The sequence below is a fragment of the Sphingobacterium pedocola genome (genome assembly GCF_015209965.1).
GTDB lineage: Bacteria > Bacteroidota > Bacteroidia > Sphingobacteriales > Sphingobacteriaceae > Sphingobacterium > Sphingobacterium pedocola.
The window spans coordinates 115343-173013 of the sequence record NZ_MU158692.1 but is presented as its reverse complement, the minus strand read 5'-3'; the positions used below and the strand labels follow the sequence as shown (position 1 = coordinate 173013).

Sequence of the window (57671 nt, the reverse complement as noted above, 5' to 3'; positions counted from 1 at the left end):
TCTCACGAGGAGTGAAACTTACGCCCGCTAAATTGTAGCTCGATCGGATGGTTAAATTCTCTGCTGGAGCATCCATGAGCTGTATGGTGGCACGTACAGCATCTTCCATATACATCATCGGTAGTGCCGTGTCTTCTGACAAGAAGCATTCATATTTACCAGTTCGTATAGCTTCAAAAAACACATGAATCGCATAATCAGTCGTTCCGCCTCCAGGTTGTGTTTTCCAAGAAATAATACCGGGATATCGAATGCTGCGTATATCTAATCCATGTTTGTTGTGGTAATATTCGCTAAGTCGTTCACCGGCCAATTTGGAAATGCCATAAATACTATTGGGGTCCATTATACAATACTGGGGGGTATCTTTTTTAGGCGAATGTGGACCAAAAACGGCTATTGAGCTAGGCCAGAAAATTTTTTTTATACCTAATTCAACTGCAATATCTAATATATTCAATAATCCATTCATATTGAGATCCCAAGCTTTTTGAGGGTACTGTTCACCCGTAGCCGACAGAATTGCCGCTAATAAATAGATTTGAGTAGGCTTATGTCTCAGAAAAAGAGACCTAAGACCGTCTTTATCGAGAACGTCAGCAGGTTCGAAAATTTCATTTTCGCTTAAAATTTGTGGTTCACGTATATCTGAAGTAATGACTTGTAGACTTCCAAATTTTTTTCTTAAAGCTTGTGCTAATTCCGTCCCAATTTGGCCGTTGGCGCCAAGAATAATAATTGTTTCTTTCATCTAAATAAATTGCCGTTTAAAGGTGATGAAGCTTGCATGAGCTGTATTGTTTATTTATTTTTTGAGCGATAGCTCGTGCAGGTTTCATTGCTGCAAAGATATGTCTTTTATTGCGTTTCCGTCAATAACCAAGCGATTTCCGAGTGAGTGCAAAAGCTCCACTGTGCACGTCGTAGTTCCCTTTTTGATCGTATGTCTCCATTCTATAAATATAGAGTCCCGAGGGTGAAATTTGCCCGTTCTCGGATCTTCCATCCCACTGGATTTTTCCAAAGCCACCTGCACTTTGATTACGAATCAATCGGTTGATTTGTCTCCCTTGGTCATCAAATATTGTTACATTAAGCATAATGTTAGGAGGTGACAATTCATAGTTGATTTCCAAATAATCCTCAAAATTATCGTTATCAGGAGACATCGTTTTCGAGGTTAAATAAACCTTATTTTTTTGAAAAAAATTATCCACATTTGTGGAATTAAGATATCCAGGAGTCGCTCCGCCTACTATTGTCGATGCGGATGCAAAGTTTTGCGCACTATTTGTAGGTGCTTGAAAGGATTGCCTTTCCAGCGATATGCCTTTTACGTTCGTTAAGAAGGGTTGGTGCATATTGGAGGAGTAGTAGAGCGAATCCACTAAAATACGATCAGAAAAAAGTGTGACGTTTCCCTGCTCATTGGGATAAGGAGGAAGGCTTCTTATCTCAACAATATTTCCGGATAACGCGGATGGATAATTTTTCAGAATATTATTTTTATCCGTTGTAAAGACTAGATACTGTTGTGGGTACAACAACAGGCGATTTGCCGTAATGGTACGATTTCCAAGTTTCCAGTTTTGAAGATCAACAATATTATTGGATTGATTATATATCTCTACAAAATCTACTCCGTTATTTTTTGGATTGAAAAGGACTTCATTAATGATAATATCGTTAAAAGCAACATCCCCCGGTAAAAATAGATGTTGCTTTTTTTCAGAAGAATTATTTCCACACCAACTAAAAGGAAATAAGGTAAGTGTATAATCAAAAGACTCGGCAAACGCAGAATTGAAAATTAGTAATAAACTGTCTGTATTGCTTTTCCATTCCATTTTTGTGGGCGATCCGACGTTATTATCTATTACAAATAGATCCCTTTCTAAATTTTCAAGATAAGCTTTCGGAATGTTGAAGGTCAATGTGATCATACTGTCTTCTATTTTCGATGATGAAATCTCAATTTCGGGAATATAAGATCGGTCAGCTATCGAGTTCGGTTTACATGGGGTGCCACCCGACAGAGCTTCGGATGCGCGCCAACTCAATGCGAAATTACATGGAAAGTTGGCATTAATACGTTCAAGACTCCATCCACCATTTTTTTTGCTGGAATTTTTGTACCAACTGTCTGTGTAATTAACTTGATCTATGTTATTTTCTCCTGTTAAGATGATGCTGGTTCCGCTATTGGTGAGGGACGGCCATTTGTCTAAAGCCAAACTATTCCCAAACTTTTCATAAAATGGTTGAGCTGTCTGACTGCATAATAATACATATTGACTAGGGGGTAAAAGATATTCGGGTAATACTATGGTCGTATTTGATATAGATAGTGTGTAATCGGAAATGTTTATGGTTCTGTCGCCAATGTTGAGCAACTCAATATATTCGTGGTTTGGGAGCTCTCCAACCGACGGGTTGGCCATTATTTCATTTATGATTAATATATTGGATTGGGACTTTAAATCATCAGTCTTGGCAATCAGTGCAAACAGTATTAAAATCCATTTTAAACGGAGAAAAAATATGTTCTCTAAAAATATCATGTATAGTTCAATCTTATAATTGGTTAACAATAGAGATAGCGTAAATATACCTAATCGTTCTTGGTTCACCAAACGATGAATGAAACGTAATTGTCAGATTGGCAACCTAGTTATGTTTTTTTGTAAATTAAGCTATGTTTTTTTGTGATTCTTTAAAAAACATACGCATTTAATGTAAAAATTTTAAGGATTACACAAAATGCTCAGCATTATTTGCTATGTTTGACAACTAGAATTTAGAGGGCGGTTAATCAAAAACAATTTAAATATATTATACGTAAATTAAGTACTATGAAAGTAGCTGTAGTGGGCGCGACAGGCCTTGTCGGGTCGGAAATGTTAACAGTATTGGCGGAACGTAATTTCCCTGTAACCGAATTAATTCCGGTGGCGTCAGAGCGAAGTAAAGGAAAAGAAATTGAATTCAAGGGGAAGAAGTATAAGGTAGTGACACTGACAGAAGCTATTGCATTAAAGCCGGATGTGGCATTATTCTCTGCGGGCGGCGATACTTCTACAGAATATGCTCCATTATTTGCGGCAGCTGGAATTACGGTAGTCGATAATTCTTCTGCTTGGCGTATGGATCCTTCCAAAAAACTGATTGTTCCGGAGGTGAATGGAGATATCTTGACTGGTACAGATAAAATTATTGCCAATCCTAATTGTTCGACAATACAGATGGTGGTAGTGCTTAAGCCACTGCACGACAGATATAAAATTAAGCGCGTAGTAGTGTCTACTTACCAATCAGTAACAGGTACGGGTGTAAAAGCCGTACAGCAATTGAATGATGAACGTGCAGGAATAGAAGGAGAGAAGGCATACCCATACCATATTGATATGAACGTTATTCCTCATATCGATGTATTCCAAGAGAATGGATATACGAAAGAGGAAATGAAGATGATCAAAGAGACGAACAAGATCATGCAAGATGATTCGATTAAAGTCACAGCTACTACAGTTCGTATACCTGTTGTAGGTGGTCATTCGGAATCTGTAAATATCGAATTTGAGAATGAGTTTGATTTAGGTGAATTACGTAGGGTTATTGCAGCACAAGACGGTGTTCTTATTGTGGATAATCCGGCAAATTTAGAATATCCGATGCCAAGAGATGCACACGGTAAAGATGAAGTKTTTGTTGGACGTATCCGTCGCGATGAATCACAACCTAAAACGGTTAATCTTTGGATTGTAGCAGATAATCTTAGAAAAGGAGCTGCAACAAATGCGGTTCAAGTGGCGGAACTGTTAGCAAAGAAGAGTTTAATCGGGTAAGTGGCTAAGTCACCTCATAAAAAAAGCTAGTGCACAAATTGCACTAGCTTTTTTTATGAGGCATCATCTTATTGTTATCTTGCGGATGTAAATTCCCAAGTGTCATCAAATCTAGAACTATTGCTACTGCTGGTCCCGCCTGTAGTGATATAACCTTTACCGTTAAGGGAGAAACCAACTGCTGATTCTCTGGCGGACGCGCCGGCGGAGGTCAATGCTTGGTGCTTGTCGGTCCAAGAATCTGATGCAGGGTCGTATTTCCATACGTTGCCCAATACTGAACCTTTTTGACCGCCTACCACATAGCCGTAGTTTCCGAACGCAAATGTAGCCGCATTCTGACGTGTTAAGTCATACGTATACTGGCTATCATCTCTTCTTATTGGGTTAAGTGTAACCCAGTTCGTTCCGTCGAAAGAATGGAATTCTTCAGGATATTGATTGTTACTGATGCCACCACCAACATAGGCTTTATTTCCAATTACAAAGGCAAAAGCATGGGATTTCTTATAGGTAAAAGGAACGTTGGTTACCGATTCCCAAGAATCGCTACTCGGATCATATTTGTAAAAATCGCTAAATGTTTTATCTGTAGGAGTCATCCCTAAGCCTACATAAGCGTAGTTACCCAATGCAAAAGCAACGGCACCGAAACGGGCCTCTCCTGGAAAGTCAGCCACTTTTTCCCAAGATTGAGTCGTCGGGTCATATCGGTGGAAATCTTTTAGTGCCGTAGTACCATTATATCCTAATCCTACATAACCTTTACCATTTACTGCAAATCCTACTGCACTACGACGCGCATCTCCAGAGAACTCAGCAGCTATTTCTTCCCACGCGGCACCGTTAAATGCCCAAGTATCACCCAATACGGTATTTGTTCTTAAGAGACCGCCTACTACGAATGCTTGATTATCAATTGTAAATGTTGCGGCCTGATTTCTGGGATCGCCTCCAAAAACTGCGGATCTCGTCCATTCTGTAGGACCATCGTCCGTCGAGTCTTCATCGTCACTTTTCTTGCAAGAATTCAAAGATGTGAAAGCAATAGTACAGGCTAAAAATAAGAATAGCCAATTTTTCTTGTTCATAAATTATTTAAATTTAGTATATACAATGTTTAATTTAATTTTTGGTAAATTATTTTCTGTCGCTATCAATGCCATATTTGCTGTGCTAAATAGGTTTGGTGTAGACGAAGTCAAAAATAAAGAGGTGTTGTAACTCTCCACGTTATTAACTGTGTTGATGTATTCAATTAAATCAAATACATACCTTGCATTTCTGCCCATAGAATTTCCATTAATATAGGGAACCTGCTGAATGGTCGAGGAAAAAGGAGTAGGTACATAAGAGAACGGAATCCCGTTGTCATTTGCAATTAAAAGCATGACAGATGAAGGGTTGGGAAAGGGGTTAAAGAAAAACTCTCCTGTCGTTTCCACAATGAGCTGTGCTTTATTAATTGAGATATTAGGTTCGTTCATGAATTCTTTTAACGCAGGAATGTCCAATTTCGCTACAACTCCTGTGCCGGCTTGAAGAAATACCTGACCGTTCGTTTGGCTGCTTTTTATTTCTTTGTTGCTTGCGTTAAGAGCGGCAAAAGGTGTATTTGCGCGATCGTACTCAATATTATTGAATTGAAATGTTCTGTCTCCTGTAGTGATACTCTTTACGCCATGTTTATTAAATCCATCATTTCCGATATAGGAATAGTTGATATTAACGGCTACCGTGTCACTAAAACCTAAAATAACCGTATTTTGATCATCAGGCACAATTACCAATCCTTTAAGGTATTGCTGAAATGCTTCGTTTGAAGCTACATTCACATTATTGGATACGATCATATCGAAGATTTCATTCCCCAAGGTGTTGTCTAGTTTAATACTTAACGTATCTAAAGATCTTACAAACGGATTGAAAGTTAATGAACCAAGGGGCGAATTGTCATAATCGAATTTTTGATCCGAGAAGATTGTTGGTCCGGTTACAAAAATTGGAGTGATATTTCCATTAACAGTTGAACTGATGTTTTTTGTCTCTAGTTCTTGCGTAAGCCGATGTACTGTTATTTTTTGTGCAACAGTGGTATCCCCATAAAAGTACCTATTTGTTCTAGGTTTAATAACAAGGTTAATTGAATCAAAAACTGCGTCATTAGGAATATCGTTTGTGAAATTCGTGAAAGCCAATTTAAAATACGATGTTGATTTGACCGATCCGGTTTCTTCTTGTGAAGTTTTTCCCAGCAATATCGTGCCTGTTGTAGCTGAAGGCAGATTGCTCATCTGAAAAGTTGATGCATTTACGGTGATTGAATCTACAACTGTGATTCCGAAGTTTTCATTCGTATTACCTAGAGATACACTCATGTCTTTGTCACAACTCCCTAGTGTAATAATTATAAGTGACGAGAAAGTAAGAAAAGTATATTTAAAACGTAATAATTGCCTCATATTTATTTATTGACATGCAAATGTAAATATTACCAACTGTTAATATGTGTTATAATATGTTAAATGTGGTAATTGTCATGTGTGATGCAAATCTAACAATTTAAATTTGTTTTAGTAATGTTAAATAAGTATAAAATACTAATGCTGATGATAGTCCTCACATTAGTAGGAATTGTAATGGTATTGTCGATCTGGCTAATTGGTAGTTACCAAAGTCGGCAAGAACTTGTGGTGTCAGACATTGAGAGAAGTTTATTTAATGTTATTCAAAGTTACTACGATGATCACGAGGAGAGTTTTCGCGAAATGCGAATGCGCAATAATAAGCAGAATGGAGATCGCTTCATCAATCAAGTCATTAAATTGTATCCTGAATTGAATAAAGAAAAGCTATCCGCGATGCTGGATTCGTTAGGAAGGGAGAGGCGAAAAACGTTCGAACGCAAACGTATCCGTTCCACAGAGAAGGAAGAACCATCTCAGATCTTCCCTTCTTTTATGTTGCAAAATATCGAGTTTAATGATACCACGTTGCGACAAATGAATGTGCTGATGGACGAGCTCCTTAAAACGAAGAATATAGATGTTCCTGTGAACATCGAGCTGGAAAAATTGGATTCCTTGCCTCGGCATTCTGCATATATACACATCCGCACAGATGAATCTGGCAATCTAACGACTCGTCCTATCTTGATTAATTCTCATAATAACGAGTTCCTTGTTGCCAGAATTGACGACCCGAAAGCTTATATTCTCGTCAAGATGGGCTGGCAATTGGTACTTTCTCTGGTGTTAGTTTTGGCATTATTAGGTAGTTTTATTTATCTACTGTGGACGATTAATAGACAGAATAAGTTAGCACTTATGCATAAGACATTTGTAAATAATATGACACATGAGCTAAAGACGCCTGTGGCCACTGTGATGGCCGCGATAGAGGCGGTACAACGCTATGGTGCAAAAGAAGATAGTGTGCGAATGGAAAAATATCTCGATCTATCACGAAAAGAATTGGATCATCTTTCACAAATGATAGAGCGCGTACTGCATTTTGACATGAATGGTGCCAATGGTGTGAAATTGGAATTTACCAACTTTGATGTCGTTAAACTGATGAATACCTGTATAGAAACTGTTAAGATCAGTTTGCAGAAAGATGTACGATTTAAGGTGACGTCAACTTCTCCGTTGATATCCATCGAAGCGGATGAAGCCCACATTAAAAATGTAATCACGAATTTAATCGACAATGCGGTTAAATATTCGACTGAACATGTGGATATAGTTATTTCTATCGTTGATCACCCCAAGAATATTGAAATTAGCATCAAAGATAATGGATTGGGAATCGCGCCGGTGTACCACAAGGATATATTTGATCGGTTTTTTAGGATTCCTACCGGGAACCTGTATTCGGTTAAAGGATTTGGCTTAGGACTGGCTTATGTGAAACAGGTGATCGATCAACATCATGGTTTTATAGAAATAGAAAGTGCTTTAGAGAAAGGTACAACATTTATAATCACTTTGCCCAAATCAAGCGTATGATTGATATTTTGTATGTAGAAGACGAACAAAGTCTTGCTATGATTGTTACAGATAGTTTAGAAGATCAGGGATTCGCTGTACGGCACCGGGAGAATGGCCAAGAGGCGTTATCGGCTTTTAAAAAAGAAAAGCCGGATATTGTAATTTTGGATATCATGATGCCGCTAATGGATGGTTTTACGGTTGCCAAGGAGATCAGAAAGCTCGATCCTCAAATTCCTATCCTTTTTTTATCGGCAATGACCCAAACAGAGGATGTTGTACAGGGCTTTAAGCTTGGTGCAAACGATTATGTGCGAAAACCCTTTAAGATAGAAGAACTAATTGTACGCATAGAATCTTTGGTGAAAAGGCGGAAAATAGGTGTTCATCAAGTATATATCATTGGGGATTATCTGCTGGATACAACGAAGAATTTGTTATCCTACGGTGATGAAAAGGAAAAATTGTCTTTTCGGGAATGTGAATTGTTGAGACGACTTTTCGAACACAAAGACACCGTGGTGCCGCGCGACGAAATTATTAAAGCGTACTGGAATGATGATACATACTTTACGGGCAGAAGTTTGGACGTTTTTATCAGCCGCATACGAAAATATTTGTCCAAAGATGAACGAATTAAAATAACAAATGTAAGAGGAATAGGATATATGTTAAATATTGGTTAGTTTGTAAAAAAGAAACATAAATTAAAGCGTAACAGATGAAATCACTTATTATCGTAGATGTACAGAATGATTTTTTGCCAGGAGGCGCTTTAGAAGTCAGCAAAGGCGATGAGGTCATTTCGGCAATTAATCAGTTGCAACGGGAATATGATTTGGTGGTGGCCACACAAGATTGGCATCCGAATGATCATCTAAGCTTTGGTTCCCAGCATCCAGAGCATAATCTGTTTGATGTGATTGATCTGAATGGTTTCGCACAGAAGCTTTGGCCAAACCATTGTATGCAGGGCACACTGGGGGCTGCCCTTGCTGATACACTCGATCAACATCGGATTGAGGCAGTATTTCGTAAAGGACTGGAAAAGGAGATCGACAGTTACAGCGGTTTTTTTGATAACGGGAAACGAAAAGTGACTGGTCTACATGGCTATTTACAGTCCCGCGGTGTTACAGAAGTACATGTATGTGGACTGGCAGCAGATTTCTGTGTCTTTTTTACGGCAATGGATGCGTTGGAACTGAGGTACAGGACGGCCATTATTTCACGAGCGACTAAGGCAATTGATAGGGGCGAGTTTATGAATAAGAAAGAACAATTTGTCCAAAAAGGGGGGATGCTCCTTTAGCTATTCTATTAAAAATTTCTGTTTCCCCCATCATTTCGCTCACCACCTCTTCCGCCTCCAAAATTTCTCAGGTTATATGTAAATGACAATAAGAAATACCTATTTAGGGTATTCGACCTAACGTCTGAGATGGAGGTTATATCTGCAGTCCGGCTTATGTTTTGAGCGTTATTCAGTAAATCAAAGCCTTTGATTGCCAATTCGCCATTCTGTTTTTTAAATAATTTGTAACCCAAAGATGCATTCCAAATATTAATAGCTATTCCCTCGGAACCTGAAATACCACTGTTATATAGGTACATTAGGTTTGATGCGACGACCCACTTTTTAAATAATTCAACTGTCCCGCTTCCATTTACTCGATGTATGTATGTATCAGTTGATAATTGAGTGGTTAATGGGTTGTCGTTATATGTTGCACTGATCGCGTAACCTAAGCGGAAGATATACAGTTTACTGAAGTTTGTGTTAGCTCCCACTTCTTGTCTAAAGCCATATTGCGTACTGTTCAGAAGGTCGTTATTAAGGATTTCGAAATTGTTTTCGTAGAATAGGCGCGTGTTAAGGTTGAGATTAAGCTTCAGTTTCTTGAGGGGCAGTCCATAGCTATTGTTTAACCGTACCGTGTACGCACCATCTACATTTTCCGGTACAGTATATTGGCCGCCGGCTCCTAATATAATGTCTTCACCCTCCCACTCAAAAAGAAGGATAGTGCTATCAGTTATAAATTTAGATGTGATAATTTTATTGTTGGTGTAATTCAATTCAACATTAGTTGTCAGACTCCGTCCCGATTCTCTATTTACATCCCTGTACCGCAACCGTAATCTATGGTCGTATTCCTGTTCTAAATTTGGATTACCATTCGTGATCCGTAGCTCGTTTTGATTATTTACAAAATCCTGCAGCTGGTTGATCGACGGTGTATTGGTAGCCGTATTGTAGTTGAATTCTAGACTTTTTGCCTTGGTGAAATTGTAAACCGCTGTGAATTCCGGAAGAAAACTTCCGAAATTTGCCTCCGTCTGTAAATTAATGGGGACGGTTCGTTCATTTATTCGTATGCCGTGCTGATAATTAAGACCCGCCTGAATACGTAGGGAGTCCTTTTTATTGTAAGAGTAGGATAATCCAGCACTGTGATATTGGAAGTCGTTTCTAAATTCGTTCGACAGTCTATCGCGTAATTCACCTAATTGTCCTGTTTCCGCCAAGAATTCGAATGTTTCCCTATCCGAGTAATTCGACGTATTTCTGAAATTGTAGTTCACTTGAAGGCGGCTCCTCATGGAAATGTTTTCGGTGTAGGATATTCTGTTGTTAAATCCGGAACCATATCCATTGGTGACACTTTTATTGTTATTGGTATCGATGCGACTCAATAGCGTGTCCTTGTAATATTCGGTGGTTGCCAGATTTAGCCCCGCTGCATCATTTGTGTTAGCATTCCCATTTAGATTCAACGAGATCGATCTTCCATTTTTTTTGAACCGGTGCATAAAGGTAAGACTAGCGCCAATAGAAAAATTGCTGTTTTCATTGTCACCAAATCGGTCAGACTGATTGATCAAATCTTCTTTATTCCGTGTCGTGCGACTATAGGAATCATTGATACGATTTGTTTTCGTAAAGGAGAGGTTAGGTGCAAAATCAATGCGGTTTGCGGAATCGATCTCCAAGCGAATTCTGGAATTCGCTTTATGTTCTGTATTTCTTTGATCGGAATATTGATTTTGCTCCCTGAATTGATTGGCCCGCGAGTCAGATAGATATTCGATGTTTGAAAATGTATTGGTTTCTGTTGTTACGGATTCAACTTTATAATCAGCACTTATGTCCAATTTCTTGTCGAAATATACATTGTTAAAGTTAATTGCCCCTGCGTAGGTATCTGATAGTCCCCTTTCGGTGTTGTTATTTCCCCTACGTCCGCCTCCACGACCTTGTTCGGAAAAGTTGGTCTCATTGATGTTGTTGGCCATCATATTTATGGCGATTTTTTTATCGCCGTTGAAACTATTCAGGTTCGTTGAAAAACCAAATTTGTCTCCATCCCCTTTTCCTCCGTTTGCTTTTCCAAAATATCCGTGACGTCGATCGGGTTTCGTGACAATGTTGATGACTTTATTTCTGCTGCCGTCATCAAAACCTGAAAATCGCGCCTGTTCTGATTTTTCATCTATTATCTGAATTTTGGCAATGATTTCCGCTGGGAGGGTCTTTAACGCTATCCGGGGATCTGTAGAAAAGAATTCTTTTCCATCTACTATTATTTTGGTCACTTGTTCGCCATGTGCGGTGACATTACCATCTTCATCCATCTGCACACCTGGGATTTGAGCTACCAGCTCATCTGCATCTGCGAATTCGCGAGTGGCGTAGTTTCTAGCATCGAATTCCATCGTGTCTCCTTTAAGTACTACTGCTTGTGGAACGGTTATTTCTACTTCTTCTATTTCAATCTCCGCCGGCTCTAATCGGAACAAAAAATGTTGAGGTTTGGTGTCGACCGTTGCGGCTTTCTTTTCGGCTTTAAAACCGATAAAATTCGTTTCTACAAAATAATTGCCTTTTTTTACGTTTGTAATGGTAAAAACACCGCTTTTATTTGTGGTAGCAGAAATTGTAGACGAGTCCTGTGTATTTAAAACACGTATCGTTACGCCTTCAAGCGGTAAAGATGTTGTTTTGTCGATAATATTGCCAGAAATATTTTGCTGTGCCAAAGCAGGTACAGCGCAAAATAAAAACAGCACAAAAATCAACCTTTTTACGTTTAATTTAGCAGCATTCACAAGTTAGTAATTTGTGAATGTAATTATAGCTAAATCTTCGTTAGTTAACTTCATTATCATGAAAATGATACAATCCTTCGCTTTGATACCCATCAATAGTATCGCATCTTTGGATTGGCTCGATAGTTTTTGTTGTGAAAAAACGGTAAGTTATCTAAGTTTGTAAGAATAAGTGTATTTTGTAAAATGAAGGAATCGATGTTGAGTCGTAAAGAAAGGATTATGGTGAAGGCGTTGGGTCTATTTGCGGAGAAGGGCTATGCAGATACATCGACAAAAGAGATTTCTGCGGCCGCCGGTGTTTCTGAAGCGCTGATTTTTAAGCATTTTGGCAATAAGGACGCATTATTGGCTAATTTGATTAAATCAGGATATCGACGCGTATTGCAATACCATAAAGGTATGATGACGTATAAAAGTGCGAAAGATTTTCTGAGAAACATGATCTTTTTGCCTAGCAAATTGGTTGCTGAAGAGCCAATGTTTTGGAAACTTCAAGAACGATTATCGCATATTCCGTTTTCTAAGCAACAGCACGATCAGTTTATGAAACCTGTTCAACCAATTATTCAACGAGCGTTTGTAGAATTGGGATATGACAATCCAGAGTTGGAAACACAATATTTATTATTGATTATTGATATGCTTTGGAAAAAAGAAGCTTGCGGCGAAATCGATAATTCTTTGGCTATTGCTAAGTTATTGGAAAAAAAATACAATCTCCTATAATAATTTTGCGTTTTTATGCTTTTTGAAAAAAAATAACGCACAAAACTTTATAAGTAGAATTATAATACGTTTCTTCGTATCATAAACTATTGCTATATGTTTAAAATAATTTTAACACACGTATTCGCGTTGCTTTTTATAGTAAACGTAAATGCACAGAAGAAGCCTGATTTTGTTCCATTTATTAATAAGCAGCACCAATGGGTCGATTCTGTTTTCAGTTCATTATCTCCTAAAGAACGGATTGCACAGTTGTTTTTAGTAAGGGCCCATACCAATCTAGGACAGAAATATATTGATTCTGTAGCACAGGTAATCCAAAAAGAGCAATTGGGTGGGTTAGTTGTGTTCCAGGGTGGGCCTGTCCGTCACGCTAATATGTATAATGCGTATCAAAAACTTACGAAAGTTCCTTTGTTGATTACATTTGATGGTGAATGGGGGATAGGTATGCGTTTGCCAGATTCTACACTTTCGTTTCCGTATCAGATGACATTAGGCGCTATGCAGAATGACAATCTTTTATATGAAATGGGGCGTGAAGTAGCCAAAGATTTTTTACGAATAGGAATGCATTTCAATTTTGCGCCTGTGGTGGATATCAATAATAATGCAAATAATCCGGTTATAGGCTTTCGTTCTTTTGGGGACAACAAGCAAAATGTAACACGTAAGGCAAAAGCATATATGGACGGGATGGTTGATGGAGGTATTATAGCGTCGATTAAGCACTTTCCCGGACATGGCGACACCGATGTCGATTCGCACTATGACCTTCCCCAATTAAATTTTTCCAAAACCCGTTTGGATACCTTAGAAATATTCCCCTTCCGTGAATTAATACGGAGCGGAGCTCCAGCCGTTATGGTTGCGCACATGCATATTCCTGCCATGGATGCGACGCCTAATATTCCCTCCTCCATTTCGAAAAAGGTAGTTACTGGTGTTCTTCGTAATGAGTTGGGTTTTAAAGGTCTTACGGTTACCGATGCGATGGATATGAAAGGGGTCAAGAAATTCTTTCCGAACGGTGAAGCGGATGTAATGGCTATAGAGGCCGGACATGATCTATTGGAAATATCTGAAAATAGTGCACGCGCTATCGACCTGGTAGAAAAAGCAATCAAAAGCGGACGTATTAAACAGGCTGATATTGATGCGAGAGTCAAAAAAGTTCTTGCTTCAAAATACTGGTTAGGATTGAACAACTACCGACCAATAAATACAAATGGTTTGGTAAGTGACTTGAATAGAGCTTCTACCAAATCGCTTATTCAACGTATGGCTGATGCTTCCGTTACACTATTGAAGTCAAATAAGCGCATTCAGTCTTTTGATACTAAAAAGACTACTGCCGTAGTAAGCTTGGGAATTAAGTCTGCGCAAGAATTCGAGAAAGGTCTAGCTCTCCAACTTGCTGATGCGACAAATTACTATATTACAGGTGAGGAATCCGAAGAGGAACTGAAACAATTGATTAAAGACATACGAGGTCACAAACAAATTGTGGTGGCGATTCATGATGACCGTATGCGACCAAGAAATGAACTGCTTATCAAAGAACCGGTAAAAGAATTTGTTGATAAAATAGCAGGTAGACGTACGATTACGGTTATGTTTACGAATCCTTATGCATTAAATTCGGTAAAGATAGATAGAAGTAGTTCGATTTTGCTGGCCTACCAAAATGAAGGATTTATGCAGCGGGCCGCATTGAAAGCCCTGCTTAAGCAATTAAAGCCTACAGGAAAGTTGCCAGTTACGGTTAATAAAGAGTTTTCGTACGGAAAAGGGGTATAAGATAGCCATGAGTAATGGATAGGGTCAGCTCAAGTAGCTGACCTTTTTATATATAGTTTGCATCAATGGTCATTGAGAAATTCCATATAAACCTTATGCTTCTAATGTTACCGCTAATTATAAAGGTTTTTTCAAGAACAATTAGTTGTTTGGTTTATTCTCTTTAAGTTTGTGAAACTTAAATACGAGAATGGCTAAAGAACAAATTTCCATATTTGATATGTTCAAAATCGGTATCGGACCTTCCAGTTCACATACATTGGGACCTTGGCGGGCGGCCGAGCGATTTATAAAGGTTTTGAAAGAGAAAGACATATTAAAGGATGTGGAACAAGTGAATGTTTTACTTTACGGATCCTTAGCGAAGACAGGTGTGGGCCACGGTACAGACGTTGCTGTGCTACTCGGTCTTAGTGGAGATGATCCAGTTACTTTTGATGTGTCTCAGGTGACGCCTAAAATCGAACAAATCAGATCGAACAAGAAGCTGCTTTTGGCTGGCGAACATCAAATTGACTTCTTCTATGCCGATCACCTCTTGTTTTTATATCAGGAAAGTCTTCCGTTCCACCCCAATGCGCTGACCTTCCAGGGGTTTTTGAAGGGGGGGAAAGCGATATCCGAAACCTATTATTCTATTGGAGGGGGCTTTGTCATCCAAGAAAATGATGCTCAAGGCTTTTTATCGGAGATAGATTTACCTTTTCCGGTCGATACTGCACAAGAGTTGATGGTGTGGTGCATGAAGACGGGATTGAAAATATCGGAGCTTGTTCTCGAAAATGAACTGGCATGGAGATCCGAGGCCGATACAAGAGCAGGTGTCTTGCAGATTTTTAACGCAATAAAAGAATGTATCTATAAAGGATGTCATAGCTCGGGGACCTTGCCAGGCGGCTTGAACGTCGAGCGTCGAGCAGCTAAATTGAGCAGGCGTATTACGAAAGACCGAGCTTACGACAGTTACGATACTTGGATTAAAGCTATTCGCGAAGGAGGTAAGGATTTTGGTTATATATTAGATTGCGTCAGTTGTTTCGCGCTTGCTGTGAACGAAGAGAATGCGTCTTTTGGAAGAGTCGTTACGGCACCGACTAATGGCGCTGCCGGTGTAATCCCTGCAGTCTTACAATATTACATTACATTTTATGACGCGTACAACGAGAGTAAAATTTTGCAATTCATTGCGACAGCTTCGGAAATAGGCTCTATTTTCAAGAAAGGTGCTACGATTTCCGCAGCAATGGGAGGTTGTCAAGCGGAGATCGGTGTTTCTTCGGCCATGGCAGCAGGTGCCCTGACGGAATGTCTGGGTGGTTCGCAACGGCAAGTGCTGATGGCAGCAGAGATTGCTATGGAACATCATCTTGGTTTAACCTGTGATCCCATCGGTGGTTTGGTACAGATTCCATGCATTGAGCGTAATACAATGGGAGCCATAAAAGCGATTACAGCAGCTCAGTTGGCTTTGCAATCCAATCCTGATAAAGCAAAGGTAAGCTTGGATGCAGTCGTCAGCACGATGTGGGATACTGCGCAAGATATGAATGTAAAGTACAAAGAAACGGCCGATGGTGGATTGGCGATTAAGGTTCCGTTGAGTTTGCCGGAATGTTAGTAGTAGGAACAAAATAAATACACATATGAAATATTGTGCAATCGCTTCTGGAAGTAATGGAAATTGTTATTATATAGCAAAAGGAGAAGATGCAGTATTAATTGATGTAGGCATTAATACCAAACATATTGAGTTGCGAATGGGTAATTTGGGGATAGATCCATCACGTATTAAAGCTATTTTTATTACACACGAACATTCCGATCATATTCGAGGCTTATCCGTTTTTTGCAAGCGCTATCAGATTCCGGTATATTGGACGGCGGGTACTTGTCAGGGGTCCCGGCTTCATCTGCCGTCGCATTTGGTGCACATTATTTCTGCGAATGCGCGAATTAATATCGGTGAAATCTCGGTGTTGGGAATCCCAAAGTTTCACGATGCAAAAGAACCCTGCAGTTTCGTTGTAACGGACGGGTCGACTAATGTGAGTATTATGACAGATCTGGGGCGAGGTTGTGATAATGTAAAACACGTCATTCAACATTCCGACGTGTTATTATTAGAAAGTAACTACGATGAAGATATGCTAGAGAAAGGGCGTTATTCTTATTATCTTAAAAATCGCATCCGTAGCGGATGGGGACATATTTCAAATAAAACTTCATTAGAACTATTTTTAGATTATCGATCTTCTCGACTTAAGCACCTTATTTTAGGGCACCTTTCCGAACAAAATAATACCGTGGAACTTGTTGAGCAAACCTTTCTGTCACACTGTGATAGTATTAAGCTCTCCATTGCAACTCGGTATCAGGAAACGGATATGTTTGATTTGGAAGACATACTGCAACTGCGGCAGATTGGCGCATAATTTAATTAATGAAAAGCACAAAATTAACTGTTCGACTACAGACCTAAGCCAATTCCATCTTGAACAGCGAGACTATATGGTTTTTTAATGTTTCTTTTACCTTCTCCATATCGAGTTTATGCCCTAGTTCTCTTTCCATAGATGTTACATCCTTGTCGTCTATTCCACAGGGCACAATATTCCCAAAATAATCGAGATTAGTGTTTACGTTAAACGCAAAACCATGCATGGTGACCCATCTGGATGCACGCACACCCATTGCACAAATTTTGCGGGCTTTATCATTGTCCGGATCAAGCCATACACCTGTATATCCAGGATTACGACCCGCTGCGATGCCGTAATCTCCCAAAGTTAAAATAACGGCCTCTTCTAGCGTACGCAGATATAAATGTATGTCCGTGAAAAAATTATCCAAATCCAATATAGGATATCCTACAATTTGTCCGGGGCCATGGTAGGTGATGTCGCCACCGCGATTTATTTTATAATATGTAGCCTGCTTTGCTTCCAAGCCTGCCTCATCCAGTAGTAAATTTTCCGGCTTTCCTGATTTGCCTAGCGTGTATACATGAGGATGTTCTGTAAAAATCAAATAATTAGGAGTAGGATCCTGTGTATCGTTTATTCTATTATCATGTTTTATAGCAAGAGACTTTGCAAATATATCCTCTTGCATAGTCCATCCTTCTTGGTAATCTACCAATCCCCAATCAATAAACTGTACTTTTTTGTTCATTTTAAAGCTGTAGGTCTTTTAATGTGAGCAACTGTGTCTTAATACGATCTCCTTCACTTCTTGATTTGATACGTTTCTATCTGTCGATGATGTGAAGATATATTAATACAATAAATTGTTATAGGGATAACGTTCGTTATGCATTTTCACAATGATATCGTATAGTTTTGTTTTAAACTCTTCCATATTTGTCTTGTCAGTAGCCGAAATAAATATTGCAGGTTCCGAATTCTTGGCCATCCATGAATTTTTAAATTCCTCCAACGTCACTTTAATTTCTTCGCCATCTTCATCTATTTCTACAGGAGGTTTATAGGCGTCAATTTTATTAAAGACAGTAATCACCGGTTTGTCTAATGCATCTAGATCTTTCAGGGTTTCATTTACTGCATGGATGTGATCTTCAAAATTAGGGTGAGAAATATCGGCTACGTGAATTAGGATATCCGCTTCACGCACCTCGTCCAACGTAGATTTGAAGCACTCGACAAGGTGATGAGGCAACTTGCGTATGAAACCGACGGTATCAGATAGTAAAAAAGGCAAATTATCAATCACAACTTTACGTACAGTCGTATCAAGAGTTGCAAACAATTTGTTTTCAATTAGGACATCCGATTTTGAGACCATGTTCATAATGGTCGATTTACCCACATTTGTATATCCTACTAATGCTACGCGGATCATTTCCCCACGATTTTTACGTTGGGTTTCGTTTTGTTTGTCGATTTGTTTGAGTCGTTCCTTAAACAAGGAAATCTTATTTAAGATCATCCGTCTATCACTTTCAATCTGACTTTCACCAGGACCACGCATACCGATACCGCCTCGTTGGCGTTCGAGGTGGGTCCAAAGCCTCGTCAAGCGAGGCAATAAGTACTGTAATTGCGCCAACTCTACCTGCGTTTTCGCTTGGGCCGTCTGGGCATGTTTTGCAAAGATGTCCAGAATCAAGTTTGAACGATCGAGCACTTTGATGTTGAAAGATTTTTCAATATTTCGTAATTGTGAAGGGGACAGTTCGTCATCAAATACAACGATATCTATTTCTTCAGCATCTATGAAATTTTTAATTTCCTCTAACTTTCCGCTGCCGACAAAGGTCGCACGATCCGGATAAGCGAGTTTCTGGGTGAAAATACCTTTCGTTTCACCTCCGGCTGTCTGCACTAAAAAATCCAGTTCCTGTAAATAGTCTTTTGCGGTATCGTCAGATACATGAGGAGTTATTACAGAAACTAAAACTGCCGTTTCAGGTTTTATTGCGGTGTCGTATATTTTTGTTTTTGCCATTTAATACTATTGAAGTTGGAGCGTTGAGAAAGTTCAAGCTCTCTATATTGGACTAAAGAAATAATAAATTTAAATTCTCTCTCTAATTAACAATACTGCAAAGATAATTGTTTTTTAAGAAATTTTATCCCAATTGAAAAGCGGGGAGCGTTGGTTGAGGTAATTAGCTAGCAATCTGTTTTTTTCGGAAGAAAGCGACGGATCTTCTTTGAATATCTCTATTACCGTCGCACGGGCTTCTGCCAGGATAGCTTGATCACTGGCTAGGTTTGCGATTTTCATGTCCAGTACACCAGACTGTTGTGTCCCCGAAATATCTCCGGGTCCACGCAATTGAAGATCAACTTCCGCGATTTCAAAGCCATCATTCGTGCGTACCATTGTTTCTAAGCGTTGACGCCCATCTTTGCTTAATTTGTTTCCTGACATGAGGATGCAATACGATTGCTCTGCACCACGGCCTACGCGACCCCGTAACTGATGTAATTGCGAAAGACCAAACCGCTCGGAATTCTCAATCACCATAACGGAGGCATTCGGAACATTGACGCCCACCTCTATCACCGTAGTAGCCACCATAATTTGGGTTTCGCCTTTGACAAATCGTTGCATTTCGAAGTCTTTGTCTTTTACGGGCATTTTGCCGTGTACGATGCTGATTTTATATTGAGGCAAAGGGAACTCACGTTGTAGATTTTCTAATCCGGCTTCCAGATATAACAGATCCAGTTTTTCGCTCTCTTTGATTAATGGAAATACGACATACGCTTGCCTCCCCTTTGCGATTTCATCGCGCATAAAGCCAAACATACGCAAACGTGAACTTTCAAAAAAAAGAACCGTTTTTATGGGCTTTCTTCCTGCTGGTAGTTCATCGATAACCGAAATATCTAGATCGCCGTATAACGTCATTGCCAAGGTGCGCGGAATCGGTGTTGCGGTCATTACAAGCATATGTGGAGGAATGGTGTTTTTACGCCAGAGTTTGGCGCGCTGCTCTACTCCAAATCGATGTTGCTCATCGATTACTACGAAGCCAATGTTTTTGAATTTTACTTTATCCTCTATCAGCGCATGCGTCCCAATTAAAATGTCCAAAGTACCCTCCTCCAGTTCTTGGTGTAGTACGCGGCGTTCTTTGGTCGAGGTTGATCCTGTCAGTAGTTTGATTGTGCAGATGCCTTCGCCGAGTAGTTCTTTCAGTCCTGTATAATGTTGGGTCGCCAATATTTCGGTAGGCGCCATCATACAGGCTTGATAACCATTGTCTACGGCCAGCAACATCGACATCAGAGCGACAACCGTTTTGCCGGAACCGACGTCCCCTTGCACCAATCGATTCATTTGTGCTCCTGTATTGGTATCCAGTCGGATCTCTTTCACAACGCGCTTTTGCGCATTCGTGAGTGGAAACGGTAATCTCTCGTTGAAAAAAGTGTTAAATTTGCCTCCTACCTGATCAAATTGATGGCCCTTATATTTCTGTGTATTGAGTTGTTTGTTGCGTAATAAACGCAGCTGAATGAAAAATAGTTCTTCAAACTTAAGTCTTTGGATCGCTGCATTCAATTCATTCACATGCTGTGGAAAATGGATAGCCACCAATGCCTGTGGATAAGTAAGAAGCTGATGACGTTCCAATATATAACTTGGTAGACTTTCCTGAAGTGTACGGAAAACGGTTTCCAAAGCTGTTTGTTGCAAGCGCTGAAGTCCTTTCGTATCAAGATTGAATTTTTTAAGCTTTTCAGTAGAAGAATACACGGGTTGCATGCTCATATTACCTACTTTCTTCTCCTGGGAATTATAAAGATCCATTTCTGGATGTGTAATGGAGATCTGTCCATTGAATTCTGTTGGCTTGCCATAGATAATATACGCAGCACCAATTTTTAGATTTTTCTTTAGCCAAGTAATACTTTGAAACCAAACAAGTTCTATCATACCGGTATCATCCCTAAGCTGGCCTACTAATCTACGGGATCGTTTTTCGCCCACTTCCTGAAGATTCATCAATCTTCCCAATACTTGTGCTCCTACTAAATCAGGATGAAGCTGTTGTATTTTATAAAATTTTGTCCTGTCAATATAGCGAAAGGGATATTTTTGTAATAAATCGCCAATAGTGAATACCTGCAGCTCTTTTTTGAGTACATCCGCCTTTTGGGGTCCTAAGCCTTTAAGATATTCTATAGGGGTAATTAAACTTAAATCAGCCATTCTATTGAATGGCTAATTTAAGGATTTTGTATGGGAGATCCGATATCAAATTAACGGATTTACAATTGTTCGCTCATTTCTATAGCGCTAATCTATATCTCGCTCCGAGTGCAAACCATCTTTTCGGCATAGGCACGGCAGCTGTTTCGATGTACGATTGATTGAAAAGGTTGGTAATATCGGTATAAAAGGAGAGTTTAGACAAATCATATCCAATCCGCAGGTCTGATATCAAATAAGTAGCCTTGTGTTCTCTTTTCAACAGCCTGTTATTGAAACTTACACTCAGTTGATTTTGTATATACGTGGTTCTGAGTACTAATTGATGCTTCAGGCTTTCGAGACTGTATTTTGAATCCATCCCCTCAGATCTCACCGTACTTACCGGAGTCAAATAATTATAGCTTAAGGTGTATTGGAATCGCGATCTGGCATGAATCGGTACCGCCTGACTGGCCCTAAAATTAAATCCCTGCATTTTATTGTTCCCGAAGTTGAACGGTTGGTAAGGCTCGTCTGTAGATTCTCTTATTCGATCTATAAATCCAGAAATATCTCTGTAAAAATATCCCGTTTGCAATTCAAGATTAGATTTTTTGTAATGTAGCGCAAATTCATATTGCCAGGCATTTTCAGATTCCAGATCAGGATTTCCGATATTGCCAGGCCGTTGATTAAGATATAGATCGGTAAAGGATGGGATGCGTTGACTTGATCCGATATTGAACGCTAATTTCCATCCGGGATGGAATAGATAACCTACGTCTACACCTGGAAAGACCTGCCATCCGTATTGGGTATTGTAATTCAGGTAACTTCCGACATTCCAGATCATGTTTTTGATGCGTTCGGTCTTAAATTCTGCATACACGCCATGGTTATACCGGTGATGATCTCCGATGTTTGTACTGTTAATCTCTTCTGAACGGCTTTCCAAACCAAATCCAACATCACCAATGGACGTATTCCAGATCGAATTTACCTCTGCTGATAGCACATCCGTATGATGTTGGGACCGTGCTGTATTTAAATCGTGTCGAAAATAGCGGTAATCATCCGCATTGTAGCGATAGCTCAAGCGGGGGCGCAGACTAAACCTATCACTGATTTGATGACTTGATGAGACACCAACTAATTTTGTTTCTACAATTTCATAAGATTCTCTGTCGCCCGGAGCTGCATAAAAGCCGTTGGCACCAAACTCATTGTAAAGGTATCCCGCGGTTAGGTCTAACGCGTTTCGCTCGTCAATCTGTAACCTGCCCTGATAGAATATCTTGGTGTTTTCTGTACTGCTGTTATAGCGTTGTCCGTTATATTTATCCTTGCTTATGGAGACCACATGCTGATGGGTATTGAAAGTAAGGTTCCCGCCTACCTGTAAGCCACCTCCCCAATATAATCCTTCGCCATCATTTTCTTCTTTCCCCTCAAAAGATGAACCCGCATAGGCATGGGCTGAAATAACGGACTGTTCGGGCTTTGTCGTCACTATATTTACAGCCCCTGTAAGTGCATTGATACCGTATATCCTTGCTGCAGGTCCTTTTAGGATTTCAATGCGTTCAACGTTTTCTAAGGATACAGGGATATTCATTGAATGGTGCGCTGTTTGTGGATCAGAAACCTTTATGCCATTGAGAAGGATTAAAGTCTGTTCAAATGAGCCACCGTCTATACTGATATCGGCCTGCGCCCCAAAAGTGCCACGTTGCCTGACGTCCACACCGCCGATAAAGCTGAGTACTTCATTAATGGATTTTACAGGAAGCTGTTCAATCTCTTGCTTGGTAATGATTTGTATGTTTCGAACGTTTTTGTTAAATGGAGTTTGTAATCTGTTCTCAGATATGATGACTTCATGTAAAATTGTGGAATCACCTATAGTTTCCTGTCCCATAGAGATCAAAGGACAAATAAGGGAACAAAATAGTATTGACTTTGTTAGCATTGTAATGATTGTGTTTTAAGTTGTTTCTGTTGAACTTTTTCGTGTTCTTATTTTGTTTTTGACAAAAGTCGTATCTTTCCGGCTAATTCAAGTGTACCAGTTTTTATAATATGAGTAGTCCGGTTGATTTACCTTTTTTGAGTTTTATTCAGTTAGATAGGAATGTGTCGAGTCCTGTTTATATACAGGCTGCCCAACAGATCATTAATGCCATTCAGCGCGGTCATTTGCTGATCGGCTCTAAGCTTCCCGGTACACGGAGCTTGAGCGATATATTGCAAGTTCATCGCAAAACGGTTACTGCAATATATGCAGAATTGGAGGCGCAGGGTTGGGTCGAAGTCCGTCCCAACAAAGGTACTTTTGTGCTTAATCCAGGAGACGGTGGATTAGCCGCCAAAACCTCAGATATGCCCATATCGTTGGCAAAATATCCAGAAAAAACGGGATATTTTTTCAACAAATCAAATATATTGGACAGTCCGTTTGAATATTCACACTGTACCTACGGATTCAATGATGGTGTTCCGGATATCCGGCTGATGCAGATGCATAATCTTTCTCGGATTTATAGTGCAACGATGAAACGTAAAAGTAATCGTAAAAAGTTAGGAATGTATAATCAAGAAGGAAGTGAGTATTTCAAAGCACAATTGAGCACGTATTTGAATCTTTCAAGGGGCTTGCACATTACGCAAGAAAATGTGTTAATTACCCGAAGTACAGAAATGAGTTTATATATTATTTCTCAATTGCTGATTACTACCGGTGATCTGGTGCTCGTAGGCGAGCTGAGTTTCTTTTCTGCCAATATGGTATTTCAGAAGTCTGGCGCCCGTATACGGACCATACCGATCGACGATCAAGGGATTCAGGTAGATTATATCAGGGATAATTTTGGACCAGGCTCCATTAGATTGATTTATATTACACCACATTATCATTATCCTACTACGGTAACATTAAGCGCACAGCGTAGAATAGCCCTGTTACAATTGGCTGGTGAATATGGGTTTGTAATTATCGAAGACGATTACGATTATGATTTTCAGTATGAACAATCAGCCGTAATGCCTCTTGCGAGTGCAGATACACAGGGAATGGTTATCTATATCGGCGCTTTCGGGAAATCGTTGGCTCCCGGTTTTAGAACGGGGTTTGTGGTGGCTCCATATAACTTGATGTGTGAGATGAGGAAATACCTGGGGATTATTGACCGGCAAGGAGATATTATTATGGAGCAGGCTTTAGGAGAAATGATTGAAGAGGGGGATATCAATCGTCATTTGAAAAAGTCACTTAAGGTCTACCGTGAAAGGCGCGATCTATTTTGCGAATTATTAGTTGATTTTCTCCCGGAGGTTGTGTCTTTCAAGAAACCCTCAGGAGGCTTGGCTCTGTGGACAGAATGGAATGCACCATTTTCGTTGTTGAAATTTGCAAACAGTTGTATCCAAGATAATCTTTTTATCCCCAAAACGTTATTGTATCAAAACGCTAAGGTGACAGCTATGCGTTTGGGATTTGGCCATTTAAATGAATCAGAAATGGAACAATCAATTGCTATTCTCAAATCAAGGCATGACAAAATGAGACACTAACCCTTTGCAAACCCGGAAAAGTTACGCTATTTTTTAGATAGCCGCTTTATGGTTTGCCAATTGAAAAGTATGATGGCAAGGACGATAATGGCGTATGCAATATATTTATGCGGGTCGACGGTTTCTTTAAAGTAAAAAACGGCTAACGTAAATGCAATCAGCGGATTAATATAGAGGAGAACGCCCGTGGTAGTCGAAGAGATCTTTGTCAACGCATACATGCTCAGGTAAAGTGGAATGATCGTAAATAGTACGGCGATGATCAGGATTGTTATCCAAAAAGTAGGCGAATCTGGTATGCTGTTGTGATTGAAGATCAATTTTGGAATAACGAATAAAGCGCAAATAAATAGCTGAACGGCGAGTACATTGAGTTTATCAAACCCTTGTGCTACGCGCTGAATGATCAAATAAAGGGCATACAGCAAGCCTATTGAAATCGACCATATTACTTCGAGTATTGAGCCCGAGGCGAGCATTCCCACACTGATCATAGCAAATAATAAGGCTACTTTTTTAATGGTTGACAATTGCTCTTTTAGAATAATATAAGCTGAAATGGCTGTTAGTAACGGACATATCAAATAGGCAAATGCCGCAGATTGTATACTGATGTGATTAACGGCATAGATATATGTAAACCAGTTTCCGAGTATTAGGACAGAGGCGAGCAGGGTCAGCCATATAACTTTTCTCTTTTCCGTAGGCTGTAACGATTGATAGTGTAATATGTCCGTTTGTAATACAGACCTACGGAAAATTAAGATAAAGCTCCATAAGATAATTAACGCCGTGAGAATCCGATAATAAAGTATGTCTTCTGCAGGATAATCTCTTACCCACCGAATGGCAATAGACATAAAGCCCCAAATTAGGGGTGCTAAAAAAGCCGCTAAGAAGTACTTTCCGCGGCTTTCCGATTGTTGTATTTCTTTTTTCACTACGCTTTCCAAGCAATGACCGATATTTCTACGTTTACGTTTTTGGGAAGTGTTTTCACCGCTACACATTCACGTGCCGGCTGCGCAGCGTTAAAGTACTGGGCATACACCTCGTTTACCGTTGTGAAATCGCCCATGTCGCTCAAAAAGATCGTCGCTTTCACAACATCTTCAAATCCATATCCTGCATTTTTCAGGATGGCTTCTACATTCTTCAATACCTGATGTGTTTCGTTTGCTACGCCAGATGTTACCAATTCCATAGTTTCCGGAATCAACGGAATCTGACCGGATACATATAATGTTTTATCGGCTTTGATTGCCTGATTGTAAGGGCCGATAGCAGCGGGGGCTTTTTCGGTATTTAAAATCTCTTTTTGTGACATGATCTATTTATTTTGAAAGGAATATTTTATAAACAATAGCCAAGATGAATACCGAAATGGCGATAATATTTATTATTCGCATAGTACGAATGTTAAATTTCGACGATTTTGATACTTCTGTCTTTTGATCTTGGTTCATAGAGCTAAGTTACGACGGTAGCGTGTAAAGCCCAAATAATTACTGCACATTTTATTATATTGCAGGATGAATTGTAGAATAGCTTTGATTAACGGGATCATTTATAATCAGTACGACATTATTAAACAGAAGAGCTTATTATTAGATGGCGAACATATAGCTGGTATTGTTCCTATAGACCAGATTCCTGAAGATTACGAACATTTCGATGTTGCCGGAGCATATATTTGTCCCGGACTAATCGATTTGCAGATTTATGGAACTGGAGACCAACTGTTTTCTGCAGAATTGACTCAGGAATCATTGTATGCTATTGAGAATCAGCTTTTATTGCAGGGATGTACCTCTTTTTATTTGACATTGGCGACCAATACGTTGGATGTATTTAAGAAAGCTATAGCTGTTTTTAAACAGTCAGATCCTAAGGTTGCCTTAGGTTTACATTTGGAGGGACCCTTTTTGAATCCATCAAAGCGGGGAGCTCACCCCGAAGATCTAGTTATCCCCGCTTCTCCAACGCTGATAAACGACTTGTTTTTAGATGCGTGTGATGTCGTCAAGATGATCACTATAGCTCCAGAGCTGATCGATGATGTGTGTTTGAATTTATTAAAACAGTATAAGGTGCTGATGAGTGCGGGGCATAGCGCGGCGAACTTTGAAGAAGCGTCTGCTTCTTTTGATAATGGGATAGACGCGGTTACCCATCTTTGGAATGCGATGTCGGTCTTACATCATCGCAACACGGGACTTCCTGGAGCCGCCTTCAATCACCACAGGGTGAGCGCTTCAATTATCGTAGATGGCATTCATGTTGATTATGAAGCGGTCAAATTAAGCAAAAAGCTTTTGGGAGATCGTCTCTTTCTCATTACGGATGCGGTAGCTTCCTGTCGTAAAGGGATTTATCAGCATATGCTGGAAAAAGACCATTATGTACTGCCCGATGGAACACTTTCCGGCTCTGCTTTGACGTTATTAAAAGCCGTCGAAAACTGCGTGAATCATGCCGGTATTTCGTTGGATGAAGCGTTGAGGATGGCAACGCTATACCCCTCGCGCTTGATCAAAAATCCATTAATAGGCAATCTGAATAGCGGATCTCTAGCTAATTTATTGGTATTTAATACGGATTTTGAAATAAAACATGTCTTTTTGAAAGGCAAAGCGATAAATGGGATCTCCGAGTGATAGGAGCGAATATTGAAAATTAGCGGATTAAATAGTGTAAAAAAATCATGGTAATAACATTATTTTAATTATGAAGCAAATCTTATTGTGTTTTTAACGTAGCTTTGCAGACTATGAAGATTCAAATTGTCAAGTTTTTGACCCTATTGGGGATCGTTGCATGTTTATTTTATTCATGCTCATCTAAGCGTAATAAGATTTCGACAAGTAATCCTGTCGAAAGTACGACCACATCTGTAAAGCTCGATACGGTAAAGAAAGAGCAAGCTCCTCGGAAAATCAAAGATACGCTACGAGCGCCAAGTTACACGCCGGCGACGACTCTTAAAGAGGAAGATATTTCTATCAAAGTAACGTTGCCTCGAGTTCAACGCGAATTTCGCGCGGCTTGGGTAGCTACGGTTGCAAATATCAATTGGCCGTCTAAGAATAACCTCTCTACAGATCAACAGAAAGCCGAAGCAGTCCATCTGTTAGATTTGTTAAAAGACAATAACTTCAACGCTGTTATTTTTCAAGTGAGACCATCTGCTGATGCATTGTATCAAAGTCAATATGAGCCTTGGTCATATTTTTTAACGGGTGAGACCGGTAAAAAACCTTTTCCCTTTTATGATCCGTTAGAATTTTGGGTGGAAGAGGCACATAAAAGAGGTTTAGAGTTACATGTTTGGCTTAATCCCTATCGTGCTCACCATACCAATGGCGGATCCGTAACCGGGCAATCCATGGTCAACCGTGCATCCGACCATGTCGTAAGGTTAAAAAATGGAATGTATTGGTTTGATCCTGCCGATCAGCGTACGCAAGATCATGCGGCTGCGGTTGTAAAGGACATTGTAAAACGCTATGATATTGATGGCGTCCATTTCGATGACTATTTCTACCCTTACGCTTCTTACAATGGAGGAGCAGACTTTCCAGATAACAAGACCTGGAATGCGTATCGCAGTGCCGGTGGGAACTTGTCACGCGCAGATTGGCGTAGATACAATGTAAATAAATTTATTGAACGTGTATATACAGATATTAAGGCCGAAAAGAATTATGTCAAATTTGGGCTAAGTCCTTTCGGGATCTGGAAACCCGGTTATCCTGCTGGAGTTACCGGCTCTTCGCAATACGATGAATTGTATGCAGATGCCAAGTTGTGGTTGAATAAAGGTTGGATTGATTATTTTACGCCGCAGTTATACTGGCCAATCAATCCGTCGAAACAAAGTTTTACCGCGCTTTTGAAATGGTGGCAATCTGAAAATACGCATAATCGGCATTTATGGCCTGGGCTGAATACAGTAGGTGTGAGTGTGTCTGACAAGCCTACAGAAATTGTAAACCAAATCGAGGCTACACGAGAAATCATACCCAATAGCGTAGGCGCGGTCCATTGGAGTATCGCGGGGCTTACAAAAAGTCCTACAATGTTAAATAAGATTAGTAGCGGGCCATATAAGCAAAAATCGCTTGTCCCTAAAAGTCCTTGGTTAGCTGCTAATCCTCTTTTACAGCCTACTTTATTGTTGACGACGGAAAAAGGAAGTGTTTTTGCGAAATGGTTACATAAGCAGCCGGATCAAGTTTTTCATTGGGTACTTTATAGTCGCTACGGTGATACATGGGAGACCGCGATCTTAGACGCGAATATCACAACGATGGAATTGGGAAAGTCTAAAAATGGCCAGAATTTGAATAGTGTTGCCATTCAAGCAATAGATCGATTAGGTAACGAGAGCGAATATATAGCGAAAAGTGTTAAATAAACATGCAACATACCTGATATTGATCTGTGTTTTTGGTTTTTTTATTCCGAATGCACAGGAAAAGCCCCTTATTTATAAACGTCCTATTACCTGGAATTCGGAGAGAGAACGTCTCTCTTTGGAATATCTACTGAAACGTCACGGTGTGCATTCTGACACAGCATTGATCGTCCCGCGGATGGTCGTAGTACATTGGACGGGAAATATGAGTGTAAACGCGACGGTTAAAACGTTTAATCCGGTGCATCTTCCTGGACGGAAAGACTTGCAGAAGGCAAGTACACTCAATGTTTCTACTCAATTTGTAATTGGACGAAACGGGACTATATATCAACTTTTACCGGAGAATTTCTTTGCACGGCATACTATTGGCTTAAATTATTGTGCTATTGGTATTGAAAATATAGGGTCTGCACAATATCCGCTTACTGAGGCGCAGTTAAATTCCAATACGAAATTAATAAAATATTTGCGTTCTAAGTATTCCATTGATTATGTGATAGGTCACCACGAGTACCAAGCATTTAGTGGTACGATATGGTGGAAAGAAATGAACCCAACTTACATTACCGCTAAAACGGATCCTGGAGATAAATTTATGCATTCCCTTCGTGCGCGATTAGGTTTAGACAAGCAATTGAAGGTGCCGCATTTGTTATAGATCACCGGGATCATCTTGCTTGTGAATGCAAAGCATTTTATCTAAGTTTATTGGAGAATTTTAGACGAACATGTTAAAAAAGTATCTGCCGAAAATAACAACCAATCAAAAAAAATGGATTGGGATAAGTGTAGTTGCCCTACTGGTGGTGGTAGGTGTGGTGGTAGCGATAGGTCTGTCCAAAAGAGACGTTTATCTCCGGGAAGCAGTTAGTAAAGTACAATATAAGCTTAAGAACGTGTATAAAGTGGACCTTCAAATCCAGAAATATCAGTTTGACGGACTTAATACTGTAGTACTGGAAAATGTTGTTGTCGTTCCCGAAGATCGGGATACCTTGTCGACAATCCAAAAATTAAGTGTTTCTATCCGACTTTTTCCGTTACTGTTTAGTAATGTTAAAATAGGAGATTTCCATTTGTACGATGGAAAGGTTGCCTTTGTGAAGAAAGATTCGGTGAGCAACTATGATTTTCTGTTCCGAAAAAAAGAAAGGGATACGACTGTGATTGAAGAACCGACGGAACGTAATTTTGCAGAATTTGTCGAAAAAATCGCGAAGCAAGTATTTTCGAAAGTACCAAATGATATGCAAATAGTGAATTTTGAGGTTTCCTATCAGGACGAGAACACATTGCAAAAGATTCGGATTCCAGAAGCGGCAATTGATGGCGGTGATTTTGAGACTAGTATGTTCTTAAACGAACATGATGCCGAATGGATCCTGAAAGGACATGTGGATGGTGATGCACAGCAACTTAAAGTGGCGATTTCTGCAAAAGACAAAAACACCGAAGTTCCTTTTTTGAAGAGTAAATATGGATTAAAAGTCAGTTTCGATAAACTGGTTTTCGATCTTAATCGAATTAAGAAAGAAAGTAAAAATCTGTTGCTTATTGAAGGCGGATGGGAGTACGAAAATCTTGTGGTCAATCATCATCGACTTTCCGATCAAGACATTGTTCTTCCTCACGGTATAGCCGAAGGGGGGATTCAGGTTGCAAATGATTATATCGCCTTGAGTGAGCATACGCATTTGACCGTGGAGAATTTTACCGCAAGTCCGGTACTGAAATATACATTAAAGCCTAAGCGGAAACTCGAGTTGGCGATACATACAGACCGGTTCAAAGTCCAGAATTTTTTTGACGCCCTTCCACAAGGGTTATTTGAAAGCCTGGAAGGGATAGAAATAGAGGGCAATGTGAAGTATGATTTGGATTTTTCTGTCTTATTAGATGATCCAGAAAATCTAATATTTAAGTCGAGTATTGATGATAAGGATTTAAAAGTTTTGAAATGGGGGAAGGCCGATGTCAATAGCTTGAATTCCAGCTTTGTCTACGAGGCATACGACGACACCACAATGTTGCGAACCTTTGTTGTCGGCGCAGAAAATCCTAAATTCGTTTCTTTAAATAACATATCCAATATCCTGAAAACGACGGTCAGGAATACAGAAGATCCATTCTTTTATAAGCACAATGGATTTGAAGAAGAGGCGTTTAAACTATCCATAGCGACAAATATTAAAGAGAAGAAATTTAAAAGGGGGGCTAGTACGATCTCTATGCAACTGGTAAAGAATGTATTTCTGAACAGGAAGAAAACGATGAACAGGAAACTGGAAGAAATCCTGTTAGTTTGGCTAATGGAGTCCTCCGGGCAGGTGAGCAAAGATCGGTTATTTGAGGTTTATTTGAATGTCATCGAATGGGGAAAGAATGTATATGGGATATCAGAAGCTGCTAATTATTATTTTTTAAAGCAGCCTTCCGATTTGAATATCGGCGAAAGTCTCTTTCTGTCCAGTATCATTCCGCGTCCAAAAACGGGGTTGAACTCATTCGATTATACCGGTCATCTCAAGCCGTGGGTACAACGACACTTTAATACCTATGGTTATATCATGAATAAAATGGGTGAATTGAAGAATATTTCGGTTCCCGATAATTATGGGTTCTATGATGTGGTTTTACAGCCCCAATTAAGACGGGCGGCACCTGCGATAAGGGATACGGCGACTTTTGATTTTGATGTAATCGACGAACATGAACAAATCATGCGTGACATGGAGATGGAAGAAAAAGCGAAAAAATCTATTTTGGATAAACTATTTCCGCTATAAATAGATGCAACACATTTTATCTAAGTTTGATAAAGAAAGGAATTAAGCATGAAGTCTATAGAAATCGATGATCTTTACTTTGAGCCGTTTATAGAATACGATCAGATCAAGAAACGTATCCGTTTAATAGGTATTGATCTTAACGTAAAATATGAAGGGAAACATCCTGTATTTGTAGGAGTGCTTAACGGTTGTTTTATGTTTATGGCCGACTTAATGAAACAGGTACACGTGCCCTGTGAGATGTCCTTTGTTAAACTTGCTTCCTACAATGGAACTGATCAAGGCGGGATAAGCGAGTTGATTGGAGTAGGTATGGATTTACGCGGAAGAGATGTAATTATAGTTGAGGATATCGTGGATACGGGAAACTCACTCAAACATACGATGGAAGCCCTGGAAGCCATGGGCGTTAATAGTATATCAGTTTGTACATTGTTATTAAAGCCGACTTGTCTAAACCATCAATTTGATAATATCATGTATGTTGGCTTCGAGATTGAGAAAGAATTTGTCGTTGGTTATGGTCTCGATTACAATGGGCAATGCCGAAATCTTCCCGATATTTATCGCCAGGTAATTAAATAGTACAGGTGATAAGAATGAAAAAAAATAGATGTTCGAGTGGGCTCTACCGGTATTCTTTATATGATTATTATGCCTTTCTTTAATATGATTATTCATTTGAGGCCGCTTTATTACGGTATTTACGAAAATGCTGCGCTAAGTTCGTGAGATCGCTATGCTAAGTTTGTAAATGCAAAGCATTTTTTCTAAGTTTGAGTGCAATGAATAGGCTTGAAAAGAAAAGGCAACATATAAAAAAATGGCACTATCTGTTGACTGTATTTTTAGGGCTTATCGGTTCATCCTTTGGTTATTCTCAATATCAAGATACCCTGTTCCAAGGTAGCAGTCCAGTTGTTAGCTTGGATAATGGATTCAATAAGAGGCTAGATTCCTCATATTTAGCCCTGCTTTTTGTCAACCCAGATAGATCACATTACTTCTTGGAGAAACACCGAGATGATCTCATTGTGAAAGGGAATGATTTTATGAAATGGATTGCTTTTTCGAACCAATTGATCAAGGAAAGGCAGATTGATATTGTCCCTTCATTCCACAAAACCCAACGACCCGATTGGATAATCGGCGTGTTGATATTGTTGTTTCTTAGTATTGGCTTGATTCGGTTTTTCTTCCCTGTAGATTTTCAGCGTATTATTGAGTCTTACTACAACGAACGGGAGCTTCAACAGATTAGTAAAGAAGATAATATGATGACCTCTTGGCCGTATATTTTTTTGTATCTGATTTTTAGCTTGTCTTTGGGATTGTTTTTGTCGATTTATCAATCACGATTTGACGACATAAATGCCCTTAATCCAATAAATTTTCTTAAAATTTCGGGAATAGTTGCCTTACTTTTTGGACTTAAAATATTAATCATTCGTATCATTGCTTTCATCTTTGAAATTGAACGAATGGTGCGTGAATACATAACAATACTTTATCTGGTGTATTTTAATAGCATGCTTTTTCTGATGCCGGTGCTGCTGTTTGTTACGTTTTTACCTAAGACCTACTTTAATTTTTTGTTAATTTTGTTTTCGATAATTGTATCTATTCTGTTTCTATATAGGTTTTTACGAACAGCTTGGGGATTATTAGGTCATCATAAGTTTTCAATCTTTTATTTAATTCTTTATCTTTGCAGTCTCGAAATCACGCCGATTTTAATATTAGTGAAAGCACTAAGTAATTAAAGAAAAGAATTTTATGCAGATTGATGTAGCAAGAGCCAAAAAAGTAAAGAGCATTTTAGTGACTTTGCCCAAACCTGAAAATGACAAGTCTCCATACTTTATTTTAGCAGAAAAGTATAATTTGAAATTAGATTTCCGTGGATTTATACATGTTGAAGGTGTGCCTGCAAAGGATGTCCGAAAAGATCGGATCAACTTTGCAGACTATACTGCTGTAATATTTACGAGTAAAAATGCAGTTGATCATTTCTTTCGGGTATGTGAAGAGATGCGTTTTGAAGTTTCCGCGGAAATGAAATATTTTTGTATATCCGAAGCTATCGCGCTATACTTGCAAAAGTATATCCAATACAGGAAACGTAAGATCTTTTTTGGCAAGCAGACAGCGCAGGATTTAGAAGAAGTATTAAAGAAACATAGCAAAGAAAAGTTTTTATTCCCGTGTTCCGACGTTGCGAATGAGGAGACACAGAAATGGCTACAAGAAAATGGGTACGATTTTACGCCAGCAGTATTATTCCGCACTGTGATAACGGATATTACAGATCTTAAAGATGTTTTTTATGATGTAATCGTGTTTTTTAGTCCCTCAAGTGTACAGTCTTTGTATGAGAACTTTCCGGAGTTTGTTCAGAATTCTACACGCATAGCTGCTTTTGGAGCGAGTACGCAACAGGCTCTTTTGGATCATAGTTTGATCCTTGATATCCCGGCGCCAACTCCGACTGCACCGAGTATGACCATGGCAGTTGAACAATATATCAAGCAGGTAAATAAATAAGCCCTTCATGACTAACGGCGGTAACAACATCGAAGAAGAGGGGTGTGCAACGGTTCTTAATGAGCCGTAAAATAGATACTTTCAGAAAAAAAGTAGTGAAGTCACTACTTTTTTTTATATTCAAAAGTTTTTACGTTAAAAGATGTTAAATGTAGTGTTATAATCCCATTTTTTTGTTTTTTTTTGTGAATGCTTTGTTGTAAACAATTAACCTGTAGTTTTACATGCTTTTTGAGAACGAATTACAGTACATTAAGCTTAGAATTGAATTTTTATGAATTACAAACAGTATAAAATTGTATTTGGTCTTTTAATCGTATTTGCCTCGGTGGTAAATACCAGCTGTAAAGGACCGAGTAATTCTGGCGAATTGGTAGGTGTTAAACTTGAAAAGTTAAAGGCTAATAAGAACCCGTATGGGATGGTATTAGTGCCAGGGGGTACATTTATCATGGGGCAATCTGATGAAGATATCACATTCTCCCAAACGGCTCAAAATCGTCAAGTTACGATTGCACCGTTTTATATGGACGATACAGAAATTTCCAATAGCGAGTACCGTCAGTTTGTGTATTGGGTTCGCGATTCGATTCTTATTCACAATTTTTTGGGAGATGATACGTATTTTATACAGGGTACCAATGGCGAACGGTATATTGATTGGGATAATGTGTATAAAAAATCACCTTGGAGAACAGATGATCAAAATCAGAAGGAAAGATTGTCGAGTATGTATTACCAAGGAGAAGACCGCATATTTGGTAAGAATGAATTGGATGTACGCCTATTAAAATATCATTATGAATGGTATGATTTACGTGCCGCGGTAGACGGTAAAAGGGATCCGAATAAAACGCGGTCAGATTTTATCATGCGCGATACCATGTTAGTCTATCCGGATACTACTGTTTGGCTGGCGGATTTTAGTTACGCGGCTAACGAGCCGATGGTAAATGGTTATTTTTCCCATCCTTCGTTTGACGACTATCCGGTTGTAGGTGTCACTTGGAGGCAGGCACAAGCCTTTAATTCATGGAGAACCCAGCTGTTTAATAATGCAGCATCAAGAAATAAGGAAAATCCGAGGTTTGATTACCAGCTTCCATCGGAGGCTGAATGGGAATATGCAGCTAGAGGTGGCAAGATTGGGATGCAATATCCTTGGGGCGGACCCTCAGCGCGGAATGCAAGAGGCTGTTTGATGGCCAATTTCAAACCCGGAAGGGGGAATTATATTGATGACGGAGTGGCTTATACAGCTCCAGTTTATGCCTATTTTCCAAATGATTTTGGATTATATAATATGGCTGGTAATGTTGCCGAATGGACACAGTCAAGTTATAACGAGTCGGCATACTCGTTTGTGCACGATATGAACCCAACCTACACCTATCACGCGAAACCGACAGATCATGAGACAATGAAGCGTAAAGTAGTACGGGGAGGATCTTGGAAAGATGTGGGGTACTTTTTACAAAATTCTGCGAGACAATACGAGTATCAAGATACAGCAAAGTCATACATTGGTTTTAGATCTGTGACGAAATATGCAGGAGTAGCTTACTAACTATTGGAAATATAAATTTTATAAACGGAAACATGGCAACGAAAAAGAAATACGGTTTTAGTATTAATACATTGATCAATTGGGGAGCAACAGTAGTAATTATCGGTTTAATGTTTAAAATATTAAATTTTAAAGGCGGTGAATGGATGATTGGTGTTGGTCTGGCGGTAGAAGCGTTGTTATTCTTTATCATGGGTTTTATGTCTGCCGAAAAAGATGTAGATTGGACGCGCGTCTATCCAGAACTGGACGAGGACTTCAGAGGTGAACTACCGACTAGAAGTACGTCTATACCTTCAAATATAGCGCAACCTATTGTCGGGAATACTGCTGCATTGGATAGGTTATTACAGGATGCGAAGATCGACGAAAATCTGATCGGTAATCTGGGTGACGGCTTACGTACATTTGGAGATAAAGTAGCTTCCATTTCCAAAGTAGCTGATACAGCTTTGGCGACGAATCAATTTGCTGATAAATTAAATTCGGCTTCCATAGGAGCTTCACAATTGAGTCACGCTTTTGAGCGTGCTGCGGCAGATTTGCAGACCTTTAATGAATCTTCTGCTGACATGTTACAGTTCAAAGAACAAGTAAATACTTTTAATAAAAATTTAGCCTCATTGAATGCCATATATGGTAATATGTTGTCTGCGATGAACGCTAACCGTTCATAAATAGTAGTTGATCTAAAAGGCGAATAAGGGAAATTACAATTATGGCAGGACAAAAAGAGACACCAAGACAGCGGATGATCAGTATCCTATATTTAGTGTTGCTAGGCTTAGTAGCATTAAATGTAAGCGATTCGATATTGGACGCATTTAAGAACCTTGGTAACAGCTTAAACACCTCTACTCAAAATACACAATCAGGTATTGATAATATGTTTCTCGCTTTTCGGGAAACCAAAATGAAAGAGAATCCTGAACGGGCACAACCGCTTTTGACGAAAGCTGAACAAGCACGGGTTTTGGTTGGTAAGTTGACTACCAAACTTAAGGAGTATAATCAACTATTGACCGCGGAAGGGGGAGATATAAATGAGGAAACAGGCGATGTGAAATTCAGAAGTAGTACATCTATTTCTGCAAGATTGATGATTAATCAGGGACGAGGTAAAGAGCTTCGAGACATTATTAATGCTACTTCTGCAGAATTAAAAAAACTGACTAATGATGAGGTTAGCTTTGCCTTATCGGCAGAAGATCCCGGACCCCGTGGCGGTGTTAAAAAATCTTGGGAACAAGTTAATTTTGGAGATGGTATTCCATTGACAGCAGCTATCACGGCCTTGGAAAAAATAAATGCGGACGCAAAGAATGCGGAATCCGCTGTGGTAAAGCATATATTTGGTAAGATGGATCAGGCAGTCGTGAATTTGGATAAATTTGCCGCAGTTGCTGTGGCGCCTACCTCATATTTGATACAAGGTCAACCTTATACTGCAAAAGTCTTTTTGACAGCTTACGACTCTAAGTCCTCCCCTCAGATTTCTGTGGGAGGGAGTACGTTGCCCGTTACAGAAGGACAGGGGACATATAGCGTAAATACTTCTAGTGAAGGGGTGTTTAATTGGACGGGTACTATTCGTGTTCAACAAACAGATGGGACAGTAAAAACGTACGAAACAGAACCGATGACTTATCAGGTCGCCCGTCCGTCTGCGGTAGTTTCTCCTGATGCGATGAACGTATTGTATATTGGTGTAAATAATCCAATTTCGGTGTCGGCGCCAGGTATTCCAAAGGAAAATTTGCTCGTTTCAGGTTCTAACGTTTCTATTTCTGGATCCGGCGGTAAGTATACGGCACGTGTATCTTCTACGGGCGATGCTTCTATTAATGTTTCTGCTAAAATAGGGGATAAGACGCAACAGTTGGGTAGTACAAAGTTTCGTGTGAAACGTATTCCCAAGCCTACTGCCCGTATAGCTGGGAAAACAGGTGGGCGTATATCCGCGGCGCAATTGAGGGGACAAAATGTTGTTTCTGCTTCGTTAGATAATTTTGAATTTGACGCTAAATTTAGTATCACGAAGTTTAATATGTATATTGCTAAACCTCGGGTCGATCCTATAGGGCCTTATCAGTCCTCTGGAGCCTCGTTTTCCGGAGCAATGAAAACTGCGTTAGGTGGGGTTACATCCGGTTCTGTCGTCATGATCTACGATATTGTAGGAGTTGGACCAGATGGGGTAGCACAAAACTTGGATGCTATAACATTTCAGGTAACGAATTAACACGAACAAAATAGCTATTATGAAGAAGATATTATTATCAGTAGCTGTCTTAGGATTTTCGTTGAGTACATATGCTCAACAGGAAAACTTGTCGAATAGCACGAAGCCGGTTCAAGTATCAGATGATCCGCCTGTGGATGGATACGTCGCGAAAACCGATATCGAAAATCGCAAGGTTGTTCCGTATGCTACAGTCAGACAGACGGATGTAGCGTTTAGTAAGCGGGTGTGGAGAGAAATCGACCTTAGAGAGAAATTGAATCAGGCTTTCGCTTCTCCCAAATCTAGACTTATGGATGTAATAGTGAAGGCTATACAAGCTGGCGAGTTAACGGCCTATGATCCGACTCCTACGGAGAATGATCCAAATGGAGATAGTTTTAAGAACGTTTTGCCACCAGATCAAGTGATGGCAAGGCTAGGAGGAGATAGTGTACTGGTTGAAGAGTATAATGAAAATAATGAGGTGATCAATTCACATTATGAAAGCAGGGCTTTTAGTGGCGAGAATGTTGTGAAGTTTCGTATTAAAGAGGATTGGATTTTTGACAAACAACGATCTGTTTTTGAACCTAGGATTGTTGGTATTGCTCCTTTGATCACACCGAATATCCCGGGTATGGACTCGAATTTAGGTTTGCCTGTAAATAGTGACGGAGGAGGAGAGGGAGCCATTGGGACCGACCCGTTCGATCCATTTGCCGTTCCTGCACAAAACGAAAATGTCGAGACACAAGATACACCTAGCGATATTCCATTGCCGGTAGATGACGGTGCGCTAACCATCGCCGTTGATCCAACACCTGCATTTTGGATCTATTTTCCAGAAGCACGGCATGTATTCGTGAATAAGGAAGTGATGAACAGGCATAATGATGCAACGGGATTAAGCTACGATGACGTGTTTATTAAAAGATTATTTTCTAGTTATATCGTGAAGCAATCGAATACAGATGACCTGCGTATCAAAGATTATATTCGCGATGATCTTGATAGATTATTTGAATCAGAGCGTATTAAAAAGACGCTGATGGACTACGAACAGGATTTATGGTCTTATTAACTTAACGTTTTAAAATATTTCTACCTGTTGTCTGCCGATAGTGATGCGGTGAATCTTGAAGAGAATTCTTTAAAGACAATAGAATGCAGAGATATTTTTTTATGTTTGTATAAGTATAAAAGGGAATATTTTGAAATTAAAACCAGTTAATAGTATCTCAGGAGTGACTTCAAAGGACTTTGTGAGGGATTATCTTAATAAAGGCCAACCGGTTGTCATCAAGGATTTCATAAGCAAAGATAGTCCTTGTTGGACGAAGTGGAGTTACAGCTATTTCAAGGAAATAGCGGGTAATGAAAAAATTGATATCTACGGAAGAGAGGAAGAGTCTCAGAATCATGCTGCAAGTCCGCCAATAGGCCAAATGAGTTTAGGAGAGTATCTAGATACGATAAGTAGAGAACCCACGGAATTACGTCTTTTTCTGTTCAATCTATTGAAGATTAGACCTGAACTAAAAAAAGATATCATATATAATGATGTAACGGGTGGTAAAGTGATCCAATGGCTTCCCTATATGTTTTTTGGAGGAGAAGGTTCTGCGACGCGTAACCATTTTGATATTGATATGTCGCACGTATTTATTTCTCAATTTCAGGGCGCAAAGCGGATCTGGTTATTTCCAAACGACCAATCAGATCTGATGTATAAATTGCCATACAATTTCCATAGCATTGCTAACCCAAAGAAGAGCAGTGAGCAGGATTATCCAGGACTGCAGTATTTGGACGGCTACGAAGCTGTCATTTATCCAGGAGATACACTGTATATGCCAGCTGGGTGGTGGCATTATATTCAGTACGAAACGGAGGGTTATTCTATCTCTGTTAGGGCATTGGCAAATTCTGTCAGCGAAAAATTGAAAGGTGCCCGTAACTTGTTTATCACACGCCATTTTGATGATACTATGCGTAAAATATTTAAAAATAAATGGCTTGATTATAAAATTGAGATGGCAAAAAAGAGAGCCAGTCGTGCTATTTCTAAGCGCATAAAAGGATAATAGGGTAAACCTATTTAAATTGAGGGAAGAAAAGGGTAGCGGCAGCTACCCTTTTTCATTATCTTCTGTTTGCTCTGTAGCAGCATTACGGTAAAATAGCGTATAAGGATCGCTGTCGTAAATGTGTGCATGGGGATTATGCCGAAAAGGAACTTCGGTATTAAAGATCTCTTCTAGGGTTGCTTTTAGAAAATCCACAAAGTTTCTCTTTTGTTCTATTAAATACTCACCTTCCATTACTCCGAATTTCCCACTAAATAGTGTTCCTTCTTCTCGCATTCTCCGCGCAACGTACAGATGTGGCTCTAAATTCTTTCGGCCGGTTACTTGTTCGAATACATAGGAATAAAACAGCGTCTGTACGAGGGCCTTATTTTCAGTATTAGCGGCGAATACACGGTCTATTTCTTTGAAAATGATACTATCTCCCCCCGTTTTATAGTCAACAATTCGGGTTTTAATTTGATTGTCGAGTGTTATTACCTCATCCACACGGTCGATAATACCATAAAGATTTATCATTTCAGTTTGTCCGTTTATGTTTATCGAGAAATCTATCGTATAATCTTCGTCATTTTCTAATTCTATAATTCTAAAAGCTTTATAATTTTCAATATCATATTGCAGGTACATTTTAATATATTCGCTCGCTATTTTGTGCATAATCCGTTGCAAGCTATTCAAATCATCCAAATTTTTAAATTCAGACAAATATTGATTTCCTATTTCGCGTATGATCAGAACGTCTACATCTGCGAGATTTTCTTTCAATGTCTGGGTAGGGGTAAACTCGCTTATGCCTTTAAAGGGTAAGAGTATCTTTTCCATTACCTCGTGAATAACTGTTCCAAGTTTATTCATTTCAAATTCTTGGGTAATGGAGGGAGGTTCTTTAATTTCGGCGACATGCTTTAAGAAAAACTGTAGCGGAGACTGCAGATACGTTGTCAATGCTGTTGCGGATATTCTCCGACCTCTTTGAACGAAAGTATCATACATTTTAGCCCATACCTTCCCCGTTTTTTTTATTATTACCTCTGTCGAAGGCGGTGGAAAGAAGATAGATTGCTGTTGCGTTTTCTTGATAAAATTAAATTTACTTTCAAACTCCAATTGTTTAATAAACCGGCTTTCTTCTCCTGTACTGTTCTCGTCAACTATACTATTATAAAAGACATGTATGTTATCACTATACTGAAAATGGCGGTAAAACAAGTAGGCTGATAACGCATCCTGGTTTTCTAAAATAGGCAAACTATAAGCTCTTCTTAAAGCATTGGGAAGAAAAGTAGGCGAATTAGAAGTTTTGGGTAATATTCCTTCATTTGCTCCAAGAATATAAACATTGTCAAAATTCAAACAGCGGCTTTCCAATAACCCCATAATCTGTAATCCTTGAAGCGGATTTCCCTCTATTGCCGAGTTGACCGGAGCTATTGCTTTCTTAATTAATCCAATTTGGAAGGAAATGCTGAGTGGTTCAATTTTATCAAATCCCAATTTGAGTTGATATAAGGTTTTTTTAGTCTCCACCAAAAGGTTGCTTTCAATTTGACGGATGCGATCCTGCTCTGCGATCGAGCTAAGCAGACGGTCTACCAAATCGATTAAGGTGGGTATTACCTCATCATTTTTTGAAATCGGCCTAAAGAAATTTGGAAGTACGGATGACTTGATGATTAAATCATCTATAGCAACCTCATAAAGTTGTCTATCAGCAATGTACTGCTGCAATTGTAGTTTTTCGTTTTTGGATACTTTGGTAAGCGGATGATTGATAAATGTTTCGACTGCCTGAAAGGAAATTTTGTCCTTTTTGAGGTACGAAATGTCTTTGTGGACATTCATCCAAAGATCCAATATACCAAATAGGGGAGATTGGATTAATGGGTAACCCGTTGTTATATTGGGTGTTGCATCAGGTAAGCTCTGCAATAGCGGAACCAGTAGACTTTCGTCGGCCAGTAATATAGCCGAGGTTTTATCGGCACTTTCCGTGCGCTCCAAGATCTCATGTAAGAGTTTGGTTTGGCTTATTTTTCCTGTGGAAGCATATAAATGTACGTCTGCAGTTCTATTGCCAAGAATATTAAGATTCTCCCCCAATGCGTTAATCAGACCCGTTTGATAGATATTTCTGCGGATGAATAGTCCCGCTTCCTGCTGTTTGTCTTCCAGATAATAAGCATCTGCGTCGAAGTAAAATAAAGCTTTGCCAACTTCCTGCCACTGCTTGAACAAAAGGGCTTCCGCATTATTTAACGCATTGAATCCCACAAATAAAACTTGTTTAAAACCTTGGATAAAGTGTGCATTTTCCGCTCTTCCCTCTGCGAGGTCACGGTATATTGTCGGGTAGTTGGATTGCCCCTCTTGTCGTAGTTTTTCTTTGAATGCTTTATACAGAACCGGCAACCTTTTCCATAATTTTAGAAAGCGTTGTTGAATGCCCGTGTGTCCGGCAATGGAAAACGACTGCCAAAATTGGCGGATAAAATGCTGTTGTTCGACCGTGAAATGCTGGAACTCAAGATCGATTTTAGTCGTGTCATAGAGCTCCATATAAATATGATCTATATTAACCAAATCATAATCCAGTTGATTGAAATCACTGAGAATAATTTCTGCGACGGGGTAAAATTCTTCGAGTGTTTCCAATTCATGTCCCTCATTCTGTAGAAGTGCGTTGTGCAGTTGGTACAGATGAAAAAACTGACTCAGGGGAGATGCTTCAATTGCCGAAGTCGAAAGCTTGAAAAATTCTTGTATGGTAAAGAATTGTGGAGACCAGATGGCTCGCCCATATACATCTGCAAGATGTTTTTTGAGATACGTGATCGGTCTTTTGTTATTGAATACGATGGCAATTTCTGGCAGATCATTTTCAAAACGATTCTTGATATCTTCGGCTACTAGTCGTAAAAATGGTTTGTTCATGATTAGATTACTTCAACTAATTGATTGGACTTGGCATAATACAAATATCCTTTTACATTTTTATAACCGAGGTCATGTAATGTCTTGGTGTATTTGTCGACTTGGGATTTATGTCCGATATAATCGCCCTGTGTAAATTTAAAGTCGAGTACAATCGTTTCTTCGATACTCGTAAATACCTTGTCTGGACGTATTGTCTCTCCATCCGCCGTGATGATGCTTGCTTCATTCCATATTTTATAATTGCCCGCCAACCACCTGTTGATTTCAGGGTGATGCCATATCTGTTGTACCTCTTTCAAAATAAACGGACGCTCTTCTCTGGATAAGACTCCTTCTTCAATGTATTTATCGACCAGTGCGTCTACGTCATTTTCGGTCCTCACTTCGGACATGATCTCGTGCGCCAAGATACCGTATTGAGACGCTTTTTCCAGCATTAGGATATTGTTGATCGTGCGTTTCGACGATTTTTCCAAGGCTTTTTCCAGTTCCTTTGAAACAGGATATCGATCTAAGGCAACGAAATCAGAAAAAATAGTTTCCTCCCCCTCCTGTAGGATAGTGTGCTGTATGTGAAATTCTCCGTTTTCCAATCGGAAGGGGGCTTCAACATGATCTAATACTTGGTATACTAAGTCACTGATGTACTCATTTTTGATTTCTGACCCCATAATTTCTCCTGTTTTCTTGTCTACCGTCTCTTTGAATAAAGGGGCGGAGATATAGAGGTGCTCGACAGCCCGCGTAGTTGCCACATATAACGTGTTTAACGCGTCCATATAGTTGAAGAGCATTTCTTCAAAGTACTGTTTGTAAAAGATGGAATCGCCTACTTGTCCATTGTATTTAATGGGGATCTTCCCTAATTGCGCAAAAGGCGTGTCGTGAGTCTGTATCCAGAAATCACCATTCGTCATTCCGTCAAGATCCCATGAGCAAAAAGGGAGCATGACGACATCGTAAGCTAGTCCTTTAGATTTGTGTATTGTAGTGACCTCGATCGCATTTACTTTTCCATTGGAAGGGAGAACGGCACGGTTACCATCTTCTTCCCAAAAGTCCAAAAATTGTATAATACCACGTTCACCATTGGTGGAAAACGAGGTGACTATGTCTTTAAATGCTAAGATATAGGGTAGGTGAATGTTTCCGCGGCCTGTTAAATGGTAGATTTCAATGAGTTTTTCGACTAGGTGAACCAGGGGTAGCTTTTGCCAGTTTTCCCAATTGTTAATCAGTTCATCGGGTAAAACCGTATTCAGACCTCTGATGTCATTGGATTTAAAATCTAGCCAGATAGCATTGTCGAAACTCACGTTGTGCTGCATGACATGATACAAGTAGGCTATTTTTGCTCGATGTATAATATGCTTGTCCGAGTTATATACCAAGGCTTTGAGCGTTTCAATCAACAATAATATGGAGTCATTGGAGATCAGTGCAAGTGCATCTCCAGAGATGACTTCAAAGTCTATCGCATATGCGTTTTTGAAATCCATCAAATGCTGAATCACTACCCTAGCCTGTGCGTTACTACGTACCAATACACCGATTTGATTGGCTTTATATCGCTTACTTCCAATCCATTCACCAATTTGCTTACACAATGTTTCAATGGACGTCTCTTCCACTTGGTTTCTTCTCCAAGCACCAGAAGTGACTGGAAAATAAAGAATGTCTATCGATCCCAGCTTGGAGGTGTCGGTTAGTTTACGTTCAGGAATGAGCTGTTGACTGTTTTCGTAGGCATTGATAAGCATATTATCATTGCCTGACTCCCGCCACCATTCTTTGCCTTCTGCAGTAAGATTATCGAGTACCTTTTCGTTCAGTATAGCCTGTAGTTTATGCGGAATCGTTTTGAAAAGGTAGTTATTTAGCCTAATGATATTGGGCAGACTTCTAAAATTCGTTTCTAACGCTCCATTTTCAATAAAGCTGCTTCGATTATCGGGCGCGAGGTGAAATGTATCCGCTACCTGTTGTTCGGCCTGATGGAGTAGGATCCGCCAATCGCCATTTCTCCATCGGTAAATGCTTTGTTTCACATCGCCTACAATGAGGTGTTCGCTTAGTTCCCCGGTTGCATTTCCGAGTGCATTGATCAGGAGTGGACTATAGTTTTTCCATTGAATACGTGAAGTATCCTGAAATTCGTCAAAAAGGAAATAATTGTATCGATTTCCTATTTTTTCCCAGATGAAAGTCGGATCGTTATGCTCATCCAGTCCCAGCTTGCTTAATAATATTTGTGAGTCTGAAATTAATTGCGCACCGTTTTCCTTTCTCCATTGTCCCAGTAGGTCACTCATTTCTTTGAGCAGTCTCAAATAGTACAGATTATTCTTTACGGCTTGATAAGCAAGGTAATTTGGGAAATAGCGATACAGATCTGCGATACTGTTTAATACAGGCGTAAGCTGTTGGATGATATCATACCTCACATCCTTGTTTTGGTCGGTGAAGGCATCTTCATTATCTATCAGTCCCAAGAATTTATTAAATATTTTTTGCAGGTCTGTAGGTGATAATTTCGAGATGTTGGGATTCGTTTTGCTTGCGGAAAAGAGCTTATTTCGGGATTTTCCTTTCAGTTCATCCGCTCCGATACCGAAATTTCTAAATACCGTATTAAAAGTTGTTATTGCTTGGCCGAATGCTTCAAGGAAGGTCTTCGTTGTTGCATCTACTTCTTTGTCGAGCAAATTAAAAACTTCTTTGGCGTCAGCAATATTCAGATAACCATCGAACTCCTGAAAATTCTCCGAAAAAATTAAACCGGCAAGTTTCATGAGTTGTTGACGGTAATTCCAATTCTCATTATTAGCGATTTTCTTTTCGGCATAGGCGATAATCCAGTCCAACAAGTCTGGTCGCTCATCCAATAATTGATTGAGCATAACGGTCAGGTCTTGTTTTACCTTGTTTGTATTCATTTCGATTTTGTAACCCGCATCTAGATTGAGTTCATAGGTGAAACTGCGGATTACTTTTTGGGAGAAGCCATCAATGGTGCTAATGGTGAAATGACTGTAGTCGTGTAATATCTTTCTATAGACTTGATTTGCTTTTCCCTGTAAAGTTTCGTAATCCCATGTCGGAAATTGCGTTAGCAATAGTTGGCGGTAATCGTCGATTTTTTTGCTGTCCTCTCCGACAGCCAACGCCTGAAGCACACCCAAGATGCGCTCTTTCATTTCAGCGGTAGCCTTATTGGTAAAGGTGACAGCTAATATTTCACGATAGCTGTTTTCTTTGGAGAGTAACAAGGTCAGGTAATGTACAGTAAGACTGAAGGTTTTACCCGAGCCTGCAGAAGCTTTTAATATTTTTAGAGGAGCTATTTTAGCCATTAGAAACTGTCAATTTGGAATGTTGAAGTTACAGAATATTTGGTTCTTTTGAGTTACCGAAGTCGATTATCTTTATACCTAGTTATCAATCTAAAAAATAATTACTATCTTTGCGTCCCCTCTTACATGCTGTACGGGGGATATGTTGAATACATAACTAAAATTAAAACATGGCAACTAAAATCAGATTGCAAAGACACGGTAAAAAAGGACGTCCTTTTTACCACGTAGTAGTAGCAGATTCACGTGCTCCACGTGATGGTAAATTCATTGAGCGTTTAGGGTCTTACAATCCAAACACAAATCCGGCGACTATCGTTTTGGATTTTGAAAAAGCGTTGGATTGGTTGAATAAAGGTGCACAACCTACTGACACAGCTCGTACTATCCTTTCGGATAAAGGCGTTCTTTACAAAAAACACTTACAAGGTGGTGTCAAAAAAGGCGCTTTCGACGAAGCCGCCGCTGAAGCAAAATTTGCTACTTGGACAGAAGCTAACGAAGCTAAAATTTCGGGTAAAAAATCAGGCTTAGCGCAAACTAAAGAGGAAGCTAAAAAAGTTGCTCTAGCCGCCGAAGCTAAGAAAAAAGAAGAAAAAGCAGCTGCTATCGCAGCTAAAAATGCTCCTGTAGCTGAAGAAGCTCCTGCTGAAGAAGAAGTAGAAGCTCCAGAAGCAACTGAAGGTGCAGAAAGCACAGAAGAAACTGAAGGTTAATCTTTCACAAAGTATTCAGGAAAGCCGGATCTTAGGAGCCGGCTTTTTTTATATCTCCTTCGGTGCCCGACATTTTTTTACATTACAACATGACACTAGATCAAAGTTTTTATATCGGTTATATCTCCAAGACCAAAGGCCTAAAGGGTGAAGTTCAGATCTTTTTTGAGTTTGAAGATTACATGGATTTGGAATTTGATGTACTCTTTGTGGAAGAGAACAAGAAACTTGTCCCGTATTTCGTGGATGAATTGAAATTACAAAAAAATAGTACCGCCTACGCTAAATTTGAAGATATCGATCATATTGACAAGGCTCAACCGCTATTGCGCAAGAAAATCTATCTGCCGAATGATAAAATGCCCGTGCGTGATCCAGATGATTTTCGATATTCAGATTTAATAGGTTATTTGGTGGTGGATGAACATCATGGCGAATTGGGTGAGATTACTGCTGTAGAGGAAATGCCGCAGCAGTTTATCGCTACGGTAAATATGAATGGGAAAGAGTTGATGTTTCCACTTTCCGATGATCTGATCCTTGCAATAGATGGAGAAGAGAAAATCATCGAAGTAAAGTTGCCCGAAGGACTGGTAGATTTGTATAGGGCGTAAAATAATTTTGACTTTTTACTTCTTATTACCGATATTAGCAACGCTTATAGAGAAAGGTAGAGGGAATAGACCCGCTGAAGCCTTAGCAACCTGACACTTAGTCAAGGTGCTGCATTCTACTCGTAATCGGTCGGGAAAGATAAGCTGAAACACGAAACCCTTGCGTTTTCTCTAAGCCTAAAACTATAAAATCAAATGAAATCTGCATGCTTTACTAAGCAAGAAGGCCATGGTGAATATAGCTCATGCCTAGCTGCGGTAGGCAAGTTTCATCACCTTTAAGATAATTTATTTAGATGAAAATCGTTGATCATATTAAAAACGCGAAGGGAAAGACATTGTTTTCTTTTGAATTATTACCTCCCGCAAAGGGACAAGGTATTCAAAGTATTTTTAAGACAATGGATGAACTTATGGAGTTCAGGCCTCCGTTTATTGATGTTACTTATCACCGCGAAGATTACCTGTATAAACAGCATGATAATGGACTGCTCGAGCGAGTTGCATACCGCAAGCGTCCGGGTACTGTAGCTATTTGTGCAGCCATCATGAGTAAATATAAAGTTGATGCTGTACCACATTTGATATGCGGAGGATTTACGAAAGAGGAAACGGAGAACGCACTTATCGATCTTAATTTCTTAGGGATAGACAATGTGTTGGTTCTTCGTGGCGATGCGCGTAAAGGGGATTCGGATTTTATTCCTACGCCAGGCGGACATGCGTATGCCACCGACTTAATGCAGCAAGTAGCAGATATGAACCGTGGCCAGTATTTGCACGAGGACATCGAAATATCATCGAAAACTGATTTTTGCATCGGCGTTGCAGGTTATCCGGAAAAACACTTTGAATCACCCAACTTCAACACAGATTTTAAATGGTTGAAAAAAAAGGTAGATATGGGAGCGGAGTTTATTGTTACACAGATGTTTTTCGACATTGAAAAGTATAAATCGTTCGTAAACAAATGCAGACAACATGATATCCATATTCCGATCATACCAGGGCTGAAGCCACTGACTACAAAAAAGCAACTAATAGCCCTTCCGAAGATATTTCACCTCGACATCCCTGAGGAGCTAAGTGATGCCGTGGACCAATGTAAAAATAATATTGAAGTGCAAGAAGTCAGTACGACATGGATGGTCGATATGTGTCAGGAACTCATCAAATTTGGAGCGCCAGTGCTGCATTTCTATACCATGAGTAATCCCGGGCCAACAAAGAAGATTGTCGAAAGGCTTGCTTAGAGAATTTCAATATGGTCAATTCGAAAAATTGCCTATTCATTTTTAGTAAATTGCCTATTCAATTTGGGTAAATTGAATAGGCAATTTTTTTGACACTGTACGCTGCGTGTAGCAAAGCTTTTCAAAGCTTATTTGTTTTTCTCGAACTGGATTTTTTCCAAAGCTTTCTTCATCTGTTTTCCGGCAGTGAAAATAAGTCTTCTTTTGTAGATGTTTTCTTCTGAAACCTTGTTTGAGGTTTCGCTTCCGGTACTGTTGGCACTCATTCTAAACGAACCGAAATTGCCAAGCCTTACAATATAACCGTCTGAAATAGCCCGTGGGATTTCACGTACCAGGCTTTGGAGTACAGCATACACATCAGCTTCTGTTAAGGAAGATGCCTGCGAAATTTCGGCAGCTAAATCATCTAAGGTCTTTTCGCCCGAACTAATGGGGCGGGCATAAAATTTCTTTGGTGCGTTGGGTTCAATGCGGTTGCCAATTTCGTGGACATTGAATTTTATTGCCATGATCGACGTTTAAGTTTATGGATAGTGTGTAGTCGGAATCTTTCAACACAGCACAAACATATCATTCTTGTGGAAAATATCCAAACAAATATGTAGACATTTTTGATCCTCTTTCTCTCGGCATTTCCTTTTATTTTAACTAGAAACACTTCTGGGTATGTGGGCATGAGCGAAACGCGTCTTTTGTTAAATAGTGTTAATCCATTCGATATACAGAATCTAGTGTTTAACTTTAATCTTAAACAACTAATTCCTAGGATATGAACTATGCTAAAATTAACAATGTTGTAGGCTGGCTGTGTGGAGCTATTGCTACGATGGTGTATATTGCCACTGCCGATAGGTTTACCAGCTGGTGGGATACTGGGGAATTTATAGCATCGGCGTATAAATTAGAAATTGTACACCAGCCGGGAGCTCCACTGTTTCTAATGCTTCAGAATTTGTTTTCTAATTTTGCTTTCGGCGATACTTCCCGTATCGCCTTTTGGATGAATATAGGATCTGCAATTTGTAGTGGACTAACCATCGTATTCCTTTTTTGGACAATTACTGCTTTGGGGCGTAAAATAATCAACAAGAACGGTGAAGGTGCCAATTGGCATATACTGCAAATTATGGGAGCCGGAGTGGTTGGTGCTTTAGCCTATAGTTTTACGGATACATTTTGGTATTCGGCGGTAGAATCTGAAGTGTATGCCATGTCCTCTCTATGTACCGCTGTCGTATTTTGGTTGGTTTTAAAATGGGAAAGAAGAGCCGACGAAGCCGATGCAAACAAATGGCTGCTGATGATTGCCTATGTAATGGGACTATCTATCGGTGTGCATTTATTGAACTTACTTACTATCCCTGCATTGGCGTTGGTAATTTACTTTAGAAAGACAGAACAAATAACTTGGAAGGGCATTGTGAAATCTTTGGGATTGGGCATATTGGTATTGGCTTTTATATTGTGGGGTTTAATTCAATATATGGTAAAATTTGCGGCATATGCTGATCTATTCTTTGTCAATACGTTAGGGCTCCCTTTTGGATTTGGTATCGTAATTTTTACGTTGTTGATTATTGGAACTTTAATTTTTGGTGTGATTTATTCCATTCGTAAAGTCAAGCCAATTTTGAATGTTGTTGTTTTAGGAATTTGCTTTGTTCTGGTGGGTTTCAGCTCATATTCTATGCTTTTGATACGTGCGCAAACTAATATTTCATTGAATAATAACGGTCCGGATAATGTGTTTTCTTTCTTAGGTTATTTAAGCCGAGAACAATATGCCAGTGAGCCGCTGTTGAAAGGGCCCAATTTTGATGCAAAAGTAAAGGAGGCGCAGTCGCAATATACCTATCGCAAAGACGAAACCGGTTACACCAAAATTGAAACCAACCGCAAATATACTTATGACAAAGAAATGCTTTTCCCGCGGATGTATAGCGAAAAACATGCCGCCTATTATCAGCATTATTTAAATCTAAATCCAGCGCAATCACCTACTTTTGCGGATAATTTGAATTTCTTTTTCTCCTATCAGTTGAATGATATGTATATGCGTTATTTTATGTGGAATTTTGCCGGAAGGCAAAATGATAAACAAGGACATGGCACCTATACGGAGGGGAATTGGCTTTCAGGGATTAGTTTTTTAGATAATGCCCGTCTCGGCGGACAAGAAGCATTATCTCTTTCCATGCAATCTGACCCTTCAAGAAACAATTATTTTTTTCTACCGCTATTGTTAGGTGTAATGGGTTTGCTTTGGCAGATCAAACGCAGCAAACAGGATGCATTGATTGTCGCACTTTTATTCTTTTTTACGGGGATTGCGATTGTCATTTATCTTAATCAGACACCAATGCAGCCGCGCGAGCGCGACTATGCCTATGCAGGTTCATTTTATGTTTTTGCCATTTGGATAGGTCTAGGAGTATTAGGCCTTATCGATCTTATGAAACGAAAGATTACGTTAAGGTCTGCTTCTCTTTTGTCGTTTGCAATTTGTCTGATAGTCGGGCCCGTCCTGTTGATCACCGAAAACTGGGATGATCACAACCGAGCAGATAGAGCGTTGGCAAAGGAGGTTGCATTCAACTATTTAACATCCTGTGAACCCAATGCCATTTTGTTTACTTATGCGGATAACGATACCTTTCCTCTGTGGTACCTGCAGGAGGTCGAGGGAATTCGTACCGATGTGCGTATTGTCAATTTAAGTTATTTGCAGTCGGATTGGTATGTGAAGCAAGCTATGCAAGATATAAACGAAGCAAAGCGTCTGCCTTTAAATTTTAAGCCATCAAAGATCGCAAAAGGGGTTAGGGATGGTTTGCCTGTGGTAGACATGAATTTAGAAACCCATACGGATGTGAGGGCTTTGGTGGATATTATGTTATCGGATAACCGAAATAACCAAATCCAGATGCAGAATGGCGAATACGTCAATATACTCCCTACAAAAAAAATACGGTTATCAATAGACAAAGATTCTGTGATTCGAAATAAGGTTGTGCCAAAGGATTGGGAAAAGGCAATTCCAGACCATATGGAATGGATCTACAATAAAGATTATGTAAGCCGGGCAGAACTTTGTATGATGGAAATATTGGCCAATAACAATTGGGAGAGGCCTATTTATTTTGGCATGATGCTTCCTGTAGAGAGCTTTATGGGATTGGATAAATACTTAGTTTCTGAGGGGTTTGTATATCGATTAATGCCCGTAGAATTGAATCAGGTGTCAGATGAAATTACATTAGTAAATAGCGACACCCTGCATCGTAATATAACCCAAAAATATGGATGGGGTAATATGAATACATTAGATTATTTTGATCCCGATTCCAATTTCATGTACGAGAATTTTATTTTGAGTAACGTCTTTGTGAATTCATTGACATCTTTAATGACTGAAAACAAATTTGATCAAGCAAAAGAGGTCGCCTTGATTGCATACGACAATATGCCTAAAAAGGTGTCAAGTATGAAACAGGCATATTTCAACAGCGTTATCGTGGATACACTCTATAAAACGAAAGAGTTGGAAAAAGCCAGATTGCTTACGGATAAAAATTTAAGATTCGTGGATGAAGAACTAAATTATAATTACGCTGTCATGCAGGATAAAAAGGCTGCTTTAGATGGGAGAGAGGTGAGATTGGGGTTTGCATCTTTAGATAATTACCAAAAGATATTATCGGATGCGGGTGATGAAAAACTATTGGCCGCTACTGTGGCACTGAATGATAAATACAAGAAGATTTACCTTCAATAGAATATACAAAAGGAGGCTTTAGCCTCCTTCTGTATATTATCCTTTTTTGATTTCTTTTGCCCAGGAATCTTTTAGTGTTACCGTACGGTTAAAAACTAAATGATCGGGAGAAGATTGGGTATCTAGTGTAAAATACCCCAAACGGATAAATTGATATCCTTTACCTGCTTGTGCTGTAGCTAGATCAGGCTCAATATAAGCTTTGCTGATGATTTGTAAGCTGTCTGGATTGATGGAAGATTTGAAATCTTCCGCAGCAACCGGGTTCTCATCATGGAATAAGCGATCATATAGACGTACCTCAGCCTCCTTGGCATGAGGTACAGATACCCAATGGATGGTTCCTTTTACTTTTAATCCCGAGGTATCCTCACCCGATTTGGAGTTAGGGATGTAGTTACAGTGTATTTCGATCACCTTTCCTTCGGGATCTTTCACAAAATCATAGCATTCTACGATATAGGCATGTTTTAATCTAACGGATAAACCGACTCCTAGGCGGAAGAATTTCTTTGGAGGTTCCTCCATGAAATCGTCACGCTCAATCCATAATTGCTTTGTGAAAGGAATATGACGGAATCCTTCTCCTCCCTCGACTTCCGGGTTGTTTTCACCGGTTAATTCTTCTACCTGCCCGTCCGGATAATTTGTAATCACCAATTTGATGGGATCCAATACCACCATGCGACGCCATGCCGTTTTGTTCAGATCTTCGCGGATGCAGAATTCCAGCAGACTGACGTCGATCATATTTTCACGCTTCTGAACGCCGATTTTATCACAGAAATTGCGAATACTGGCTGCTGTATACCCTCTTCGGCGTAAACCTGAAATTGTAGGCATGCGAGGGTCGTCCCAACTTTCAACAAATTTTTCGTTTACTAATTGTAGCAATTTTCGCTTGCTCATAACAGTATATGTCATATTCAAGCGAGCAAACTCATATTGTTTGGATGGAAATATTTCCAACTTTTCAATACACCAGTCATATAACGGACGATGTGGAATGAATTCCAGCGTACATATAGAATGCGTAATTTTTTCTATCGAATCCGATTGTCCGTGCGCAAAGTCATACATCGGATAAATACACCATTTATCTCCAGTACGGTGATGGTGCACGTGTCTGATACGGTATAATAACGGATCGCGAAGATGCATATTGGGGTTAGCCAGATCTATTTTCGCACGTAATACTTTTTCCCCATCCCTATATTTACCCTCGCGCATCTGTTGAAAGAGCATTAAGTTTTCCTCAACGGAACGACTACGGTATGGCGTTGGTATCCCTGGTTCAGTAGGGGTACCTTTTGATGCTGCAATTTCTTCCGCCGTGCTGTCGTCAACATAAGCTAATTCTTTTTTGATTAAATCTACAGCGTATTGGTACAATATTTCGAAATAATCGGAGGTGTATAGTTCCTGTGCCCATTGAAACCCAAGCCATTGGATGTCACGTTTTATACTTTCGACATACTCGGCGTCTTCTGTAACAGGATTAGTATCGTCAAAACGTAAATTAGTCAATCCGTTATATTTTTGGCTTAAACCAAAATTTAAGCAAATTGATTTGGCATGGCCGATATGAAGATAACCATTAGGTTCGGGGGGGAAACGTGTCAGGACTCTTCCGTCATGTGTTCCTTTACGAAGATCCTCTTCAATAACTTCTTCGATAAAATTTAATGATTTTTCTTCCTCTATCATGTAGCAAACTTAGATAACTTTCCTTTTTTTCACAAGTAATAGTTTTCATCTGCATAAAATAGTTATGTCAGGATGATCGTTTCCTCCAAATGAGCACGATCTTATTTACGGTGGTATAAATTAATTTTATGTATTTTCGGAATAAATACCGTGCAAATGAAATTTCGTCTTTATATTTTTATATACCTCATCAGTCCCATACTACTAATGGCGCAAAAAAAAACTAAGCCAACCTTATTGGTATACGGGTGTGATATAGAAGCCTTTACTGCTGCTGTGCAAAGCGCGCAATCCAGCGTCCCTACACTTTGGGTGATGGAGCAAGACCAAATCGTGCCATCGCTTACTACTGGGGCCACTACTATTTTATCTAACGCTAATTTAGATGGAGGTATTTGGATGGATGTGTTAATGAAAATAGCGATGAGCAAAGAGATCAATGATTCCATCGCACAAATGGTAAAACGAGATATCAGTCCACGACTAGCAATGAATGCGTTGGAAAAAATCATTTCTGAGCAGCCCAATCTCACTGTAATGAAGTCATTATCTGTGCAATCGGTGTTACGAGGCAAAAAAGATTGGGAAGTCACCTTATCAAACAAACAGAAACATACCGTACGCGCGCTCATTGATGCCACGGAAGAAGGGAAATTAAAGTCGTTGGTAAAAGGTATGGAGGGTTATTATAAGCCCGGAAGAATATCCCCTGCAGATGCGCATTCATTGGATCTATCACGTACTACGGTTGCCGTAGGCGAAGTAGACAGTGTTGTGTATTCCTATGTTTTGAATAATATACTGAGCCAATCAAATCAGAACCTGTTTCCGACACAATATCTGATTCAGGTTGCTCGCAATGCCGAGAGTATACCCCTGCGCGCGCAACTTGGTCAAACGTTGGGTGCAATAGCGGCATATTGTGCATTTTTCAAGACCACAGCAGACAAGATCGACACACGCAAGTTGCAAACAGAGTTGATAACCTTTAATGCTAGATTGTTACCCCTTCACGATATTCCGATTTCCCATGTCCATTATCGCGCAGTTGAAAAAATGTATCTCGCGGGCCTATTGACAGGAAAGAAAAAAGAGGACAATTATGTTTTTGATAGCAAAGACAGCATTAAGTTTGAAGAAATCAAACCCATATTTAATCAATTGCATTCAAGAAGTCAGCTGTGGTTCATGGATAATGACGGTGAATATCTGACCTGGAAAGATCTTTTAAGCTTGGTCAGGTTCGTGAGTTTTAGAGGAATGGAGATGGATGCACAAATCAAAAAGGACTGGTCTAACAAGTTAAAGTTTGTTGGTGAGTTTGACCAGGACAGCATAGTAAGCCGGGAGGAATTTGCTGTGATCGTTGGGAAATATGCCGATCCGTACGTCAAGGGCGTTACCACCGAAGGTACTATTCTGAGATAAATCACAAATATAAAAAAGCTCCGACAAGAAGCTTGTCGGAGCTTTTTTATATCCTATTTATAGGCGAACACGTCTCCTAGATCGTCATTGCTGGTAAATGTCGAATCTAAGTTAATAAGTTCACCCGTACCTATGTTTACAACCATGCCGTGTATTGCCAAATCTTCACGATCTTTCCATGCGTTCTGGACGATAGAGGTTGTGCATAAATTGAAAACTTGCTCCTTTACATTTAACTCTACCAACCTATTAGTTTTCTTTTCTGCGTCTTCAATAGCATCGATCTCTGCAGCGTGAAGTCTATATACATCTTTTATGTGGCACAACCAGTTGTCAATGATCCCATATTGGTTGCGGCTCAGTGATGCTGCGACTCCTCCACACCCGTAATGACCGGCTACAATCACATGTTTTACCTTCAATACGTTAACAGCATAATCGAGCACTGACAGCATACTCATATCGGAGTGTACGCACATGTTTGCAATGTTACGGTGTACAAATACTTCACCAGGCTTTTTACCTGTCAGCTCATTTGCTGGTACGCGGCTATCTGCGCAACCGATCCATAATATTTCTGGACTTTGGCCTTTTGCTAGTTGTTGGAAACGACCCGTTGTATCTTCGCTTACAAAATTAACCCAGTCTTTGTTTCCGTCTAATATTTTTTTAAAACCTAATTCTAATTCGTTATTTCCCATATTTTTAAATTTAGAATAGCGTAAAAGCTATTCAAGATACAGCATTTAATTTAGTTTTTTAAATTACCTTTTGAAGTTTCTGTTTCTTCCGGTATGTTTTTTTTTTATAATTTATATCGTTTAGTTCGATTTCGAGGCCTTTACTTAGTGCATTTTGCTCAAAATCTTTAATCACCTCGATCACATCTTTATCTATGAATTTGCTGTGTTGGCCATTAATTACTACCCGATTTACTGATTTTGGAAGGTTGTATAATTTCTGTTGGATAGGCACTTTATTAAGGAATGAAACTTCCTCAGCCAGTGTTAAAGTCGCTTCGTTTTTAAAATCACCTTCTTCAATATTAAACTTATATGCATTCTGCATGTTCGCACGAAGAATGTAGAACGTTGCGACAACAATTCCTATCCCAACACCCATTAATAAATCAGTAGCAACAATTGCCACTACGGTAATAGTAAAAGGAATAAACTGATCCAAGCCTTTGTGGTATATCTTTTTGAAAAGTGCAGGATTCGCCAGTTTATAGCCTGTGTGTAGTAAAATTGCAGCTAAACAAGATAACGGAATCAAATTGATAAGGGAGGGAATAGCCACCAATGCGGCAAGTAGCCATATACCATGAAAAATGGCTGATTGGCGGGTTCTACCCCCGGCATTTGCATTTGCCGATGAACGTACAATTACGGACGTCATCGGTAAGCCTCCCAAAAGGCCACTAGTCATGTTTCCGACACCTTGCGCTAACAATTCTCTATTCGTTGGAGAATTGCGTTTAAAAGGGTCGAGCTTATCTATCGCTTCGATACTCAGCAGCGTTTCTAAACTTGCGATAATTGC

General features: G+C 39.5%; 43 protein-coding genes and 1 riboswitch (2 of these 44 running past the window's edge). Of the genes, 26 read left to right on the top strand and 17 right to left on the bottom strand.

Annotated elements, in window-relative coordinates; genetic code table 11:
- Together C4F40_RS18890 and C4F40_RS18885 are read right to left on the bottom strand one after the other, a co-directional pair.
- Positions 1–751, bottom strand: partial view of an NAD-dependent epimerase/dehydratase family protein gene (locus tag C4F40_RS18890; protein WP_196940982.1) — the 5' portion only. Its footprint begins 197 nt before the window's first position; only the first 751 of its 948 coding nucleotides appear in the window; its start codon is at positions 749–751; its stop codon lies off the left edge, out of view.
- Positions 752–872: 121 nt separating this feature from the next.
- Positions 873–2561: a lamin tail domain-containing protein gene (locus C4F40_RS18885; RefSeq protein WP_196940981.1), complete on the bottom strand. Its 1689-nt coding sequence runs from the start codon at positions 2559–2561 to the stop codon at positions 873–875.
- A 291-nt stretch (positions 2562–2852) separates the two neighbouring features.
- Here C4F40_RS18885 and C4F40_RS18880 point away from each other — a divergent pair, with 291 nt between their 5' ends.
- Positions 2853–3845, top strand: coding sequence for an aspartate-semialdehyde dehydrogenase (locus C4F40_RS18880; protein WP_196940980.1), 993 nt, complete (start codon positions 2853–2855; stop codon positions 3843–3845).
- Positions 3846–3919: 74 nt separating this feature from the next.
- Here C4F40_RS18880 and C4F40_RS18875 read toward each other — a convergent pair whose 3' ends face one another.
- Together C4F40_RS18875 and C4F40_RS18870 are read right to left on the bottom strand one after the other, a co-directional pair.
- Entirely contained in the window at positions 3920–4936 is a 1017-nt protein-coding gene (locus C4F40_RS18875) for a Kelch repeat-containing protein (RefSeq protein ID WP_196940979.1), read from the bottom strand.
- Between the two features lie 3 nt (positions 4937–4939).
- Entirely contained in the window at positions 4940–6223 is a 1284-nt protein-coding gene (locus C4F40_RS18870) for a DUF4270 family protein (protein WP_196940978.1), read from the bottom strand.
- A gap of 231 nt (positions 6224–6454) precedes the next feature.
- Between C4F40_RS18870 and C4F40_RS18865 the strand changes: the two genes are divergently transcribed.
- From C4F40_RS18865 to pncA, 3 genes are read left to right on the top strand one after another with little or no spacing between them, the layout of a single operon-like run.
- On the top strand, positions 6455–7855 hold the full coding sequence (locus C4F40_RS18865; protein ID WP_196940977.1) for a sensor histidine kinase: 1401 nt from the start codon (positions 6455–6457) through the stop codon (positions 7853–7855).
- Positions 7852–8523, top strand: a complete 672-nt coding sequence (locus C4F40_RS18860) for a response regulator transcription factor (protein WP_196940976.1) — start codon at positions 7852–7854, stop codon at positions 8521–8523. Before C4F40_RS18865 ends, C4F40_RS18860 begins: the two co-directional genes overlap by 4 nt.
- 35 nt (positions 8524–8558) lie before the next feature.
- Positions 8559–9149 (top strand): bifunctional nicotinamidase/pyrazinamidase, encoded by a 591-nt coding sequence (pncA, locus tag C4F40_RS18855; protein ID WP_196940975.1) that lies wholly within the window; start codon positions 8559–8561, stop codon positions 9147–9149.
- An 8-nt stretch (positions 9150–9157) separates the two neighbouring features.
- Here the strand turns inward: pncA and C4F40_RS18850 are convergent, their stop codons facing one another.
- Complete coding sequence (locus tag C4F40_RS18850; protein ID WP_231390139.1) at positions 9158–11908, bottom strand: outer membrane beta-barrel protein; 2751 nt, start codon at positions 11906–11908, stop codon at positions 9158–9160.
- A 237-nt stretch (positions 11909–12145) separates the two neighbouring features.
- On the opposite strand from C4F40_RS18850, the gene C4F40_RS18845 reads away from it, so the two are divergent.
- The 4 genes from C4F40_RS18845 (at position 12146) to C4F40_RS18830 (ending at position 16908) form a co-directional block, all read left to right on the top strand.
- Positions 12146–12676: a TetR/AcrR family transcriptional regulator gene (locus C4F40_RS18845; protein ID WP_231390138.1), complete on the top strand. Its 531-nt coding sequence runs from the start codon at positions 12146–12148 to the stop codon at positions 12674–12676.
- A 96-nt stretch (positions 12677–12772) separates the two neighbouring features.
- Positions 12773–14476: a glycoside hydrolase family 3 protein gene (locus tag C4F40_RS18840; protein WP_196940972.1), complete on the top strand. Its 1704-nt coding sequence runs from the start codon at positions 12773–12775 to the stop codon at positions 14474–14476.
- 190 nt (positions 14477–14666) lie between these two features.
- Positions 14667–16094, top strand: a complete 1428-nt coding sequence (locus C4F40_RS18835) for an L-serine ammonia-lyase (RefSeq protein WP_196940971.1) — start codon at positions 14667–14669, stop codon at positions 16092–16094.
- Positions 16095–16119: 25 nt separating this feature from the next.
- Positions 16120–16908: an MBL fold metallo-hydrolase gene (locus tag C4F40_RS18830; protein ID WP_196940970.1), complete on the top strand. Its 789-nt coding sequence runs from the start codon at positions 16120–16122 to the stop codon at positions 16906–16908.
- Positions 16909–16951: 43 nt separating this feature from the next.
- Here the strand turns inward: C4F40_RS18830 and lipB are convergent, their stop codons facing one another.
- The 4 genes from lipB to C4F40_RS18810 form a co-directional block, all read right to left on the bottom strand.
- Positions 16952–17647 (bottom strand): lipoyl(octanoyl) transferase LipB, encoded by a 696-nt coding sequence (lipB, locus tag C4F40_RS18825; RefSeq protein WP_196940969.1) that lies wholly within the window; start codon positions 17645–17647, stop codon positions 16952–16954.
- A 102-nt stretch (positions 17648–17749) separates the two neighbouring features.
- Positions 17750–18940, bottom strand: a complete 1191-nt coding sequence (gene hflX, locus C4F40_RS18820; protein WP_196940968.1) for a GTPase HflX — start codon at positions 18938–18940, stop codon at positions 17750–17752.
- A 114-nt stretch (positions 18941–19054) separates the two neighbouring features.
- Positions 19055–21160 carry an ATP-dependent DNA helicase RecG gene (gene recG / locus C4F40_RS18815; RefSeq protein WP_196940967.1) on the bottom strand — a complete coding sequence of 702 codons (2106 nt, stop codon included), beginning with the start codon at positions 21158–21160 and terminating at the stop codon, positions 19055–19057.
- Between the two features lie 79 nt (positions 21161–21239).
- Complete coding sequence (locus tag C4F40_RS18810) at positions 21240–23060, bottom strand: TonB-dependent receptor plug domain-containing protein (protein ID WP_196940966.1); 1821 nt, start codon at positions 23058–23060, stop codon at positions 21240–21242.
- 161 nt (positions 23061–23221) lie between these two features.
- On the opposite strand from C4F40_RS18810, the gene C4F40_RS18805 reads away from it, so the two are divergent.
- Positions 23222–24712 (top strand): aminotransferase-like domain-containing protein, encoded by a 1491-nt coding sequence (locus tag C4F40_RS18805; RefSeq protein WP_196940965.1) that lies wholly within the window; start codon positions 23222–23224, stop codon positions 24710–24712.
- 26 nt (positions 24713–24738) lie between these two features.
- On the opposite strand, the gene C4F40_RS18800 is transcribed toward C4F40_RS18805, so the two are convergent.
- Positions 24739–25653, bottom strand: a complete 915-nt coding sequence (locus C4F40_RS18800) for an EamA family transporter (RefSeq protein WP_196940964.1) — start codon at positions 25651–25653, stop codon at positions 24739–24741.
- Entirely contained in the window at positions 25653–26039 is a 387-nt protein-coding gene (locus C4F40_RS18795; protein WP_196940963.1) for a RidA family protein, read from the bottom strand. The genes C4F40_RS18800 and C4F40_RS18795 overlap by 1 nt, the downstream gene beginning before the upstream one ends.
- Before the next feature lie 205 nt (positions 26040–26244).
- Between C4F40_RS18795 and nagA the strand changes: the two genes are divergently transcribed.
- The 12 genes from nagA to C4F40_RS18735 all read left to right on the top strand — a co-directional run bounded on the left by nagA (position 26245) and on the right by C4F40_RS18735 (position 40340).
- Positions 26245–27369 (top strand): N-acetylglucosamine-6-phosphate deacetylase, encoded by a 1125-nt coding sequence (nagA, locus tag C4F40_RS18790; protein ID WP_196940962.1) that lies wholly within the window; start codon positions 26245–26247, stop codon positions 27367–27369.
- Between the two features lie 113 nt (positions 27370–27482).
- Positions 27483–29129: a glycoside hydrolase family 10-like protein gene (locus tag C4F40_RS18785; RefSeq protein ID WP_196940961.1), complete on the top strand. Its 1647-nt coding sequence runs from the start codon at positions 27483–27485 to the stop codon at positions 29127–29129.
- Positions 29119–29790 carry an N-acetylmuramoyl-L-alanine amidase gene (locus tag C4F40_RS18780; protein WP_231390137.1) on the top strand — a complete coding sequence of 224 codons (672 nt, stop codon included), beginning with the start codon at positions 29119–29121 and terminating at the stop codon, positions 29788–29790. Before C4F40_RS18785 ends, C4F40_RS18780 begins: the two co-directional genes overlap by 11 nt.
- 70 nt (positions 29791–29860) lie before the next feature.
- Positions 29861–31918, top strand: a complete 2058-nt coding sequence (locus tag C4F40_RS18775; protein ID WP_196940960.1) for a transglycosylase domain-containing protein — start codon at positions 29861–29863, stop codon at positions 31916–31918.
- A 48-nt stretch (positions 31919–31966) separates the two neighbouring features.
- Complete coding sequence (gene hpt, locus C4F40_RS18770) at positions 31967–32506, top strand: hypoxanthine phosphoribosyltransferase (protein WP_196940959.1); 540 nt, start codon at positions 31967–31969, stop codon at positions 32504–32506.
- Between the two features lie 200 nt (positions 32507–32706).
- Complete coding sequence (locus C4F40_RS18765) at positions 32707–33684, top strand: DUF4271 domain-containing protein (protein ID WP_196940958.1); 978 nt, start codon at positions 32707–32709, stop codon at positions 33682–33684.
- 13 nt (positions 33685–33697) lie between these two features.
- A complete protein-coding gene (locus C4F40_RS18760; protein WP_196940957.1) occupies positions 33698–34465 on the top strand; it encodes a uroporphyrinogen-III synthase in 768 nt (255 codons plus the stop codon).
- Positions 34466–34739: 274 nt separating this feature from the next.
- Positions 34740–36032, top strand: coding sequence for a T9SS ring complex lipoprotein PorK/GldK (porK, locus tag C4F40_RS18755; protein WP_196940956.1), 1293 nt, complete (start codon positions 34740–34742; stop codon positions 36030–36032).
- 32 nt (positions 36033–36064) lie between these two features.
- Entirely contained in the window at positions 36065–36709 is a 645-nt protein-coding gene (porL, locus tag C4F40_RS18750; protein ID WP_196940955.1) for a type IX secretion system motor protein PorL/GldL, read from the top strand.
- 41 nt (positions 36710–36750) lie between these two features.
- Positions 36751–38274: a type IX secretion system motor protein PorM/GldM gene (porM, locus tag C4F40_RS18745; protein WP_196940954.1), complete on the top strand. Its 1524-nt coding sequence runs from the start codon at positions 36751–36753 to the stop codon at positions 38272–38274.
- Between the two features lie 19 nt (positions 38275–38293).
- On the top strand, positions 38294–39337 hold the full coding sequence (gene porN, locus C4F40_RS18740) for a type IX secretion system ring subunit PorN/GldN (protein ID WP_196940953.1): 1044 nt from the start codon (positions 38294–38296) through the stop codon (positions 39335–39337).
- Positions 39338–39467: 130 nt separating this feature from the next.
- On the top strand, positions 39468–40340 hold the full coding sequence (locus C4F40_RS18735; protein ID WP_196940952.1) for a cupin-like domain-containing protein: 873 nt from the start codon (positions 39468–39470) through the stop codon (positions 40338–40340).
- A 45-nt stretch (positions 40341–40385) separates the two neighbouring features.
- Here the strand turns inward: C4F40_RS18735 and C4F40_RS18730 are convergent, their stop codons facing one another.
- Positions 40386–43277: a PD-(D/E)XK nuclease family protein gene (locus C4F40_RS18730; protein WP_196940951.1), complete on the bottom strand. Its 2892-nt coding sequence runs from the start codon at positions 43275–43277 to the stop codon at positions 40386–40388.
- 2 nt (positions 43278–43279) lie between these two features.
- The gene (locus tag C4F40_RS18725) at positions 43280–46633 is read right to left on the bottom strand and encodes a UvrD-helicase domain-containing protein (RefSeq protein WP_196940950.1); all 3354 of its coding nucleotides are present in this window, start codon (positions 46631–46633) and stop codon (positions 43280–43282) included.
- A 170-nt stretch (positions 46634–46803) separates the two neighbouring features.
- Between C4F40_RS18725 and C4F40_RS18720 the strand changes: the two genes are divergently transcribed.
- The 3 genes from C4F40_RS18720 to metF all read left to right on the top strand — a co-directional run bounded on the left by C4F40_RS18720 (position 46804) and on the right by metF (position 49216).
- Positions 46804–47349 (top strand): 30S ribosomal protein S16, encoded by a 546-nt coding sequence (locus C4F40_RS18720; protein WP_196940949.1) that lies wholly within the window; start codon positions 46804–46806, stop codon positions 47347–47349.
- 89 nt (positions 47350–47438) lie between these two features.
- Positions 47439–47963 (top strand): ribosome maturation factor RimM, encoded by a 525-nt coding sequence (rimM, locus tag C4F40_RS18715; RefSeq protein WP_196940948.1) that lies wholly within the window; start codon positions 47439–47441, stop codon positions 47961–47963.
- 41 nt (positions 47964–48004) lie between these two features.
- A riboswitch (SAM riboswitch) is annotated at positions 48005–48109 on the top strand.
- A 150-nt stretch (positions 48110–48259) separates the two neighbouring features.
- Positions 48260–49216: a methylenetetrahydrofolate reductase [NAD(P)H] gene (metF, locus tag C4F40_RS18710; protein WP_196940947.1), complete on the top strand. Its 957-nt coding sequence runs from the start codon at positions 48260–48262 to the stop codon at positions 49214–49216.
- Positions 49217–49344: 128 nt separating this feature from the next.
- On the opposite strand, the gene C4F40_RS18705 is transcribed toward metF, so the two are convergent.
- Positions 49345–49728, bottom strand: coding sequence for an HU family DNA-binding protein (locus C4F40_RS18705; RefSeq protein ID WP_196940946.1), 384 nt, complete (start codon positions 49726–49728; stop codon positions 49345–49347).
- Positions 49729–49988: 260 nt separating this feature from the next.
- On the opposite strand from C4F40_RS18705, the gene C4F40_RS18700 reads away from it, so the two are divergent.
- Positions 49989–52994 (top strand): protein O-mannosyl-transferase family, encoded by a 3006-nt coding sequence (locus C4F40_RS18700; RefSeq protein ID WP_196940945.1) that lies wholly within the window; start codon positions 49989–49991, stop codon positions 52992–52994.
- Between the two features lie 36 nt (positions 52995–53030).
- Here C4F40_RS18700 and C4F40_RS18695 read toward each other — a convergent pair whose 3' ends face one another.
- Positions 53031–54701 carry a glutamine--tRNA ligase/YqeY domain fusion protein gene (locus C4F40_RS18695; RefSeq protein ID WP_196940944.1) on the bottom strand — a complete coding sequence of 557 codons (1671 nt, stop codon included), beginning with the start codon at positions 54699–54701 and terminating at the stop codon, positions 53031–53033.
- 156 nt (positions 54702–54857) lie between these two features.
- Between C4F40_RS18695 and C4F40_RS18690 the strand changes: the two genes are divergently transcribed.
- Positions 54858–56129 (top strand): FAD-dependent oxidoreductase, encoded by a 1272-nt coding sequence (locus C4F40_RS18690; RefSeq protein WP_196940943.1) that lies wholly within the window; start codon positions 54858–54860, stop codon positions 56127–56129.
- Positions 56130–56182: 53 nt separating this feature from the next.
- On the opposite strand, the gene C4F40_RS18685 is transcribed toward C4F40_RS18690, so the two are convergent.
- The gene (locus C4F40_RS18685; RefSeq protein WP_196940942.1) at positions 56183–56830 is read right to left on the bottom strand and encodes a carbonic anhydrase; all 648 of its coding nucleotides are present in this window, start codon (positions 56828–56830) and stop codon (positions 56183–56185) included.
- A gap of 58 nt (positions 56831–56888) precedes the next feature.
- Positions 56889–57671 carry the 3' end of a SulP family inorganic anion transporter gene (locus C4F40_RS18680; protein WP_196940941.1) on the bottom strand. 792 nt of this gene lie beyond the right edge of the window, so the window shows 783 of its 1575 coding nt (coding positions 793–1575); its start codon lies off the right edge, out of view; its stop codon occupies positions 56889–56891.

What these genes read in the sequence shown, in the direction of transcription:
- C4F40_RS18885 (WP_196940981.1), bottom strand. Translation starts at nt 2,561, where the DNA reads ATGATATTTTTAGAGAACATATTTTTTCTCCGTTTAAAATGGATTTTA.
- C4F40_RS18875 (WP_196940979.1), bottom strand. Translation starts at nt 4,936, where the DNA reads ATGAACAAGAAAAATTGGCTATTCTTATTTTTAGCCTGTACTATTGCT.
- C4F40_RS18870 (WP_196940978.1), bottom strand. Translation starts at nt 6,223, where the DNA reads ATGAGTGTATCTCTAGGTAATACGAATGAAAACTTCGGAATCACAGTT.
- C4F40_RS18865 (WP_196940977.1), top strand. Translation starts at nt 6,455, where the DNA reads ATGATAGTCCTCACATTAGTAGGAATTGTAATGGTATTGTCGATCTGG.
- C4F40_RS18860 (WP_196940976.1), top strand. Translation starts at nt 7,852, where the DNA reads ATGATTGATATTTTGTATGTAGAAGACGAACAAAGTCTTGCTATGATT.
- pncA (WP_196940975.1), top strand. Translation starts at nt 8,559, where the DNA reads ATGAAATCACTTATTATCGTAGATGTACAGAATGATTTTTTGCCAGGA.
- C4F40_RS18845 (WP_231390138.1), top strand. Translation starts at nt 12,146, where the DNA reads ATGTTGAGTCGTAAAGAAAGGATTATGGTGAAGGCGTTGGGTCTATTT.
- C4F40_RS18840 (WP_196940972.1), top strand. Translation starts at nt 12,773, where the DNA reads ATGTTTAAAATAATTTTAACACACGTATTCGCGTTGCTTTTTATAGTA.
- C4F40_RS18835 (WP_196940971.1), top strand. Translation starts at nt 14,667, where the DNA reads ATGGCTAAAGAACAAATTTCCATATTTGATATGTTCAAAATCGGTATC.
- C4F40_RS18830 (WP_196940970.1), top strand. Translation starts at nt 16,120, where the DNA reads ATGAAATATTGTGCAATCGCTTCTGGAAGTAATGGAAATTGTTATTAT.
- lipB (WP_196940969.1), bottom strand. Translation starts at nt 17,647, where the DNA reads ATGAACAAAAAAGTACAGTTTATTGATTGGGGATTGGTAGATTACCAA.
- hflX (WP_196940968.1), bottom strand. Translation starts at nt 18,940, where the DNA reads ATGGCAAAAACAAAAATATACGACACCGCAATAAAACCTGAAACGGCA.
- recG (WP_196940967.1), bottom strand. Translation starts at nt 21,160, where the DNA reads ATGGCTGATTTAAGTTTAATTACCCCTATAGAATATCTTAAAGGCTTA.
- C4F40_RS18810 (WP_196940966.1), bottom strand. Translation starts at nt 23,060, where the DNA reads ATGGGACAGGAAACTATAGGTGATTCCACAATTTTACATGAAGTCATC.
- C4F40_RS18805 (WP_196940965.1), top strand. Translation starts at nt 23,222, where the DNA reads ATGAGTAGTCCGGTTGATTTACCTTTTTTGAGTTTTATTCAGTTAGAT.
- C4F40_RS18795 (WP_196940963.1), bottom strand. Translation starts at nt 26,039, where the DNA reads ATGTCACAAAAAGAGATTTTAAATACCGAAAAAGCCCCCGCTGCTATC.
- nagA (WP_196940962.1), top strand. Translation starts at nt 26,245, where the DNA reads ATGAATTGTAGAATAGCTTTGATTAACGGGATCATTTATAATCAGTAC.
- C4F40_RS18785 (WP_196940961.1), top strand. Translation starts at nt 27,483, where the DNA reads ATGAAGATTCAAATTGTCAAGTTTTTGACCCTATTGGGGATCGTTGCA.
- C4F40_RS18775 (WP_196940960.1), top strand. Translation starts at nt 29,861, where the DNA reads ATGTTAAAAAAGTATCTGCCGAAAATAACAACCAATCAAAAAAAATGG.
- hpt (WP_196940959.1), top strand. Translation starts at nt 31,967, where the DNA reads ATGAAGTCTATAGAAATCGATGATCTTTACTTTGAGCCGTTTATAGAA.
- C4F40_RS18765 (WP_196940958.1), top strand. Translation starts at nt 32,707, where the DNA reads ATGAATAGGCTTGAAAAGAAAAGGCAACATATAAAAAAATGGCACTAT.
- C4F40_RS18760 (WP_196940957.1), top strand. Translation starts at nt 33,698, where the DNA reads ATGCAGATTGATGTAGCAAGAGCCAAAAAAGTAAAGAGCATTTTAGTG.
- porK (WP_196940956.1), top strand. Translation starts at nt 34,740, where the DNA reads ATGAATTACAAACAGTATAAAATTGTATTTGGTCTTTTAATCGTATTT.
- porL (WP_196940955.1), top strand. Translation starts at nt 36,065, where the DNA reads ATGGCAACGAAAAAGAAATACGGTTTTAGTATTAATACATTGATCAAT.
- porM (WP_196940954.1), top strand. Translation starts at nt 36,751, where the DNA reads ATGGCAGGACAAAAAGAGACACCAAGACAGCGGATGATCAGTATCCTA.
- porN (WP_196940953.1), top strand. Translation starts at nt 38,294, where the DNA reads ATGAAGAAGATATTATTATCAGTAGCTGTCTTAGGATTTTCGTTGAGT.
- C4F40_RS18730 (WP_196940951.1), bottom strand. Translation starts at nt 43,277, where the DNA reads ATGAACAAACCATTTTTACGACTAGTAGCCGAAGATATCAAGAATCGT.
- C4F40_RS18725 (WP_196940950.1), bottom strand. Translation starts at nt 46,633, where the DNA reads ATGGCTAAAATAGCTCCTCTAAAAATATTAAAAGCTTCTGCAGGCTCG.
- C4F40_RS18720 (WP_196940949.1), top strand. Translation starts at nt 46,804, where the DNA reads ATGGCAACTAAAATCAGATTGCAAAGACACGGTAAAAAAGGACGTCCT.
- rimM (WP_196940948.1), top strand. Translation starts at nt 47,439, where the DNA reads ATGACACTAGATCAAAGTTTTTATATCGGTTATATCTCCAAGACCAAA.
- metF (WP_196940947.1), top strand. Translation starts at nt 48,260, where the DNA reads ATGAAAATCGTTGATCATATTAAAAACGCGAAGGGAAAGACATTGTTT.
- C4F40_RS18705 (WP_196940946.1), bottom strand. Translation starts at nt 49,728, where the DNA reads ATGGCAATAAAATTCAATGTCCACGAAATTGGCAACCGCATTGAACCC.
- C4F40_RS18700 (WP_196940945.1), top strand. Translation starts at nt 49,989, where the DNA reads ATGAACTATGCTAAAATTAACAATGTTGTAGGCTGGCTGTGTGGAGCT.
- C4F40_RS18695 (WP_196940944.1), bottom strand. Translation starts at nt 54,701, where the DNA reads ATGATAGAGGAAGAAAAATCATTAAATTTTATCGAAGAAGTTATTGAA.
- C4F40_RS18690 (WP_196940943.1), top strand. Translation starts at nt 54,858, where the DNA reads ATGAAATTTCGTCTTTATATTTTTATATACCTCATCAGTCCCATACTA.
- C4F40_RS18685 (WP_196940942.1), bottom strand. Translation starts at nt 56,830, where the DNA reads ATGGGAAATAACGAATTAGAATTAGGTTTTAAAAAAATATTAGACGGA.